Origin of the sequence: Myxococcus vastator (assembly GCF_010894475.1) — a bacterium.
GTDB lineage: Bacteria > Myxococcota > Myxococcia > Myxococcales > Myxococcaceae > Myxococcus > Myxococcus vastator.
In genome coordinates this window covers 1-49,359 of sequence record NZ_JAAIYB010000008.1, presented here as the reverse complement: position 1 = coordinate 49,359, position 49,359 = coordinate 1, and the positions used below count along the sequence as shown (strand labels likewise).

43 protein-coding genes are annotated in these 49,359 nt (G+C 71.9%); 25 read left to right on the top strand and 18 right to left on the bottom strand.

Annotated elements, in window-relative coordinates; all coding sequences use genetic code 11:
* Positions 1-226: 226 nt before the first annotated feature.
* From G4D87_RS01880 to G4D87_RS01870, 3 genes are all read left to right on the top strand, one after another.
* Complete coding sequence (locus G4D87_RS01880; protein ID WP_163777812.1) at positions 227-1,636, top strand: serine/threonine-protein kinase; 1,410 nt, start codon at positions 227-229, stop codon at positions 1,634-1,636.
* 246 nt (positions 1,637-1,882) lie between these two features.
* On the top strand, positions 1,883-2,914 hold the full coding sequence (locus G4D87_RS01875; protein WP_163777809.1) for a hypothetical protein: 1,032 nt from the start codon (positions 1,883-1,885) through the stop codon (positions 2,912-2,914).
* A gap of 165 nt (positions 2,915-3,079) precedes the next feature.
* On the top strand, positions 3,080-4,081 hold the full coding sequence (locus G4D87_RS01870; RefSeq protein ID WP_163777806.1) for a sensor histidine kinase: 1,002 nt from the start codon (positions 3,080-3,082) through the stop codon (positions 4,079-4,081).
* Here G4D87_RS01870 and G4D87_RS01865 read toward each other — a convergent pair.
* Positions 4,011-4,598: a cysteine dioxygenase gene (locus tag G4D87_RS01865; protein WP_163777802.1), complete on the bottom strand. Its 588-nt coding sequence runs from the start codon at positions 4,596-4,598 to the stop codon at positions 4,011-4,013. The two genes, G4D87_RS01870 and G4D87_RS01865, sit on opposite strands and share 71 nt — an antisense overlap.
* A gap of 169 nt (positions 4,599-4,767) precedes the next feature.
* On the opposite strand from G4D87_RS01865, the gene G4D87_RS01860 reads away from it, so the two are divergent.
* Positions 4,768-6,258: an FAD/NAD(P)-binding protein gene (locus tag G4D87_RS01860; RefSeq protein ID WP_205507381.1), complete on the top strand. Its 1,491-nt coding sequence runs from the start codon at positions 4,768-4,770 to the stop codon at positions 6,256-6,258.
* Between the two features lie 9 nt (positions 6,259-6,267).
* Here G4D87_RS01860 and G4D87_RS01855 read toward each other — a convergent pair whose 3' ends face one another.
* Complete coding sequence (locus G4D87_RS01855; protein ID WP_163777799.1) at positions 6,268-7,053, bottom strand: 2-keto-4-pentenoate hydratase; 786 nt, start codon at positions 7,051-7,053, stop codon at positions 6,268-6,270.
* A gap of 201 nt (positions 7,054-7,254) precedes the next feature.
* Here G4D87_RS01855 and G4D87_RS01850 point away from each other — a divergent pair, with 201 nt between their 5' ends.
* On the top strand, positions 7,255-7,863 hold the full coding sequence (locus tag G4D87_RS01850; RefSeq protein ID WP_205507379.1) for an outer membrane beta-barrel protein: 609 nt from the start codon (positions 7,255-7,257) through the stop codon (positions 7,861-7,863).
* 24 nt (positions 7,864-7,887) lie between these two features.
* Here G4D87_RS01850 and G4D87_RS01845 read toward each other — a convergent pair whose 3' ends face one another.
* Positions 7,888-8,670 carry an SDR family NAD(P)-dependent oxidoreductase gene (locus G4D87_RS01845; RefSeq protein ID WP_163777792.1) on the bottom strand — a complete coding sequence of 261 codons (783 nt, stop codon included), beginning with the start codon at positions 8,668-8,670 and terminating at the stop codon, positions 7,888-7,890.
* 160 nt (positions 8,671-8,830) lie between these two features.
* Between G4D87_RS01845 and G4D87_RS01840 the strand changes: the two genes are divergently transcribed.
* The 9 genes from G4D87_RS01840 to G4D87_RS01800 all read left to right on the top strand — a co-directional run bounded on the left by G4D87_RS01840 (position 8,831) and on the right by G4D87_RS01800 (position 16,639).
* Positions 8,831-9,088, top strand: coding sequence for a hypothetical protein (locus G4D87_RS01840; RefSeq protein WP_163777789.1), 258 nt, complete (start codon positions 8,831-8,833; stop codon positions 9,086-9,088).
* Entirely contained in the window at positions 9,085-9,591 is a 507-nt protein-coding gene (locus G4D87_RS01835; RefSeq protein ID WP_163777786.1) for a DUF2243 domain-containing protein, read from the top strand. The genes G4D87_RS01840 and G4D87_RS01835 overlap by 4 nt, the downstream gene beginning before the upstream one ends.
* 225 nt (positions 9,592-9,816) lie before the next feature.
* Positions 9,817-11,259, top strand: coding sequence for an aldehyde dehydrogenase (locus tag G4D87_RS01830; protein ID WP_163777783.1), 1,443 nt, complete (start codon positions 9,817-9,819; stop codon positions 11,257-11,259).
* Positions 11,260-11,290: 31 nt separating this feature from the next.
* On the top strand, positions 11,291-11,722 hold the full coding sequence (locus tag G4D87_RS01825; RefSeq protein WP_163777778.1) for a RidA family protein: 432 nt from the start codon (positions 11,291-11,293) through the stop codon (positions 11,720-11,722).
* The gene (gene nbaC / locus G4D87_RS01820; protein ID WP_163777775.1) at positions 11,723-12,247 is read left to right on the top strand and encodes a 3-hydroxyanthranilate 3,4-dioxygenase; all 525 of its coding nucleotides are present in this window, start codon (positions 11,723-11,725) and stop codon (positions 12,245-12,247) included.
* Positions 12,244-13,260, top strand: coding sequence for an amidohydrolase family protein (locus G4D87_RS01815; protein WP_163777772.1), 1,017 nt, complete (start codon positions 12,244-12,246; stop codon positions 13,258-13,260). Before nbaC ends, G4D87_RS01815 begins: the two co-directional genes overlap by 4 nt.
* Positions 13,257-14,537, top strand: coding sequence for a kynureninase (gene kynU / locus G4D87_RS01810; RefSeq protein WP_163777770.1), 1,281 nt, complete (start codon positions 13,257-13,259; stop codon positions 14,535-14,537). Before G4D87_RS01815 ends, kynU begins: the two co-directional genes overlap by 4 nt.
* Entirely contained in the window at positions 14,530-15,924 is a 1,395-nt protein-coding gene (locus G4D87_RS01805; protein ID WP_163777767.1) for an FAD-dependent oxidoreductase, read from the top strand. The genes kynU and G4D87_RS01805 overlap by 8 nt, the downstream gene beginning before the upstream one ends.
* Positions 15,902-16,639: an SDR family oxidoreductase gene (locus G4D87_RS01800; RefSeq protein ID WP_163777764.1), complete on the top strand. Its 738-nt coding sequence runs from the start codon at positions 15,902-15,904 to the stop codon at positions 16,637-16,639. The genes G4D87_RS01805 and G4D87_RS01800 overlap by 23 nt, the downstream gene beginning before the upstream one ends.
* Positions 16,640-16,692: 53 nt before the next feature.
* Here the strand turns inward: G4D87_RS01800 and G4D87_RS01795 are convergent, their stop codons facing one another.
* Positions 16,693-17,586, bottom strand: coding sequence for a hypothetical protein (locus G4D87_RS01795; protein WP_163777762.1), 894 nt, complete (start codon positions 17,584-17,586; stop codon positions 16,693-16,695).
* 94 nt (positions 17,587-17,680) lie between these two features.
* Positions 17,681-18,487: an alpha/beta hydrolase family protein gene (locus tag G4D87_RS01790; protein ID WP_163777759.1), complete on the bottom strand. Its 807-nt coding sequence runs from the start codon at positions 18,485-18,487 to the stop codon at positions 17,681-17,683.
* A 75-nt stretch (positions 18,488-18,562) separates the two neighbouring features.
* Here G4D87_RS01790 and G4D87_RS01785 point away from each other — a divergent pair, with 75 nt between their 5' ends.
* Both G4D87_RS01785 and G4D87_RS01780 read left to right on the top strand, forming a co-directional pair.
* Positions 18,563-19,078 (top strand): GFA family protein, encoded by a 516-nt coding sequence (locus G4D87_RS01785; RefSeq protein ID WP_205507377.1) that lies wholly within the window; start codon positions 18,563-18,565, stop codon positions 19,076-19,078.
* Between the two features lie 235 nt (positions 19,079-19,313).
* Complete coding sequence (locus G4D87_RS01780; protein WP_163777756.1) at positions 19,314-20,753, top strand: glutamine synthetase family protein; 1,440 nt, start codon at positions 19,314-19,316, stop codon at positions 20,751-20,753.
* A 55-nt stretch (positions 20,754-20,808) separates the two neighbouring features.
* Here the strand turns inward: G4D87_RS01780 and G4D87_RS01775 are convergent, their stop codons facing one another.
* The gene (locus G4D87_RS01775; RefSeq protein WP_163777753.1) at positions 20,809-22,134 is read right to left on the bottom strand and encodes an APC family permease; all 1,326 of its coding nucleotides are present in this window, start codon (positions 22,132-22,134) and stop codon (positions 20,809-20,811) included.
* Positions 22,135-22,480: 346 nt separating this feature from the next.
* On the opposite strand from G4D87_RS01775, the gene G4D87_RS01770 reads away from it, so the two are divergent.
* The 5 genes from G4D87_RS01770 (at position 22,481) to G4D87_RS01750 (ending at position 31,126) form a co-directional block, all read left to right on the top strand.
* A complete protein-coding gene (locus G4D87_RS01770; RefSeq protein WP_163777750.1) occupies positions 22,481-22,993 on the top strand; it encodes a hypothetical protein in 513 nt (170 codons plus the stop codon).
* A 5-nt stretch (positions 22,994-22,998) separates the two neighbouring features.
* Complete coding sequence (locus G4D87_RS01765) at positions 22,999-23,679, top strand: hypothetical protein (RefSeq protein ID WP_163777747.1); 681 nt, start codon at positions 22,999-23,001, stop codon at positions 23,677-23,679.
* Between the two features lie 182 nt (positions 23,680-23,861).
* Positions 23,862-25,610: a sigma 54-interacting transcriptional regulator gene (locus G4D87_RS01760; RefSeq protein WP_163777818.1), complete on the top strand. Its 1,749-nt coding sequence runs from the start codon at positions 23,862-23,864 to the stop codon at positions 25,608-25,610.
* Positions 25,607-29,494: an nSTAND1 domain-containing NTPase gene (locus G4D87_RS01755; protein ID WP_163777744.1), complete on the top strand. Its 3,888-nt coding sequence runs from the start codon at positions 25,607-25,609 to the stop codon at positions 29,492-29,494. Before G4D87_RS01760 ends, G4D87_RS01755 begins: the two co-directional genes overlap by 4 nt.
* Before the next feature lie 192 nt (positions 29,495-29,686).
* The gene (locus G4D87_RS01750; RefSeq protein ID WP_163777741.1) at positions 29,687-31,126 is read left to right on the top strand and encodes an ADYC domain-containing protein; all 1,440 of its coding nucleotides are present in this window, start codon (positions 29,687-29,689) and stop codon (positions 31,124-31,126) included.
* A 1-nt stretch (position 31,127) separates the two neighbouring features.
* Here the strand turns inward: G4D87_RS01750 and G4D87_RS01745 are convergent, their stop codons facing one another.
* From G4D87_RS01745 to G4D87_RS01695, 11 genes are read right to left on the bottom strand one after another with little or no spacing between them, the layout of a single operon-like run.
* The gene (locus G4D87_RS01745) at positions 31,128-32,027 is read right to left on the bottom strand and encodes a MerR family transcriptional regulator (RefSeq protein WP_163777738.1); all 900 of its coding nucleotides are present in this window, start codon (positions 32,025-32,027) and stop codon (positions 31,128-31,130) included.
* Positions 32,028-32,042: 15 nt separating this feature from the next.
* Positions 32,043-32,909: a MerR family transcriptional regulator gene (locus G4D87_RS01740; RefSeq protein WP_163777735.1), complete on the bottom strand. Its 867-nt coding sequence runs from the start codon at positions 32,907-32,909 to the stop codon at positions 32,043-32,045.
* A complete protein-coding gene (locus G4D87_RS01735; protein WP_163777732.1) occupies positions 32,906-33,583 on the bottom strand; it encodes a lysophospholipid acyltransferase family protein in 678 nt (225 codons plus the stop codon). The genes G4D87_RS01740 and G4D87_RS01735 overlap by 4 nt, the downstream gene beginning before the upstream one ends.
* On the bottom strand, positions 33,580-33,930 hold the full coding sequence (locus G4D87_RS01730; protein WP_163777729.1) for a lycopene cyclase domain-containing protein: 351 nt from the start codon (positions 33,928-33,930) through the stop codon (positions 33,580-33,582). Before G4D87_RS01730 ends, G4D87_RS01735 begins: the two co-directional genes overlap by 4 nt.
* Positions 33,927-34,313 (bottom strand): lycopene cyclase domain-containing protein, encoded by a 387-nt coding sequence (locus G4D87_RS01725; protein ID WP_163777815.1) that lies wholly within the window; start codon positions 34,311-34,313, stop codon positions 33,927-33,929. Before G4D87_RS01725 ends, G4D87_RS01730 begins: the two co-directional genes overlap by 4 nt.
* On the bottom strand, positions 34,313-35,437 hold the full coding sequence (locus G4D87_RS01720) for a glycosyltransferase (RefSeq protein ID WP_163777727.1): 1,125 nt from the start codon (positions 35,435-35,437) through the stop codon (positions 34,313-34,315). The genes G4D87_RS01725 and G4D87_RS01720 overlap by 1 nt, the downstream gene beginning before the upstream one ends.
* Positions 35,434-36,360 (bottom strand): carotenoid 1,2-hydratase family protein, encoded by a 927-nt coding sequence (locus tag G4D87_RS01715; RefSeq protein WP_163777725.1) that lies wholly within the window; start codon positions 36,358-36,360, stop codon positions 35,434-35,436. Before G4D87_RS01715 ends, G4D87_RS01720 begins: the two co-directional genes overlap by 4 nt.
* Positions 36,357-37,814 (bottom strand): phytoene desaturase family protein, encoded by a 1,458-nt coding sequence (locus G4D87_RS01710; protein ID WP_163777722.1) that lies wholly within the window; start codon positions 37,812-37,814, stop codon positions 36,357-36,359. The genes G4D87_RS01715 and G4D87_RS01710 overlap by 4 nt, the downstream gene beginning before the upstream one ends.
* Positions 37,815-37,874: 60 nt before the next feature.
* The gene (locus tag G4D87_RS01705) at positions 37,875-38,885 is read right to left on the bottom strand and encodes a phytoene/squalene synthase family protein (protein WP_163777719.1); all 1,011 of its coding nucleotides are present in this window, start codon (positions 38,883-38,885) and stop codon (positions 37,875-37,877) included.
* Positions 38,882-40,429, bottom strand: a complete 1,548-nt coding sequence (locus G4D87_RS01700) for a phytoene desaturase family protein (RefSeq protein ID WP_163777716.1) — start codon at positions 40,427-40,429, stop codon at positions 38,882-38,884. The genes G4D87_RS01705 and G4D87_RS01700 overlap by 4 nt, the downstream gene beginning before the upstream one ends.
* A gap of 7 nt (positions 40,430-40,436) precedes the next feature.
* Positions 40,437-41,522 (bottom strand): polyprenyl synthetase family protein, encoded by a 1,086-nt coding sequence (locus tag G4D87_RS01695; RefSeq protein ID WP_163777713.1) that lies wholly within the window; start codon positions 41,520-41,522, stop codon positions 40,437-40,439.
* Between the two features lie 114 nt (positions 41,523-41,636).
* Here G4D87_RS01695 and G4D87_RS01690 point away from each other — a divergent pair, with 114 nt between their 5' ends.
* The 4 genes from G4D87_RS01690 to G4D87_RS01675 all read left to right on the top strand — a co-directional run bounded on the left by G4D87_RS01690 (position 41,637) and on the right by G4D87_RS01675 (position 44,932).
* Positions 41,637-42,200, top strand: coding sequence for a peroxiredoxin family protein (locus tag G4D87_RS01690; protein ID WP_205507375.1), 564 nt, complete (start codon positions 41,637-41,639; stop codon positions 42,198-42,200).
* Complete coding sequence (locus G4D87_RS01685) at positions 42,197-43,102, top strand: TIGR01777 family oxidoreductase (RefSeq protein ID WP_163777708.1); 906 nt, start codon at positions 42,197-42,199, stop codon at positions 43,100-43,102. Before G4D87_RS01690 ends, G4D87_RS01685 begins: the two co-directional genes overlap by 4 nt.
* A gap of 9 nt (positions 43,103-43,111) precedes the next feature.
* Positions 43,112-44,197 carry an alpha/beta hydrolase-fold protein gene (locus G4D87_RS01680; RefSeq protein ID WP_163777705.1) on the top strand — a complete coding sequence of 362 codons (1,086 nt, stop codon included), beginning with the start codon at positions 43,112-43,114 and terminating at the stop codon, positions 44,195-44,197.
* Between the two features lie 141 nt (positions 44,198-44,338).
* Positions 44,339-44,932: a hypothetical protein gene (locus G4D87_RS01675; RefSeq protein WP_163777702.1), complete on the top strand. Its 594-nt coding sequence runs from the start codon at positions 44,339-44,341 to the stop codon at positions 44,930-44,932.
* A gap of 207 nt (positions 44,933-45,139) precedes the next feature.
* Here G4D87_RS01675 and G4D87_RS01670 read toward each other — a convergent pair.
* Positions 45,140-49,359: RCC1 domain-containing protein (locus G4D87_RS01670; RefSeq protein ID WP_240357939.1), on the bottom strand; the 4,220-nt coding region annotated here is incomplete at its 5' end.

The following is a 49,359-nucleotide window of genomic DNA, read 5'->3' as shown; positions in this document are numbered from 1 at the left end:
GTACGAAGCGTCACGCCCCCTGAATCCCATCAGTGCCAGGGCCCCTCCGTCCAATCCCCCCCGACTCCAGGGCAGCAGACCTTCCGCCAGCGAACACCTCGCGGGACGCGCCCACGTCATCCCCGATGGGTGGCCAACGCGCACACCGCGATGCCGCGGCGCGGCGGGAATTCCACCCGGCGTCAGCGCAGACTGCCTGGGGAAAGGTGTAAGGATGAGGCACCCCATGGCGGCGGACTCCGAGAGCACCTTTCGCATCCAGGCCCGCGCGGACCTGCATGCATCCGAGCGGGCCCAGAGCGACCCTTCCCGTACCCAGCAAGGCCCGGGCACGCTGGCCGGGGAGTACGTCCTCAAGGCGCTGCTCGCCTCGGGCGGGCACGGCAGCGTGTACGAGGCGGAGCACCGCATCCTGGGCCGGCGGGCGGCGGTGAAGGTCCTCCACCCGCACCTGGCGGACCAGGGGGAGATGCTCAAGCGCTTCGTGCGCGAGGCGCGCGTGGTGAACCAGATTCGCCACCCGAACATCGTGGATGTCTATGACTTCGGGCTGATGCCGGACGGCAGCCCCTACTACGTCATGGAGCTGCTCACCGGCCGCACGCTCAGCCAGGTGGTGCTGGAGCGCGGCCGGCTGTCGTCGACGCGCGCGCGCGCGTACCTGGAGCCCGTCTGCGGCGCGCTGGAGGCCGCGCATCGCGCGGGCGTCGTCCACCGCGACTTGAAGGCCAGCAACATCCTCGTCGTGGAGGAAGGCGAGCACCCCCGGGTGAAGCTGCTGGACTTCGGCATCGCCAAGCTGCTGCACGCCGAGCCTTCGCAGGAGGGGCTCACCATCGCCGGCCAGCGGCTGGGCACCGCGCACGCCATGGCGCCCGAGCAGTTCCGCGGCGGACCCATTGGCCCGCACACGGACATCTACGCGCTGGGCGTGCTGCTGCATCAGCTCATCACCGGCCGCTATCCCTTCCAGTGCGAGGACCGGATGGAGCTGGAGCGGCTGCACCTGGAGGCGCCCGCGCCCCGGCCCAGCGCCATCGCCGCGGTGTCCCCGGCGGTGGACGCGGTGGTGCTGCGCTGCCTGGAGAAGGACGGCGGCCGCCGCTTCGGCAGCGTGACGGCCTTCCTCACCGCGCTCAGCGAAGCGGCCGAGGAGCCCGTCCAGCCCACGCGCCGCACGCGGCTGGCGCTCGCCGTCCACGCCGAAGTCGTGCTCGCAGCCTCCGCCCAGGATGACGACGCCGTGTACGCGGTGCTCGCGGACGTGCTGGATGGGCTGGAGCAGGGCCTGCGCGGCGGCGGCTTCCTGCTGGCGCTCCAGTCCGGCACCTCCCTGCTCGCCGTGCACCCGCTGGACCACGGCGCCCCCACCACCGAGCGCACCGAGTACCTGCGCGAGGCGGAGCGCACGCTGCGGGTGCTCCAGGACATGGCGCAGAAGCTGGCGGACCCGGTGAATGCCCGCGTCCACCTCTGCCTCCACCTGGGCCAGGCGGAGACGCGCGGCGACGCCTCGGAGTCCGAGGTCGTGGGAGGCCCCGTCACCGACGTGGGCACCTGGCGCCTGCGCACCGCGGATGGCTTCGCGCTCACCCCGGCCGCGTCGCTCGCGCTGGAGTTCGACGAAAGCGATTAGCTGGCGGAAAGCCCGTATCCGCTATCACCTTGCGAGCAAGCAGCAGCGCCGCCGTCGCCCATGACACACACCAGGTGTCTCCGGGCAGACCCCTACCCGAATTTTCCCACCGAGCCATATTTTCTCATGGCTTGAACACCGTCACACTGGCTTCATCCATCGGCGACAGTGTTTCAGTTCGTGGAAGCTGGAACTGATGGCATCCAGGGAGCTGGCATTGCCCGCTCCCTGAAACGGGGGAGAGCCATGCGCCTCATGCCAGCGTCTCTGTCTGGAATCCAAATCAATCCCTGCCTGAAACACCTTCGCCGGCCGCGCATCGCCGGGGGGCTGCTGAGCCTGGCGCTGGGATTCGGAGGCGGGGCATGTGGTCCAGCGGAGCCCGAGGGTGATACCTGGACGCTGTCCGAAGCCCGCACGGCGGCCGAATCGGGCAACGGATTGTCGACCAATGGCTTATCAACCAATGGCCTTTCGACCAACGGGCTGTCCACCAATGGATTGTCAACCAACGGGCTGTCCACGGAAGGGTTCTCCAACTGGTTCAACCAGGACCCCACCCAGGCCGATGAAATCATGCGTTACATCATCCGGTGCGCGGCGAAGGAGAATCAGCAGCGCAAGTACACCCACCCGGCGACGGGGGTGAAGTACACCTGGGAAGGAGGCCTGGGTCTGGCACACAACTGGGCCACGGGCGCACCGGCGACGCCCCAGGAGGAAGAGATTGTCTCCGCCTGCCTGGCGGCCCACGCGAACAAGTTCGGGCTCTCCGTCGCCATCTCCGTGCTGGGCCGCAACGCGCGGGGCAGCGCCCTGTCGTACACGGAGCAGGAGCTGTCGACGTTCAGCGAGCGGGAGGCGTGCTTCTTCGGCAACCTCTTCGACGGCACCGGCGTCTTCGCCGCCACGGACCGCGGCTACCTGCGCGAGGACGAGAGCAGCGTGCGCGCCTGCGGCCTGGCCTCGAACCCCGCCCAGGGGGACTGCCTGCCCATCATCCACACGGGCACCTGCGAGTCGCTCTGCCAACGCGCCACCACCGACGCCCTCCCCTTTGAGTGGGACGCGGGCAAGAAGAACCCGCCCACCAACGGCGAAACGCCCTACTACGAAACCTGCACATACAACGGACGCGCCTTCCTGCCCCTCACGACGCGCCTGCGGCCGCGCGACATCCACCGCTGCGGAGACGGCGTCTGTCAGTTCACCGAGCGTTGCGGCAGCGGCGTCGCGGCGGGAAGCTGCCAGGCGGACTGCGGCCCGTGCCCCGACTGAAGCAGCGGGTGCTCGGTTGGAACACACCGCCTCCGTCCTGCGGCGCACGCTGTCACCCCCCTTCCGTCCCTTGCCCCTGACCGCCATGACAGTGTTGACTACGCGGGTCTGTCGCGACTCGTGGCTCTTCCACGAACAGACACCACACCGCTGGAGCCGGACGCGATGACGCTGCGAGCGAGGGTGATGCTGATGTCCGCGGTGGCGCAGCGACGCGGAACGCTGCGGCGCGCCTTCGACACGCTCCAAGCCACTCCCATGAATGGCGCGCGGCTCCGCGCGCCGCGGCCCTCCACACGGGAGGCGGCGCTGTTGGAGGAGACGGTCCGTGAACGGACCGCGGCGCTGGAGGCGGCCAACGTCAAGCTGTCGCGCAGCCTGGAGCAGTTGCGCGCCACCCAGGCGCAGCTGCTGTTCGCCGACCGGCTGATTGCGCTGGGCCGCATCGCCGCGGGCGTGGGGCACGAAATCAACAACCCGCTGGCCTTCATCCTCAGCAACCTGGAGTACATCCACCAGGAGCTGCAGCAGAAGGAGCACCTCTCCGAGCAGGACCGGCAGGAGGTGCTGGAGGCGCTGGCGGAGACGCGCGACGGCGCCGAGCGCATCCGCCTCATCGTCCGTGACCTGCAGACGCTGTCACGCGCGGAGGACGTGGGCACGGGCCCGTCGGACCTGGGCTCGGTGGTGCGCACGGCGGCGAAGATGGCCATGCACGAGCTGCGGCACCGCGCGCGGCTGGTGGTGGAGTGTGAGGGCCTGCCACCGGTCCAGGGCAACGGCGCTCGGCTGGGGCAGGTGTTCCTCAACCTGCTGCTCAACGCGGCGCAGTCCATCATCCCCGGCGAGGTGGAGAAGAACGAGGTCCACGTCGTCGCCCTCGAGGCGAAGGCCGGCCGGGTGGCGGTGGAGGTGCGCGACACCGGCTGCGGCATCTCCCCCGAGCACCGCGAGCGCATCTTCGACCCGTTCTTCACCACCAAGCCCCTGGGCGTGGGCACGGGCCTGGGGCTGGCGGTGTGCCATGGCATCGTGACGTCGCTGGGCGGCACCCTGACGGTGGAGAGCGCCCCGGAGCGGGGCAGCATCTTCCGCGTCACGTTGCCCGTGGCCGGCGCCTTCGCCCAGGCGCCTCGCGCTCCGCAGCAGGCGGACGCGGTGGCTTGAGCGACTCCGACGCCAGGCTCGCATCGTACGGCGTCATCCCCTGCATCGGCGGCGCGTAGAGGTGCAGGGACACCGCCCCGTGGCGGGACGCGTTGTCGATGCGGTGGATGGTGTCCGGAAACTCCAGCAGGAGGTCGCCCTCGCGCGCCCCCACGATGACGTCGGGCACCAACCGGTCCCCCGCCCACGCGAAGCGCGTCTCCCGCAGCAGGCCCCGCACCAGCCAGGAGGCGCCCCCGGAGCCGCCATGGTCATGGACGCAGGACGCCTGCCCGGGGAGCCAGGAGACGAGCAGCAGCTCGCACGCGGGCGTCCGGGCAATCGTCTGCCGCGTGTAGCCCGAGGGCTCGAAGCGCACCAGCTTGTCCAGCAGTGCCCAATCCACCTTGCTGGAGCGCAGCCGTTCCACCAGCCACTCCAGGGAGACGACGTCCTCTGTCCGTTCCGGCAATGGCCAGCCGAGCAGCGCCTGGGCCACGGCGCCGTGCTCGCGCTGGTCGATGATGGGCGCGCGCATGGTGTTCCCCCCGCGTGTGCGAGGGAGAGTGAGCACGAAACAGCTCCTTGCCCAGGGAGTCGGGCCGGACATCCAGGCCCGGGACCTGGGCACCCGGCCGCCACCAGAGGATGCCAGCGAGCGTGCCAGGACCTACGATTGATGCGTGCGAGCACTGGGGTGTTGGGACGTGGCCATCGTGGGGGGAGGCGCCAGCGGCACGCTGCTGGCCGTGCACCTCCTGAGGAGCGCGCGGGGGCCGCTCCACGTGGCCTTGGTGGAGCGGAGCGCGCGGGTGGGCCTGGGGCTGGCGTATTCGACGACGAGCCCGTGTCACCTGCTGAACGTGCCAGCGGCGCGGATGGGGGCCTTCGCGGACGACCCGGAGCACTTCCTGCGCTGGGTGCGCCGTGAGCTGCCCGACACGGCGCCCGGCGCGTTCATCTCCCGCCAGCGTTATGGCCGCTACCTGGAGTCGGTGCTGCGCGAGGCACGCGCCCAGGCCGCGCCGGGCGTGCACCTGGAAGTGGTGACCCGCGACGTCGCCTCGGTCGAGGAGACGGACGACGGCACGGTGCGCGTCGCGCTGGCGAGCGGGGGCCAGGTGGAGGCCCGGACCGTGGTGCTGGCCCTGGGCAATGCGCCGCCCTCCAACCCGCGCGTGCCCGACGGAGGGCTGTACGCCAGCCGCCGGTATCACCGCTCCCCCTGGGCGAAAGATGCGCTCCGGGGCGTGTCCGCCGCCGACGACGTGCTGCTCATCGGCACGGGGCTCACCATGGTGGACACCGTGCTGTCACTGGTGGAGCAGGGACACCAGGGCGACATCCATGCGCTGTCCCGGCACGGCCTGTTGCCCCACGTGCACCAGGAGACACTCCAGGCGGGCGCCGCGGCCTATGCCTCGCCCGGCATCCGGGAGGCGCTGCGGGCCCTGCGCCAGGAGGTGCGGCGTGAGCGCGGCGACGTGAGCGCGGCGGGCACGCGCCCCGCTCCCGTGCGCATCCGCGCCATCCTCCACCTCTTGCGCCGGGAGGTGCGGCGCGCGGCGGAGGCGGGCGCGGACTGGCGGATGGTGGTGGACGCGCTGCGGCCCGTGACGACACCGCTGTGGCGGCGGTTGCCGGTGGACGAGCAGCAGCGCTTCCTCCGGCACCTGCGCGCGTACTGGGACGTGCACCGGCACCGGATGGCGCCTGGCATCGGCGAGACGGTGGAGCGGCTGCGGCGCGAGGGCCGGCTGACGCTCCAGGCGGCGCGCATCCAGGGCTTCGCGCTGGAGGCGGCTGGCGTGGAGGTCCGCGTGCGGCGCCGGGGCCAGGGCGGCGAGGAGGCGCTGCGCGTCCAGCACGTCATCAACTGCACGGGGCCGGAGGGCGCCATGACGCGCGGACATCCGGTGCTGTGTGGGCTGGTGGAGACAGGGCGCGCGCGCTCGGACGCCCTGGGCATGGGGCTGGCCACGGACGCGGACGGCGCGCTGCTGGACGCGGGCGGACGCGCCTCCGGGCGCCTCTACACGCTGGGCCCGCCGCGCCGGGGCGAGCTGTGGGAGACGACGGCCGTCCCCGAGATTCGAGGACAGGCGCGGGCGCTGGCGGGGCACCTGCTCCAGCGCCTGACGTCCACGCGCGCGCCGTCTCCGGTGATGGAAGCGGCGGGCGCTCCGCTCGGCGGGTAGCGCCCGGCGCTACTCGGCGGACACCGCCACGATGCCCAGCCCTTCCACCGTGAGCTGCACCCGGTCCCCCGGGCGCAGCATGTGCGCGGCGGTGGCGGCGCCCGCGAGCACGATGCTCCCGGCGGGCAACACCTGGCCGCGCTGGGCCAGCAGCGCACACAACTGGATGACGGAGATGACGGGGTCCCCCGAGATGGCATCCGAGCGAGCGGCCTGGACGGGCTCGCCATTCACCGACATCGTCATCTCCAGCCGCGTGAGGTCCATGGCGCGCGGAGGGTGCTCGGTGGTGCCCAGCACGAACAGCGAGGAGGACGCGTTGTCCGCCACCACGTCCGGCAGGGAGAAGTACTTGAAGTCGCGGTAGCGCGAGTCGAGGATTTCCATCGCCGCGAACACGGACTCGCAGGCGTCCAGCACCTCGTCGCGCGTCACCGTGCCGCGCAGCTCGCGCGCGGTGCGGAAGGCAATCTCCGGCTCGATTTTGGGGTGGACGCCCCGCGACAGCTGAATCACGCCGCCGGCGGGCACCTGCATCCGGTCCGTGAGCACGCCGTACACGGGCGAGTCCAGGTTCATCTGCTTGCGCTTGGCCTCGGAGGTGAGGCCCATCTTCAGGCCCACCACGCGCTCGCCGTGGGACAGGCGCAGCCGGATTCCGGCCTCCTGGATGGCGTAGGCGTCCGGCACGCTCAGCGCGGGTTGCTCGCGGGTGAGCGGCGCCACCTCGCGGCGCTCCAGCCTGGCCGAGTCCAGGATATGTGCCAGTGCCTCGTGGTCCACGGTCGCGGTCATCCCCGTCCCTCTCTTCGTCGTTCCGGCCACGCCAGCATGGCGCACCGCCCGGATGGTGGCGCGGAGCTTCCGGCACCCGAACGCGGACGCGCAAGCGTCGCGAACGCGGCCCGGTGTGGAGTGGACGCTGACCTCCCGCGCGCCATGCTACATAGCGCGGCAACCCCCGGCCGGGTGGGATTCTCCCAAGGAGCTTTTCTCATGCGCTACCCCAGCATCATCGCGGCCCTGCTCTTCACCGCCACCACCGCGAGCGCCCAGGAATACGACGAGCACGTCCATGACGGCTTCTACCTGCGCCTGCAGGTGGGCGGCGGCCATCTCCGAGCCACGGCGGCCGACTTCTCACCCGAGGTCGCGGTGAAGGGCGCCAGCGGCAACATCAACGCCGAAATCGGCTTCGCGCTGTTCAACAACTTCATCCTCTACGGCAAGCTCTACGGCGCCGCCGCGCCCAACCCGAGCATCCAGGTGGGTGACCTCTCCGTCGACAACGCGAACGAGGACTGGAGCCAGAACCTTGGCGCGGTGGGCCTGGGCGTCACCTACTACTTCATGCCCGTCAACATCTACCTGTCCGGCGCCATCAGCTACACCCAGCTCTCCATCACCGAGCAGGGCGAGAAGATCGCCGAGACGGACCTGGGCGGCGGCCTGCACCTGGGCATCGGCAAGGAGTGGTGGGTCAGCAAGAACTGGGGCCTGGGCATTGGCGCCGAGCTGGCGCTGGGCCGCATCCGGGACGACAGCAGCAGTGACAACTGGAACGTCACCAGCCTGGCGATTGTCCTGAGCGCGACGTACAACTGACGCGCGCTTCCGTGGACGCCAGCCTCAGCCCTGCTGGTTGAGGCTGGCCGCGAGCGCGCGCACCGCCACGCGCGGGCTGAAGCGCACGCCCAGCGCCCCCACCCAGTTGAGCAGTCCGTGGATGGAGAGCACCCGGCCGCGCAGCATCATCGCGTAGGCATGGGCGGCCACGTCCTCCGCCTTGGCCACGCCCGGCCGCTGGAACAGCCGCGTCTGGCCATTGCCCGCGCGCTGGGTGAACTCCGTGTGCGTGGCGCCCGGGCAGTGGCACGTCACCGTCACGCCCGTGCCCTTCAGCTCGTGCGCCAGCGCCTCCGACAGGGACACCACGAAGGCCTTGGTCGCGAAGTACGTGGCCATGAAGGGCCCGGGCTGGAAGGCCGCGGTGGAGGCGACGTTGAGGATGCGCCCGCTGCCCCGCTCGCGCATGGGCCGCGCGAACAGGTGCGACAGCTTCAGGAGGGCGGTGCAGTTGACCTCCACCATCTCCGCCTCGCGCGCCAGGTCCTGCTCCAGGAAGGGGCCACACGAGCCGAAGCCCGCGTTGTTCACCAGGAACTCCACCGCCAGCCCCTTCGCGCGCACGGCCTCGAAGAGCTGCTCGGGAGACTCCGGTCGGCCCAGGTCCGCTGGGAAGACGTGTGCCTTCACGCCATGGGCCTGCTCCAGCTTCGCCGCCAGCGCCTCCAGCCGCGGCGCGCTGCGCGCGACCAGGATGACATCGTGTCCGTCCTTCGCGAACAGGTGTGCGAACTGCTCTCCCAAACCCGCCGAGGCTCCGGTGATGAGCGCCACTTTCCGCGACATAGGTGTCTCCTCCAGGTGCCGCCTTATAGCCGAGCGGTTCGAGCGTGGCTGCCCCGCGGACATCCCTCCGCCCTGGCAGGCGGGGCTGACGGGCGGCCTCGTGGCTTGCCGCGTCCTGGCGGGGTGGTGAGCTTCCCGCCCACCCAGGGGAGGGCGACACATGAGGCGAGGTATTCTCACGGGCTTCACCACCGGGCTGCTGGCGGCCACCGCGGCCTCCGCATGCCCCACCTGCCGCCCCGACGTGGTGGCCGCCATTTTCGATGAGCACTTCTGGGTCCGGCTGTTGCTCACCGTCCAGCCCTTCCTCATCCTCCTGCTCATCGTGGGCGTGCTGTACTTCGCCACGCGGGAAGTGCCGCCCCCCGTGCCGGTGAAGCAGCGCGCACGGAGACAGGGGCGGGAACGCTCCCGATGAGTGCCCGGAATCGCGGGCCGCTCGTGCTCGCGGGGCTGCTGCTGGGCGTGGGCCTGGGCGGCTTCGTCGATGGCATCCTCCTGCACCAGATTCTCCAGTGGCACCACATGCTCTCCACGCCGCTGCCGCCCGATGACGTGGTCAGCATCAAGGTGAACATGTTCTGGGATGGCCTCTTCCACGCGCTCACCTGGGTGGTGACGCTCGCGGGCGTGTGGGCCCTGTGGCGCGCGGGGCAGCGCTCCGACGTGCCGTGGTCCACCCGGACCTTCGCGGGCGCCATGCTGGCGGGCTGGGGCTTCTTCAACGTCGTTGAGGGCATCCTCGACCACCAGCTCTTCGATCTGCACCATGTGAAGCCCGGGCCGGACCAGCTCGCGTGGGATGTGGGCTTCCTCGTCTTCGGTGCGCTGCTCATCACCGCGGGCTGGGCGTTGGGACGCGCGGGCCGCGAGGACCGGGTCCCCCGAAGCGGACTGCGCGTGCCCCACCCCGCACACTGACAGCGGCGTCACCCCTTGGCGCCTCTGGCGGTCCTCGCGCGTTCGCGCAGTGCGGCATTGCGCGGACCTTCCGGGCGGGCGGCCACGATTCCATGACAGTGGACTGCGGGCGCGCGTGATGCTGGTGAGGCACGGAGGGGCGGCGTACATTGCGCGCCCTTCCACAGGGCTGGCGGGGTTCACCGCCGCCGGGTCCGTGGGCAGGCGCTACCGGAGGGCTCGGCCATGGAGAAGGTGCTCAACTACATCGGCGGTGAGCTGCTGCCCGCGCGCAGCGGCGGGTGGCTGGACAAGCCCGAGCCCGCCACCGCCAGGACGTACGCCCACGTCCCGGACTCCGACGCGTCCGACGTGCGCCACGCGGTGGAGGCCGCCGCGCGGGCCTTCCCCGCCTGGGCCGCCACCTCGGCCACCGAGCGCTCGCGCATGCTGCGCCGTCTCGCGGAGGGCCTCCGGAGCCGCCTGGACGCCTTCGCCCGCGCGGAGTCCATCGACACGGGCAAGCCGCTGTCGGTCGCCGCCACGGTGGACATCCCGCGCAGCATCCTCAACTTCGAGTTCTTCGCGGATGCCGTAACGCAGTTCTCCAGCGAGGCGCACCAGACGGACGACGTGGCCCTCAACTACACCCTGCGCGCGCCGCTGGGCGTGGTGGGCTGCATCTCCCCGTGGAACCTGCCGCTGTACCTGCTGACGTGGAAGATTGCCCCGGCGCTCGCCATGGGGAACTGCGTGGTGGCCAAGCCGTCCGAGGTGACGCCGATGACGGCGTACCTGCTGGCCCAGGTCTGCCGCGACGTGGGCCTGCCGCCGGGCGTGCTCAACCTGGTGCACGGCCTGGGCCCCAAGGTGGGCGCCGCGATGAGCGAGCACCCGGACATCAGCGCCATCTCCTTCACCGGCAGCACCCGCACCGGCGCGGAGATTGCCCGCGTGGCCGCGCCCGCCTTCAAGAAGCTGTCGCTGGAGATGGGCGGCAAGAATCCCAACGTCCTCTTCGCGGACTGCGACTTCGACGAGGCGCTGGCCACCACGCTGCGCTCGTCCTTCTCCAACCAGGGGCAAATCTGTCTCTGCGGCCCGCGCATCTTCGTGCAGCGGCCCCTCTACGAGCGCTTCAAGGAGGCGCTGGTGGAGCGCACGCGCGCGCTCAAGGTGGGTGACCCGCTGGAGGCGGGCACGGACCAGGGCGCGCTGGTGTCGCAGCAGCACTTCGACAAGGTGCTGGGCTACGTGAGCCTCGCGAAGCAGGAGGGCGGGCGCGTGCTCACCGGCGGGCAGCGCGCCACCGTGCCCGGCCGCTGCCGCGACGGCTGGTTCGTGGAGCCCACCCTCATTGAAGGCCTGGACGCGGGCTGCCGCACCAACCAGGAAGAAATCTTCGGCCCGGTAGCCAGCATCATGCCCTTCGACTCGGAGGACGAGGTGCTGGCGTGGGCCAACTCCACGAAGTACGGCCTGGCGGCCAGCGTGTGGACCCAGGACGTGAGGCGCGCGCACCGCTTCGCCTCGCGGCTGCACAGCGGCATCGTCTGGGTGAATACGTGGATGCTGCGCGACTTGCGCACGCCCTTTGGCGGCGTGAAGGACTCGGGCGTGGGACGCGAGGGCGGCTGGGACGCGCTGCGCTTCTTCACCGAGCCGAAGAACGTCTGCATCAAGCTGTGAGCCCCCCTAGCCCCCACGTGAGGAGCACGCCGTGAGCAGTGACAGCGCGCGAGTCGATTCGCAGAAGGCCCCCGAGCCGGTGGGCCTGTACCCCCACGCCCGGCGCGTGGGCAACCTCCTGTTCCTGTCCGGCGTGGGCCCGCGCGAGCGCGGCACGAAGAAGATTCCCGGCGTGGAGCTGGACGCGGAGGGCAACATCGTCTCGTACGACATCGAGGCGCAGTGCCACTCGGTGTTCCGCAACGTCCGCTACATCCTGGAGGACGCGGGCTCGTCCTGGGACAAGCTGGTGGACGTGACGGTGTACCTCACCGACATGAAGAAGGACTTCCCCACCTACAACCGGCTGTGGGCGGAGTACTTCAAGGACAACCCGCCGTGCCGCACCACGCTCGAAATCAACCGGCTGCCCACGCCGATTGCCATCGAGCTCAAGTGCATCGCCACCATCGGAGGTGAATGAATGGGCCGCCTGACTCCCATCAACTTCAAGAAGTGGATTGACGAGCACCGCCACCTGCTCAAGCCCCCCGTGGGCAACCAGCAGGTGTGGGAGGACCGCGACTTCATGGTCACCGTCGTCGGCGGGCCCAACGCGCGCACGGACTTCCACATCAACGAGGGCGAGGAGTTCTTCTACCAGCTCGAGGGCACGATGAACCTGCGGGTCATCGACGAGGGCCAGGTGCAGGACATCCCCATCCAGGAAGGGGAGATCTTCCTGCTGCCGCCCAACGTGCCGCACTCGCCGCAGCGCCCCGCGGGCACGGTGGGGCTGGTGCTGGAGCGCCGCCGCCAGCCGAAGGAGATGGACGGCTTCATGTGGCTGTGCCCGCGGTGCGGCGAGAAGCTCTATGAGGAGTTCGTCCACGTCACCAACCTGGTGACGCAGCTGCCGCCCATCTTCGAGCACTTCTACGGCAACCCCGACAACTGCACCTGCAAGAAGTGCGGGACGAAGGTGGTCAAGGGAGGCCCCGCCCGTTGAAGGTCGACATCCACACGCACCTCCTCCCCGCCCATCTGCCGCGCTTCGCCGAGCGCTACGGCTACGGCGGCTTCATCACCCTGGACCACCACGCGCCCTGCCGCGCGCGCATGCTCCGCGATGACGGCAAGTTCTTCCGCGAAATCGAAAGCAACTGCTGGGACCCGGTGAAGCGCATGGAGGAGTGCGACGCGGCCGGCGTCCACGTCCAGGTGCTGTCCACCATCCCCGTGATGTTCGGTTATTGGACGAAGCCGGAGCACGGCGCGGACCTGGCGCGCTTCCTCAACGACCACCTCGCGTCCGTGGTGCACGCGCACCCCAAGCGCTTCGTGGGCCTGGGCACGGTGCCGCTGCAGTCACCCGAGCTGGCCATCCGCGAGTTGGAGCGCTGCGTGAAGGAGCTGGGGCTCGCGGGCGTGCAGATTGGCTCGCACGTCAACGACTGGAACCTGTCCGACCCGGCGCTGTTCCCCTTCTTCGAGGCCGCAAGCGAGCTGGGCGCGTCCGTCTTCGTCCACCCGTGGGACATGATGGGCGAGGCGAAGATGCAGAAGTACTGGCTGCCGTGGCTGGTGGGCATGCCGGCCGAGGTGTCGCTGGCCATCTGCTCCCTCATCTTCGGCGGCGTGCTGGAGCGGCTGCCCAGGCTGCGCTTCGCCTTCGCGCACGGCGGCGGCGCGTTCCCCCACACGCTCGGCCGGATTCAGCACGGCTTCGAGGCGCGGCCGGACCTGGTGGCCGTGGACAACCCGGTGCCGCCCCGGGACTACCTGGGCCGCTTCTGGGTGGACTCGCTGGTCCATGACGCGGAGGCGCTGCGCTACATCGTCCGGCTCTTCGGGCAGGACAAGGTGGCGCTCGGCAGTGACTACCCCTTCCCCCTGGGCGAGGACCGCCCGGGCACGCTCATCGAGTCCCTGAGCGAGCTGGAGCCCGCCGCGCGTGAGCGGCTGCTCTGGCGCAACGCCTTCGACTGGCTGGGACGCGCCCCCGAGGACTTCGCACCATGACGACGCCGCACCCCTTCGAGGACTCCGAGGCCTTCGCGCGGAAGCTGGACGCCGAGGACACGCTGCGCGGCTACCGCGACGCGTTCCACTTCCCGCCCGGCCCGAACGGCGAGCCGGTGGTGTACCTGGCGGGCAACTCGCTGGGCCTCCAGCCACGCAACGCCGCGCGCTACATCCAGGAGGAGCTGGAGGATTGGGCGCGGCTGGGCGTGGAGGGCCACCACCAGGGCCGCCACCCGTGGCTGCACTACCACGAGCTCGTCACCGAGCAGGCGGCGCGGCTGGTGGGCGCGAAGCCTTTGGAAGTCGTGGTGATGAACACCCTGTCGGTGAACCTGCACCTGATGATGGTGTCGTTCTACCGGCCCACGAAGCAGCGCTTCAAAATCCTGGTGGAGGCCGGCGCCTTCCCGTCGGACCAGTACGCCGTCGCCTCGCAGGCGCGCTTCCACGGCTACGACGCGCGCGAGGCCGTGCTGGAGCTGAAGCCCCGCGCGGGTGAGGAGACGCTGCGCACCGAGGACATCCTCGCCACGCTGGAGGAGCACGGCCACGAGGTGGCGCTGGTGATGCTGGGCAGCGTGAACTACCTCACCGGGCAGGCGTTCGACCTGGCCGCGATAACGAAGGCCGCGCACGCCAAGGGCTGCTTCGTCGGCTTCGACCTGGCGCACGGCGCGGGCAACCTGAAGCTGTCGCTGCACGACGACGGGCCGGACTTCGCGGTGTGGTGCTCGTACAAGTACCTCAACGCCGGCCCGGGCGCGCTGGGCGGCGTGTTCGTCCACGAGCGGCACGCGAACACGAAGGACCTCCCCCGCTTCGAGGGCTGGTGGGGCCACGACAAGCAGACGCGCTTCCAGATGGGGCCCACCTTCAGCGCGCTTCCGGGCGCGGAGGGGTGGCAGCTCTCCAACCCGCCCATCTTCCAGCTCGCGGCGCTGCGCGCGTCCCTGGAGCTGTTCGACCAGGCCGGCATGGCGGCGCTGCGCGCCAAGAGCGAGCGGCTCACCGGCTTCATGGAGTTCCTGCTGGACAAGCTGCCCGAGGGCTTCGTGCGCATCACCACGCCCCGGGACGTGAAGCAGCGCGGCGCCCAGCTCTCGCTGCGCTTCCGGGGCGAGCCCCAGGGCCTGCTGAAGCGGCTGGGCGACGCGGGCGTCATCTGCGACTTCCGCAAGCCGGACATCATCCGCGCCGCGCCCGCGCCGCTCTACAACTCCTTCACGGACGTGTACCGCTTCGTGAAGACGCTGGAGGGCCACGCCCGTGAGTGAGGCGCCCCAGGACACCGTCACCGTGGTGGGCGCGGGGCTGGTGGGCGCGCTGCTGTCCATCTACCTGGCGCGCCGGGGCCACGCCGTGGAGCTGCTGGAGCGGCGCCCGGACATGCGGCGCGAGTTGGTCGACGCGGGGCGCTCCATCAACCTGGCCATCTCCACGCGCGGGCTGCATGCGCTGCGGCAGGTGGGCCTGGAAGACGAGGCGCTGAAGCACGCCATTCCCATGCGCGGGCGGATGATTCACCCGCCCCGGGGCGAATGCGTCTACCAGCCCTACGGCAAGGATGACTCGCAGCACATCAACTCGCTGTCGCGCGCGTGGCTCAACGCCTTCCTCATGACGGCGGCGGAGGCCACCGGCAAGGTGAACATCCGCTTCAAGCAGCGGGTGACCGCGGTGGACTTCGGCTCGGGCGCGCTCACGGTGCACGACGACGCGACCGGACAGGTGCGCCAGGAGCCCGGCCGCGTGGTGTTCGGCACGGACGGCTCCGCCTCCGCCATCCGTCAGGCGTTGGAGCAGCGGCCGGACTTCAAGGGGACGCAGGAGCAGCTCGGCCACGGGTACAAGGAGCTGACGATTCCGGCGGGCCCCGGCGGCGCGTTCCAGATGGAGAAGCACGCGCTCCACATCTGGCCTCGCGGCACGTTCATGTTGATCGCGCTGCCCAACGAGGACGGCAGCTTCACCTGCACGCTGTTCCTGCCCTGGCAGGGGCCGGTGAGCTTCGCGTCCCTGGACACGCCCGCGAAGCTGGAGGCGTTCTTCGACGCGCAGTTCCCGGACGCGAAGGCGCTCATCCCGGACCTGGTGGAGGCGTTCTTCTCGCGCCCCACCGGCAGCATGGTGACGGTGAAGGGCGCGCCCTGGCACGCGGGCGGACAGACGCTGCTGCTGGGCGACGCGGCGCACGCCATCGTCCCCTTCTTCGGCCAGGGGATGAACTGCGGCTTCGAGGACTGCGTCGTCCTGGACCGGCTGCTGGGCCAGGGCGCCGACTGGGAGCAGGTCTTCACGGACTTCGAGCGCCTGCGCAAGACGAACGCGGACGCCATCGCCGACATGGCGGTGGAGAACTTCGTCGAGATGCGCGACAGCGCCGGCGACCCGCGCTTCCAGTTGCGCAAGGCCGTGGAGAAGGTGCTGCTCAACGCCTTCCCGGACGCGTTCGTCAGCCGCTACTCCCTGGTGAGCTTCAGCCGCGTTCCGTACCGGCTGGCCTATCAGGTGGGCGCGCTGACGGACGGCATCGTCTCCGAGCTGAGCGAGAGGCTGACCCGGGCGGAGGACGTGGACCTGACGCGCGCGGCGGAGCTCATCCAGAGCCGGTTGACACCATTCATGAAGGAGCACGCGGATGGATTTCGGACTGAAGGGTAGGCGCGCGCTCGTGATGGGCGCGTCCGCGGGGCTGGGCTACGCCATCGCGGAGGCGCTGGTGAAGGAAGGCGCCACGGTGGCCATCTGCTCACGCGGTGGCGAGAAGCTGGAGCGGGCCGCGAAGACGCTGGGCGCCGCGCTCGCGGTGCCATGTGACTTGACGCAGCCCGGGGCGGCGAAGGCGCTGGTGGAGGCTGTCACCGCGAAGCTGGGCGGCGTGGACGTCCTCGTGGTGAACACGGGCGGGCCGCCGGCGGGCGGCTTCGAGTCACTGACGGCGGAGCAGTGGCAGCTCGGCTTCCAGAGCCTGTGGATGGCCGCGGTGGACGGCATCCAGGCGGTGCTCCCGGGGATGAAGGAGCGCCAGTGGGGCCGCATCGTCCTGGTGACGTCGCTGGCCGCGCGCGAGGCGATGAACAACCTGACCATCTCCAACGGCCTGCGCGCGGGCCTGCTCGGGCTGGTGAAGACGGTGAGCAACGAGGTGGCGCAGCACGGCGTCACGCTGAACGCGGTGCTGCCGGGCTACCACGCCACCGAGCGCATGCAGCAGCTCGGGCTGACGGACGAGAAGGTGGCGCCGCAGATTCCCGCGCGGCGGCTGGGCCGCCCGGAGGAGCTGGCCGCGCTCACGGCGTTCCTCTCCTCCGAGCAGGCGTCGTACATCACCGGCCAGTCCATCGCGGTGGACGGCGGCGCGCAGCGAGGCTTCTGAGCGCGTCAGCCGGGCGCGGACCTCGCCGGGCGCCACGCCGCGTCCGGCGAGGTTCAGTCCGCCGGAGCCCGGGTGAAGAGCCGGCCGCCCAGCTTGCGCTGGCGCAGCTCCCGCTCCCACGCCGCCACGCGCGCCGCCTGTGCCTCGGCGGCGCGGCGCTTGTCGGCCGCGTCCGCTTCGTCGAGCTGCTGGTCGAACGCCTTCGCGTCGGCCAGGCCTGACTCCGAGCCGTCTGGATTCACGATGACGTAGGTCCCGTCCTCGAGTTGCCGCATGCGCCCCGCGGCGATTTCGGCCTCCACGTCGATGGGGCGGGCATCTCCCATCGCGGCCGCCACCGCCAGCAGGCTCTCGTGCGGATCCAGCGGTGCCGGGGGCATGTCCACGCCATCACGACGGCTCGTGACGCTCCGGTCCTCGCGGGTGACGGGGTCCATCAGGAGGGTCACCACATCACTGAGGTGATGGTTGAAGTGGCGGATGGGGAGCGCGGCCCCCAGCAACCCCAACGGCAGGCCGACACACGCCACCGCCATGGTCGTCGCCACCATGCGGGCGCGCAGGTTCGCCATGACGTGGGTGCACACACAGAACACCAGGAAGAGGCCGCCCAGCACCGTGAGCTGCGGCATCATCCGGATGGGGTCGACGAAGCGCTCGAACTGAACCCACCCCACGAGGATGGGCACGGCCCACAGGGCGCCCGCCAGGACGAACGAGCGAGCCCTCATCCTGGGCAATGCCGCCGGCGCGCCCCCCGGGTCGCGGCGCCGCGCGACGAACGCGTGCAGCACCCCCGCGAGACAAATGAGGAACGCTCCGATGGCCACCAGACGCCCCGCGCTCCACAGCGGCTCGCCCGCCATCACATCATCAAGGAAGTGGGACACCCCCAGGGTCAGCAGCCCCCCTCCCGCGATGTAGAGCAATAGATAGACGACGCCCATGATGCCCCCTCAAAAGGACTTCTCTTCAAAACGAACCTACCCTGTCGAATCTTGACCTGTGAAGAACCAAGCGGGCGACTTCGCAGCCAAAGCCTCACATCAAGGCCTGCACCGCGGCCACGACCTGGGGCCATTCCCGCGAGCGCGGGTCGATGACCTCGAAGTGCCCCGCGCCCGGCAAGGTGACGCAGCGGACGTCGTCTCCCAGCTCACGGCCGCGCGCGCAGAAGTCCTCGCTCATCGACACGGGCACGGTGTCGTCCTCCGCGCCATGGACGAGCACCTGCGGCACCCCGAGCGGCTGGAGCGCCGCGGGCGAGGCCGTGCGGTAGCGCTCCGGCACCGAGGACGGCGTGCCACCCAGGAACGTCTCCACGATGCCGTCCCCCAGCCGGTGCGCGAACGCGCGCGGCAGGTCCACCACGCCCGCCAGCGGCACCACGCCGCGCAGGGACAACGGCGCCTCACCGTGAAGCGCATCACCGGGCCGCAGCCGGTGCCTGGCCCCCAGCCACGCCACCAGGTGCCCTCCCGCCGAGTGGCCGAGCGCCACGACGCGCGAGAGGTCCAGCGCATGCGCCCGCGCGAGCGTGCGCAGGAAGTCGGTGCCCCGCGCCACGTCCTCCAGCGTGCCGGGCCAGCCGCCGCCTTCGTGCCCCACGCGCCGGTACTCCAGGCTCCACGTCGCGAAGCCGCGCCGGGTCAGGTCCGCGCACAGGTGGCCAGCGTGCTCCAGCCCGTACTTCGCGCGCCAGAAACCTCCGTGAACCACGACCACCACCGGATGCGGGCCCGGGGCTTCGGGGACACGCAGGTCGCCGAATTGGTGGGACTCCGTTCCATACGGGATGCGCGCGTCCGCGGCGGGCGCGGGCGTCTCCAGGACCCACATCGAGCTCATGGAGGCATCCTACCCGGTTGCGTGGGCCCACCCGTGGAGGCATAGCCAGGGCGCCCCCCTACCCCGGAGTCGCCGATGTCGAAGCCGCCCATGAAGGTCACCACCGTCCGGTGCGCGTGCGGAAGCGTGGAGGTCGAAGCGCGTGGCGAGCCCCTCATGACCACCGCTTGTTACTGCGATGACTGCCAGGAAGGCGCCCGCCGCATCGAGGCGCTGCCGCAAGCGCGCCCCGTGCTGTCGCCCGACGGCGGGACGGAGTACGTGCTCTACCGGAAGGACCGCGTCCGCTGCGAGAAGGGAGCCGAGCTGCTGCGCCCCCACAAGCTCCAGGAGAAGTCTGTTTCGAACCGCGTCGTCGCCACCTGCTGCAACACGGCCATGTTCCTGGGCTTCGACCGCGGCCCCCACTGGGTGTCGGTGTACCGCGCCCGGCTCCAGCAGCCCGCCCCGCCCGTGGAGGCGCGCGTCCAGACGAAGTTCAAACCCGCGAGCGTCACCTTGCCAACCGACGTGCCGAGCTACCCAAGCTACCCGCTCGGGTTCATGTTGAAGCTCGTGGGCGCCCGGGTGGCCATGTGGCTCGGCCGTTGAGACGTGACGCATCGCGATAAAAACGCCCGCTCCAGTGCCCACCGGCCATCAGTCCGGGAGCGTCCATGGTAGGCTTGAGTGTCAGCAGGCGAGCTTGAAGGTTTCGGCGCAAAGGTTTTATACTTCAGGTCGGCATATTTAGACTTGATTTCCTGTCCCCAAGTGTAAATACCTGCGTCCACGGATTCCTTCCGCCGCACTGACGGCGAGGAACCCGGCTTGGGAGGTACGGACAATGGACGCGAAAGGGCTACGGACGTTCTTGGAAATTCCCTACGACGAGTTGGAAGAGCGCAACCTCAAGGTCAAGGAGCAGCGTCTCAAGCACATCGCGCCTGAGAAGCTCCGTGACGAGCGCATCGACTACCTGACGAAGGAACGCGCCATCAAGGCGGTCACCGTGTGCTTCACCGACCTCGAGGGTCGGCTGCACATGCTGGACTACGACAAGAAGTTCCTCATCAAGAGCGCCGACAACCTGACGTTCGATGGCTCCTCCATCCGGGGCTTCTCCGCGCAGCAGGAGAGCGACCTGCGGCTGAACATCGACTGGGGCGCCTTCTACTGGTTGCCCTCGGACATCTTCGGGCCGGGCAAGGTGCTGGTGTTCAGCGAGGTCCTGGAGCGTGACGGCTCGCCGTACCACGCCGACCTGCGCGGCAAGCTGAAGCAGCTCACCGAGTCGATGTACCAGAAGGACGGCACGGTGTTCCACGCGGCGCCCGAAATCGAGGGCTTCCTCTTCAAGGGCCGCGACGCCGAGCGCCACTACCACGAGACGGGCCGCTTCGACTTCATCTCCATCGGCGGCTACTACCACTCGCTGCCCGGCGACGTGCTGCGCACGTTCATCGACAAGGTGGCCGAGGCCCAGCGCGCCATGGGCTTCCAGAACGAGAAGGACCACCCGGAGGTGGCGCCCAGCCAGTTCGAGATCAACTTCTCGTACAGCGAGGCCCTCATCGCGGCCGACCAGATTCAGCTCTACAAGCTGCTCAGCCGCCAGGTGGCCGCGCAGCTGGACTGCACCGCCAGCTTCCTCCCGAAGCCGGTGACGGGCGTCAACGGCAACGGCATGCACGTGAACATGTCGCTGTCCAAGGGCGGGAAGAACCTCTTCTACGACAAGGACGGCCAGGACGGCCTCAGCCCCATGGGCTGGGAGTTCATCGACCGCATCCTCAACAACGCGAACGACATCTGCCTCACGCTCAACTCCAGCGTGAACGCGTACCGCCGCCTGGACCCGCACTACGAGGCGCCCAACCAGATCAAGGCCAGCGCCAACAACCGCGGCGCGATGGTGCGCATCCCCTTCGGCAACGAGCGCAGCGCGCGCGTCGAGTGCCGCTCGGTGGCGCCGGACGCCAACCCGTACCTGGTGCTCTACACCCTGCTGCGCACCGGCATGGAAGGCCCGCAGCCGCAGGAGGACGCGGAGACCAAGCGCAGCCGCACCCGCTTCCTCCCGGACAACATCTTCGACGCCATCCGCCTCTTCAAGGGCAGCCAGTTCGTGTCGTCCATCCTGGGTGAGAGCGTGCAGAGCAAGTTCGCCGAGCTCAAGACGTCCACGGCCGAGCGCAGCCCGAAGCAGCTGGGCAACCGCGTGAAGTACTCGGAGATCGTGTTCCACCACGAAATCACCAACCAGTACCTCTGGAGCCAGTTCTAGGCACGGAGAGGGGCCGCCGTCCTCCCGCGACATGGGGAGGCGGCGGCTTCGTGCGTTACAGCGGTTCGCCGCGCAGCGCCGCGGGCGGCTCGGAGGCCCGGGGCCGCGACAGCCGCAGCAGCACCAGTCCCGCGACGGTGGTGAGGCCCATGGTGACGCCTTCACGCGGGCTGGCGCCGAAGGCCACCAACGTCAGCCCCAGCCCCAGCGTGGGCACCGCCAGCAGGGCGTGCAGCGGACGCAGCCCCCGCTCACGTCGCCAGGCCAGCGCGGCCAGCGCGGCCGAGGTGACGCCGTACTGCATCAGCACCGCGATGCTGGAGAGGGCGAACAGCTCCGACAGGTCGCCCAGGTTGACGAACAGCAGGACCAGCGCCCAGGTGACGGCCAGCGCGCGCACCGGCACGCCGCCAGCGGACATCCCGTCCAGTCCCAGCAGCGTGTGCTCGCCCGCCGCCAGCGCGGACAGGTAGCGCGGCGTCGTCACCATCATCCCCAGGCAGATGCCCAGCGCGGACACGCTGGTGCCCGCCTTCACCCACCCTTCGAGCCCAGGCCCGCCCCACACGCCCGCCGCCGCGGCCAGCGGCGCGGCCTGGGTGGCCAGCTCCGGCAGCGCGGCCACGCACGCCCACACCAGGCCCACGTACAGCAGCACCGCCACCAGCAGCGAGCCCACCGTGGCCAGCGGCACGGTGCGCGACGACGAGCGCACCTGCCCTGCAATCACCGGGACGATTTCGAAGCCCTGGTAGGCGAACATCACCGTCAACCCCGCGCGCAGCCAGGACACGTCCATGGCCGGGCTCGCGGCCACCGCCTGGGCGGGAGGTGGCCCCGACAGCGCCAGGAACGCCACCAGCAGCGCGGCCAGCGGCAGCAGCTTGACGACGGTGAGCGCCGTCCAGGTCCCCGCCGACACGCGAATGCCGGACGCCACCACGCCCGCCAGCGCCGTGACGAGCGCGGAGGCGAGCACGCGCTGCCCCAGCGCCCCCTCCAGGCCCAGGGAGGGCGCCACCGCCTGGGAGAGGCCGGCCACCACCGCGGCCGTGCTCAGGAACGCGCTGACGTAGGCCACCCACCCCACCAGGAAGGACGCCCGCTCTCCAAAGGCCGCGCGCGCGAAGAGGACGGGCCCGCCGTCCGCGTCGAACCGCCGGCCCAGCACGGCGAAGGCCAGCGCCACCGGTATCAGCGCGAGCCCGGTGAGCGCGAAGGCGACAATGGCGCTGGCCCCCGGCGCCAGCGCGGCGACCTCCGCCGGAGCGAAGAAGATGCCGACGCCGACGATGCCATTGACGCCAAGCGCGAGGAGCTGGAGCGGCCCTACCGGACGCGACGCGGACGCGGCGGCGGGGGCAGTTGAAGGAACCGGCACGGAGGTACTTCACTACAGTTGAGCGCCGGGCACCAATGCACCGGGCGGGCCCCTTCGTCATGGTTGCGGATGCCGAGCGTTCCGGCCCGATATCCAGGCCGCTTGCGCGCTCCAGCGCAGGGCCCCCACCACCACGCCGTAGGAACGGCAAGTCTTGCCGGGGCTGGCAAGCCTTGCCGCACCGGAATGGCGCGGGCGCGGCAACATCTGCCTCACCTGCCATGGACTCCCTGGCACGGACGCGGTGCAAAGGCTGGCATCCGGGTTGCTCTGCCCCTCCTCGCCACGCTCCGCCGGCCCGCATGACGCGGCGCCGCGACGAGGGTGTGAAGCCAGGAAGAGCACCATGAAGAAGTCGCTTTCGTTCGTGTCGAAGTCCGTTGCCGCGCTCGCGATGCTCAGCGCCCTGCCCGCCCTCGCGGGGACCGCGACCTACTCGGGTTCGCTCTGTACGTCTGTCTCTGGCTTCGCGAACCCGACCATCTTCCGCAGTGGTCGCCTCCTCAACTCGACTTCGAACACCATCGAGGTCGTCTGCCCGATTCAGCGCAACGTCTCCATCCCCTCCTTCACGGAATCGCTGTCCGTCAGCGTCACCGCGCTGGACCCGCACCTGACGGAGAACGTCTGCTGCACCGCGACGGTGGCCGAGAAGGACGGCACCGCCCTCGCCTCGTCCGCGGCGTGCTCCAACTGGGGTGCGAACACCTCCAGCCACAACACCTTCTCCATCAGCCTGCCGTCGGTGTTCGCGAGCCTCAACGGCTACGTGAGCCTGCGCTGCGTGCTGCCGGGGCAGTACACCAGCGGCTCCAGCACGTACTCGTCCGTCCTCGCCAGCTTCGTCGTCACGGAGTAGCCACCATGCGACAGGTTCGTTGGGGAATCCTGGGTCTGGCCACGGCCGCGGTCGCCGCCGCCGGTGGGTGGAGCATGTGGGGGGCCACGCCCGAAGCCACACCGGCGCGCGAGGAAGCCGCCGAGGCCCGGCCCGGGTCCCCAGCGGACCTGACGTCGGAGGTGCGGGCGCTGCGCGCGGAGCTGGAGGCGCTGCGCCGGGGACAAGGGCACCTGATGCAACGCGTGGAGTCCGTGGGGCGCCCCGCGCCGCTGCCCGGGCCCGGGGAGGAGGCAGCGCCCGAACCCCAGGCGGCGGCGCCCACCGCGCAAACCCTGGCCACGCTGGAGGTTGCTCGCGAGGAGCGGCGGCAGGAGCTGGAAGCCGAGCTGCAGGCCGCCGCCCATACCGAGCCGCGTGACAGGGACTGGGCGGGACAGACGGAGACGCTCGTCACCCGTGCGTTCAGCGGCGCGGACTTCGCGGGCTCACGGCTGACGCGCGTGGACTGCCGCACCCGGATGTGTGTGCTGGAGGTGGAGCATGACGCGGCCGAGGCACGCGCGGAATTGCTGTCATCGCTGATGAGGGTGAATGGCCTCCAGGGGCAGGCGGTGATGCGGCCCGCGGACGACGGCGGCCGGCGGGCCTCGCGCATCTACCTGTCGCGCGCGGGTGAGGCGCTTCCCATGACGCTGCGACCATGAGCCGCCCAGGCGTGTGGAGCCCGGGCCGGCGCACGTCTGGACGCGCCCCCGGTTGCCCGGTCCAGTGTGGGCGTGACAGCATTCTCCGCTTCGACATGGCCACTCCACAGCCCAGTGCTCGCGACACGCGCCCTCTTGGGAGCGCGCCGGAATCATCAGGCGCCGGCGCCTCGTATCTCCTGGTGCTGGAGGGGGACTCGACGTCGCGGTTCTCCCTTCCCGCCGAAGGCGTGGTGCTGGTGGGCCGCGACGAGCAGGCGGACCTGTGCCTGCGCGATGACAGCGTGTCACGCCGCCATGCGCGTCTGGTGTTGACGGAGGAAGGCGCGCGCCTGGTGGACCTGGGCAGCCACAACGGCACCACCCTCAACGGCCGCCCCGTGGACACCGCGCAGCCCCTGCTGTCCGGTGACGTGGTGTCCTTTGGCGCGGTGGTCGCGGTGGTGCGCACGCGTGCCCGCGCCGCTCCCGCGCAGGCCCCGCTCCAGGCGGAGCGGCTGATGGCGCGGCTGCGCGAGGAGGCGGAGCGCGCCTTGCGGTATGGCCGGCCGCTCACCGCGCTGGTGCTCGCGCTGCCGGAGCAGGGCTGCGTGGGACACGAAGCGGCGGAGGCGCTCCTGGCGGCGGAGGCGGGCCCGGCGGAAGCCGCGGGCTGGCTGGACGGCTCGCACCTGCTGTGGATGATGCCCGAGGTCTCTGGAGAGCCGGGCGAGGATGGCCTGGGGGAACGCGTCGGCGCGCTGCTGGCCGCATGTCCCCAGGGGCGCCTGGGCATCGCGACCTGTCCTTCGGACGGCTGCGACGCGGAGTCCCTGGTGGCGGCGGCGCGTGCAGCGGCCCGGACCGCGGTGTCCGGCGCGTGGGCCCCCGCGGCGGAGGGCATCACCCGCCTGACGTTGGCGGACCGCACCGTGCTGGTCGCGGACCCCGCCATGGCGCAGCTCTACGCGCTGCTGCGCAGGCTGGCGGCCAGCGAGCTGCCCGTGCTGGTGTGCGGTGAGACGGGCGTGGGCAAGGAGAACGCCGCCTTCGCCGTGCACCACTGGTCTCCGCGCGCGGACAAGCCCTTCATCGCCATCAACTGCGCGGCCCTGCCGGAGGGGCTGGTGGAGAGCGAGCTCTTCGGCCACGAGCGCGGCGCCTTTACGGGCGCCAACGCCACCCGCGTGGGCCTGCTGGAGAGCGCCCAGGGCGGCACCGTCTTCCTGGACGAGGTGGGCGAGCTTCCCCCCTCCGCGCAGGCCAAGCTGCTGCGCGCGCTGGAGGTCCGCCGCATCACCCGCGTGGGCGACGTGCGGGAGCGCTCCATCGACTTGCGCGTGGTGGCCGCCACGCACCGGGACCTGGAGGCGGAGGTGGCCGCGGGGCGGTTCCGGGAGGACCTGTACTTCCGGCTCGGCGCGGCGACGGTGCTGCTGCCACCGCTGCGGGAGCGCCCGCGCGAGGTGCCGCTCCTGGCGCGCGACTTCCTGGCCCGGGCGTGCCAGTCGCTGGGCCGTGAGGAGCTGGAGCTGTCCGCGGGCACGCTGTACGCCCTGTCCCGGCACGCGTGGCCCGGCAACGTGCGCGAGCTGCGCAACCTGATGGACTACGCGGCGGCCGCCGTGCCGGAGAACGTGGTGGAGCCGCACCACCTCCCCTCGCGCATGCGGCCTCGTGGCACCGGCGCGCCCACGCAGCCCCTGGCGCAGGACCTGGCGCCGCTTCCCGCGGTGGCGGAGCGGGTGGCGCCCCAGAAGACGCGTGTTCCCCTGGCCCAGGAGATTCGAGACCTGGAGCGCCGCCGCATGCAGGAGGCGCTCGATGAGGCCGAGGGCGTCCAGACTCGCGCGGCGGCGATGATTGGCATGCCCATCCGGACCTTCTCGTTCAAGCTGAAGCAGCTTGGACTGCAACCCCGCGCCGCTCGCAAAGGGTCGCCCAACGGATGAAACCCTCCTCCGGGCGATTGAATCCCCCCGCGGAGTTCGAGGAGTACCGGCTGCTGCGCCCCCTGGGGCACGGCGCCATGGGCCAGGTGTTCCTGGCGCAGGACACGCTGCTGGACCGGCGGGTGGCGGTGAAGTTCATCGCCACGGCGCAGGGCCGGCTGCCGGACGCGGCGGCGCGCGCGCGCTTCTTCCAGGAGGCTCGCGCCATCGCCCGGCTCCAGCACCCCAACGTGGTGGCCATCCACCGCGTCGGCGAGGTGCGTGGCCAGCCCTACCTGGTGTCCGAGCTCATCCAGGGAACGCCGCTGGACCGGCTGCAGCGGCCGGTGGATGCACGGCTGGCGCTCACGTTGGGCCTTGGGCTCGCGCGAGGACTGGCCGCGGCGCACCGGCGCGGCATCCTCCACCGGGACATCAAGCCCGCCAACGCCATCCTGTCCGAGGACGGCGAGGTGAAGCTGCTCGACTTCGGACTCGCGGAGGCCGCGCTCGCGGAGGTGGAGCGCCCCGCCCTGGTGGCGGGCGCGGACGCTCCGTCTTCATCAAGGCCAGGCCCCACCGACACCCGGCCACTGCCTGGACCCCGGCCCGTGGACACCCAGCCGCTCCCCGTCATGCAGGGGCGAGATACCGGCCCGCGCGCCGACACCGGGGCAAGCGACTTCCCGAGGTCAGGCTCCGACGAGGCCCGCCAGGACTTCGTTCCAGGCACGCCGCTCTATCTCGCGCCCGAGCTGTGGCGCGGTGAGCCCGCCAGCCGGGCCAGCGACGTCTATTCGCTGGGCGTGCTCCTCTACGAGCTGTGCGCGGGCCGCGCGCCCCATGAGGGCGTACCGCTGGAGCAGCTCGGTGCCGCGATACAGGCGCGTCCCCCCGCGCCCCTCGCCGGGCACGCGCCGGGACTGTCACCAGCCTTCGCCGCCATCGTGGACCGCTGCCTCGACGCGGACCCTGCCCGCCGCTACGAGTCCGGTGATGCACTTCGAGAAGCACTCGAAGCGCTGAGCACGCCCACGCGCGCCAGTGCCCTCCCCGCCGGCAATCCCTACCTGGGACTGCGCGCCTTCGATGCCGCGCACCGGAGCGTCTTCTTCGGCCGCGAGCCCGAGCTGCGAGAGGTCCTGGACAGGCTGCGCGGCGACACCTTCGTCCTGCTGGCGGGCGACTCCGGCGTGGGCAAGTCCTCGCTGTGCCGGGCGGGCATCCTCCCCGCGGTCAGTCAGAGCGGCCTCGAGGAGGGCGACCCCGCGTGGGCGGTCCTCTCCGGGACCCCCGGGCGCCGTCCGCTGGAGACCTGGGTGGAGCTGCTGGCCCCCGCGGCCGGGGAGCGCGCGGAGGCCCTGCGCTCACGCCTCGCCACCGAGGAGCCTGGCGTCCTGGCCCGGGCCCTGCGTCGCCGTCCCACGAACGCCCCGCCCCTGCTCCTCTTCATCGACCAGCTCGAGGAGCTCGTCACCTTCTCGGAGCCCACGCAGGCGGCCCGGCTCGCCGAGGAGCTGGCCCTGGTGCTGCGCCGCGCGCCCCGCGTCCGCCTCCTCGCCACCGCGCGCAGCGACTGCCTCACGCGGCTGGTGGCCCTCCCAGGCCTGGGGGATGAAGTGCCGCGCGCGCTCCACCTGCTGCGCGCCCTCTCCGAGCACGGACTTCGCGAAGCCGTGGAGGGCCCCGTCCGCGTGCTGGGCATGCGCTTCGAAAGCCCCGCCATGGTGGACGCCCTGGTCGCCTCCGCGGCCCGCGCGGAGGGAGGCCTGCCCCTGCTCCAGTTCGCGCTGGAGGCGCTCTGGGAGGCACGGGACACCCAGCGCCAGCGCATCCCCGCCGCCGCGCTGGAGGCCCTGGGCGGCGTGGAAGGCGCGCTGGCCCGTCACGCGGACGCGGTGGTCGCCCGTCTCCGGCCCGAGCAGCGGCCTCGCGCCCGGGCGATGCTCCTGGAGCTGGTGACGCCCGAGGGCACGCGCCTTCGCCGCACCCAGGAGGAGCTGCTGCGCGGCCCCGACGACGACGCCGGACGCGCGGTGCTGGACGGACTGGTGCGCGGCCGGCTGCTCACCGCGGGCGAGGCGGAGGACGGAGACGGCGTGTACACGCTGGCCCACGAGAGCCTCGTCACCGGCTGGGACACCCTGCGCGGGTGGTTGGGACAGGACGAGCAGCGCCGGGCCGCGCGCATGCGCCTGGAGCGCGCCGCCGCGGAGTGGGAGCGGCTGGGCCACCCGCCCGAGCTGCTCTACGGCGAGCGGCAGCTCACCGAGAGCCGCGCCGCGGGCCTCTCCCACGTCGAGAAGCCGCGGGAGCGCGACTTCCTCTCCCGCGCACGCAGGGCCGCGCGCCGTCGCCGGGTGACGCGCTGGCTGGCCGTGGCCCTGGTGCCCCTGGTGCTGGGAGGCGTGGTGGGCGTCACCCGCGTGCAGGCCCGGGCGCAACTGGACGCCCGCATCAACCGCCACCTGGACGAGGCCCAGGCGCAGCAGGCCGCGCTGGACAAGCGCCGCGCCGAGCTGGACCAACTGAGCGCCGAGGCCTTCACCCTGTTCGACACGCCGGGCCCACGGAACCGTGACGCGGCCGAAGCCGTGTGGACCCGCGCCCAGCAGGCCCGACAGGCGGTGGAAGAGACCGCGCTGCGCGCCATGTCGGAGCTGGAGGCCGCCTGGGGGCTGGCGCCCGGAGACCCTCGGGTGAGCCCGCTCATGGCCAACGTGTTGGTGACGCGCGTGGAGCTCGCCGAACAGGAGCGACAACCCGAGCAGCGCGCGCAGTGGCTCGCGCGGCTCGGGGCCCATGACCCCCTGGGCGAGCTGCGCCGGGGGCTGACGGCACCCGCACAACTGACGCTCACCAGCGAGCCGGCGGGCGCTCGCGTGCGGCTGCTGGAGCCCACGCCAGAGGGAGCCCCCGTCCCGGGACGCGAATTGGGACAGACGCCCCTGCGTGAGGTGGCACTGCCCGCGGGCTCCCACCTGCTGGTGCTGGAAGCGCCGGGCCGGTTCCCGGTGCGTGTCCCCGTGCTGCTCGCATCCGGCGAGCGGCTGGCGCTGGAGGTCCCCCTTCCAGCCGCGGAGGCGGTCCCCGAGGGCTTCGTGCACATCCCCGCCGGACGCTTCCTCCAGGGCGCGTCAGAGAGTGAGTACCTGCGGCGGGCCTTCTTCTTCGCGCCGCCGCTGCATCGCGTGGAGACGGACGCGTACCTCATCGCGCGGCACGAGGTGACGTTCGCGCAGTACATCGCCTTCCTGGAGACGCTGCCACCCGAGGAGCGCGCCGCGCGGATGCCGGGCTCGCGCCGCCGCCTCACCGTGGTGGACCTGGCCCACGAGCCGGATGGCCGCTGGCGGCTCACCCTGCGCCCCGCGTCCGCCAGCTACAGCGTGAGGGACGGCGAGCGACTGCGCTACGGCAAGCGGGACCGCCGGCAGGAGCAGGACTGGCTGCGCTTCCCCGTGTCCGCCGTCTCCTTCGACGATGCCCTGGCCTACGTGGCGTGGCTGGACCGCACCGGCCAGGTGCCGGGCGCGCGCATGTGCACGGAGCGGGAGTGGGAACGGGCCGCGCGGGGCGCGGACGGACGCCGCTACCCCGCGGGCGACTGGCTGGCGCCGGACGACGCCAACCATGACGCCACCTATGGCCGGGAGCCCTGGGGCTTCGGCCCCGACGAGGTGGGCAGCCACCCGCGCTCGCGGAGCCCCTTCGGCGTGGACGACCTGGTGGGCAACGTGTGGGAGTGGACGCGCTCCGACGTGGACCCGGAGAAGCCGTCCGCCCAGGGCGGCAGCTGGTACCAGAGCGACCTGACCGCCCACACCGCCAACCGGGAGCGGGTGGAGCGGACGCAGCGGGAGGCCCTCATCGGCTTTCGCGTCTGCGCCACGCCGCGTCCCTGAACGGGCGTCCCCTGCCGGCAATCCCTGCCAGCCCCCTGGCAATCCTTGCCGTCCATTCCTGCTCGCGACACATGCCAGGACAGGGCTGCCTGCAAGTCCTGCCAGGGTCACCGGGCGTCCGGTCGCGCCCTGGCGGGATGGCATGGCGAATGCTCTGACGGCGGCCACCCCACAACGACCGAGGTGCCTCACATGAAGTCCCGCCTCCGCATGCTCCGCCCCTGCTTCGCGCTCTGCCTGCTCCTTGCCTGCGCGCCACCCCTGGACGAGACGGACGCGGCCCTGGCCCAGCAGTCCTTCGCGGCGGACGCGGAGGACCCCGACTCCCACTCCCAGGGCACCCAGCTCCACGGCACCCCCGTGCGCTCGGTGATGTACGACGGGGCGCTCGTGCGGCACGCCGGCACGTTCCGGGACGCCGACGTTCAGCTCGCGCGCGGTGAAATCGTGGCCGCCATGCCCCTGGCGGTGAATGGCTTCACGCCGAGCCTGATGGCCTGCGGCGGAGGCGCCGCCGCGAACGAGACGCGAAGCTGCGGCTTCGTCGTGGACGGGCAAGGCGTCTGTTCACCGAGAAGCGTCGTCACGCTCATGGGCGGCGACAGCGGCTCCCCTCGAAACCGCTGTACGGGTGCGCCCGTGGTCCGCGTCTGCTCGGGCGAGTCCCCGTGCGAGCACCAGGGGCCGGGCTACCTCGCCTCCGCCAACAGCAGCTTCTCCCTCAACAACTGCCCCACCGTCGAGTTCACCTGTCCCGCCAGCGGCGTCTACACCGCGCTCGCCGGGCCGCGCACGCCCAACACCGCCTGGCTGATGCAGCTGACGAGCCGGTCGAGCACCTACCCCACGACGCGCAAAATCTTCCAAGGCGAGGCGCTGATTGGCGCGCGGCTCCGTCAGCCGTCCACGGGCCCCTTCCTGGAGATTCAAGACGTCATCAATGGGAACGCGCTCCCGAACACCGAAGGCTCCGGCATGTGGGAGCCGAGCGGGCACACCTTCCTCTACCGGGTACGCTACACGCCCAGCGGTGGCACGTCCCCCGTGTCCCTGTGCTCCACGGGGGCGAACTGGGCCGTGCCCGTGAAGGGCGTCTTCAACCTGACGGGAGCGCGGAGCGAGAGCCCCCGGACCTTCACGCTGGGCTGCGACGCGGGTGTCATCGCCAAGTGCTACCGCTGGGGCTACCAGCCGTGGCGGGACGGCGCGACGCCCGGCCCCGTCACCGAGGCTCACTGGTCCTGCACCCGCATGGCGCGCGCCGACTACTGCGGCCAGGGAACGTCCTTCACCCAGGACGGCACCCGCATCCGCCCCTGGGACGACCTGACGCCGGCCATCATCTCCGCGCCGTCGCCGGGCTCCGGCTCGGATGACCTGACCTTCGAGGCGGGCTGGAACACCGCGGGCCCCGCGTGCCTCAGCCACCTGCGCTGGAAGCACCTGACCGCGTCCTGCGTCCCGCTCAATCCCCCCATCTACGATGCGAACGGCGACATCGTGAACGACTGCAGGGACCCGAACACGCCCTACAGCACGGGCAAGTGCGCGGAGATTTGCGACAACGCAGACGAGGCCGCCCACTACTACGGCAGCCGCGTCTTCAACAGCTCCGCCCTCAACACGCCCTGACTCACGCGCTCGCGATGCGCTCCCAGTCCTCCTCGCCCTGGAAGACGTGCACCGCCAACCGCTCGCACACGGCCTGGTGCGAGCGCGCGGCGGCGCCGCCCACCCAGACGGGCAGCCCGCTGGGCAGCGCCTGCGTCAAACGCGTCAGGGTGTCCTCGAAGGCCTCCGCGCTCCGGCTGACCACCGTGGACAGCCCCACGAAGTCGGGCCGCAGCGCCACCACCGCGCGGCCCAGGTCCTCCACGGGAACGCGCTGCCCCAGCAGCGTCACCCGCACGCCCAGGTGCCGCAGCCGCAGCGCCGCGCCCAGCAGGCCCATCTCGTGCTCCTCTTCCGGGAAGCACGCCAGGACACCGTGCCGGTGCCACCCCTGGGGCGCCGCGTGCAGCAGGCCCACCAGCCGCGCCCGCACCATCTGCGACACCAGGTGCTCCTGCGCCACGGTCAGCGAGCCCGCCTCCCATTGCGCGCCCACGACGCTCAGCAGCGGCGCCAGCACGTCGTCAAAGGCCTTGAGCGGGGGCAGCGCGGCCAGCACCTCGTCCAGCACGTCCGACACGCGCGGCTGGTCATACGCCTGGGCGGCGGCGAGCACGGACTCCCGCCACGTCTCCGCATGTGTCCGCGGCTCCTCGCTGGCGCCGCGCACCGCCGCTTCCGCGTCCAGGCCCTCCATCAACTGGGGCAGCAGCTTCGCCGCCTCGCTGATGGCCACGCCTTCGTCGGTGAGCCGCTTGAGCTGCTTGAGCACCGCCACGTCCCGGTCCGTATAGGCGCGGTAGCCCGCGGGGGTGCGGCGCGGCGTGAGCACGCCGTAGCGGCGCTCCCAGGCCCGGATGAGCTCCACCCGGACTCCTGCCAGCTCCGCGGCGATGTGGATTCGGTAGGTGCGCTCAGCCATGTCGCTACGGCAAGACTACGGGCGATGCTGAGCGTTGCGCACCTGGTTCCAGATGGCCACCAGCTCTTCCGACGACTCCGCGTACTGCGCGCCTAGCGAGAAGATGGCCTTCAGGTGCTCGCGGGCGCCCAGCCCGCCGACGACCGCGGGAAAGGGCGCGCAGGCCCGGAGCGCGCCTTCCAGGACGGACGCGAACTCCTCCGGCGCGCGGGCGCGCACGAAGGACAGCGCCACCACGTCCGGACGCACCTGCGCGCAGGCCCCCTGGAGCGCCTCCGCGGGGGTGTCCGCGCCCAGCATCGTCACCCGCCACCCCTTGCGCTTGAGGTGGATGCCCAGCGCCAGCAGGCCGCCTTCATGGTGGTCCCCCGCCGGACAAGCGAGCAGGGCGCGCGGCCCGGCAGGCGAGGTGGCCAGGGCGTCATACACCTGCCGCAGGCGCTGACGGATGAGGGCGGAGGCCAGGTGCTCCCGCGCGACGTCCAGCCGCACGCCCATCTCCCGCAGCAGGGGCAGCAGGAAGCGGTCGCAGTAGGTCTCCACGTCCATGACGGTCTGCGCGTCATCCAGCACGCGCGTCACCTCGTCCCCTTCCAGGGCCCCCACGGAGGACCAGAAGCGCTCGCGCAGGTGCTCGGCTTCGGGTTGCGCACGCGGCGGCTCCGTCTTCACCTGGGCGATGGCCTCGCTCACCGACAGGCCCTCCTCCTGGATGAGCCGGGCCACGCGCCGGACGGCCTCCACCTCCTCGCGCGAATAGACGCGGTAGTTGTTGCCCTCGCTGCGCAGCGGACGCGGGAAGCCGTAGCGCCGCTCCCAGGCGCGCAGCGTCGCCTCGCGGATGCCCGTCATGCGCGCGATGGTGCGGATGCGCAACGTCATGGCGCCAGCCCCCGGGCCGCGTCCCAGCGCTCCGCCACGCCGCGCGCACCGGACACCCGGCGCGTGAAGTCCTCCAGGGACGTCACCGCCGCCAGCCGCCGCACCACCGTCTCCAGTCCCTCCTGGAAGACGGCCAGGTCGCCGGGCGGATGCGGGGTGCCCACCTCCAGCAGCACGTCCGGACGCTCGTGTTCGAAGAAGCCGTAGCGCACCGCGATGGGCAGGCACTCCACCTTCGCCACCCGTGCCAGCAGCTCCACGCCCCGCTCCAGCCGCAGCGGGAGCACGCCAAAGGGTCGGTGCTCGCCCTCCGGGAAGACGAACACCACCGCGCGGGGCCCGCGCAGCAGCTCCTTCGCGTAGCGCAGCGACGCCACCGACGACGTCGCGTCCCTGCGCCGGATGCTGAAGGCGCCAATGCGCGTGAGGAAGCGGTAGCGGCGCAGGTTCTCCTCGTCCATGAGGCAGTAGCCGTCCCAACCCGCCGTCTGGCAGAGCTGGTTGAGCACGAAGCCGTCCCACCAGTTGGAGTGGTTCAGGTACACCAGCCGTCCCGGGCCTCCCGGCGGCAGCGCCCCGCGCACCCACAGCCCCCGGAACGCCGCGCGGAACTTCCAGCCGATGTACCGGTCCCACGCCCAGCCCAGCGGGCCTCCTTTCGCCGCGTGAATCACGACGCCCGGGCCTCCCCCAGCAGCGACACCAGCGCGGTGAACAGCGCCAGGCCCAGCGACACCAGCACGCTGGTCACCAGGAAGAAGAGCACCTCTTCCAGCGGCACCACCCCCACGTACACGCCCAGGTGCTTGCCTTCACCGAAGTTCCAGATGCCGGTGGAGATGGCCAGGTGGTCCGCGATGGACAGATACAGCCCCATGATGAAGGCCGGCGGCAGCACCGCCTTGAGCACCGCGCCGGAGCGCGCCTTGTAGTGGCGCACCAGCAGCACCAACTGGAAGGCGATGAGCGGCAGCGTCCAGCCCAGCAGGTGGATGAGGTATGCCCACTTCGTCTCCATCATGGCGCCACCTCCCGGGCCGTCAGCGCGCCGTCGCGGCGCTCACCCGCCTCCGCCCCGGGCCGGGTCGCCTGGGCGTCCGGCGCCAGCGCACGCGCCAGCCGGGCCCGGGCCCACAGCCCCACCAGCAGCGTCTGCAGGCCGAAGAAGAGGTACTCCTCCAGCGGCAGGTAGCCCAGCTTGATGCCCCAGATGCGCTCGGGGTCGAAGCCCCACAGGCCCCACTTCACCGCCAGGTTGTCCCAGGGCGACGTCGCCGCGTACACGACGATGAGCAAGAGCCCCATGGGCGCCAGGCTCCTGGCCGTGAAGGTGCGGCGATAGCGCCACGCCAGGAAGAGAATGGGCACCACCACGAACAGCCCGAGGAATCGCGCGTACGTCATCATCCCGGCCCTCCACTCAGCTCCGGAGCCACCCGTACCATCCTGCCTCCAGGCCGCAACGCATAGGTCTGCCCTCGCCACGTCACCGTGCCCTGCCGCCACAACGAGCGCAGGAAGGCCGCCAGCAAGAGCGCTTCGCCCAGCAACCAGTCCGTCACCGCGAAGGCCCGCCCCGCGTCCGCCACCGGCGCGTGGAGCCCGGCCAGTCGCAACGCCAGCAAGGTCCGCACGGCCACCAGTCCCGCCACCGCGCCCGCCAGCACCGGCGAGCCCAGCGCCGCGGCCAGCACCGTCAGCGGCAGCGTCGGCGTGAAGAGCAGCGGCACCGTGGGGTACAGCGCGGGCCGGTGGCTGGCCAGCACCTGCATCCAGCGCGTGAAGCGCGACAGCGGCGCGGCCCAGGGCACCTCGGCGTCCAGGGGCACCACCGCCGGGGCGCGGCTCAGCACCACGTCCAGCCCCCGGGCGTGAAGACACTTGGCCAACTCCAGGTCCTCGCCAATGTGGTCCGCCAGCCGCCGCAGCGACGCCACGGCCGCGGGCGACAAGCCCAGCGCCTTGCCGCACACGGCCTTGGCGCCCGCGCTCATCGCGTCCAGGGCCCGGAAGCTGTGGTGCGTGTAGCGCAGGAGGCCCGCCATGGCCCGGCTCGCACCATCCCGAGGCCCTACCGGCAGCGGCGCCGCGGTGCTCAGCGCGGCGCCCGCGGCCACCGGCACGGCCAGGCCTTCCACCAGCGCGCCTGTCACCGCCACGTCCGCGTCCACCGACAGCACCACCCGGCCGCCCACGGGCAACACGTCCAGCGCATACAGCAGGTGCCCCACCTTCCGGTTGGGCGTCAGCGGGTCGCTGGGAAGCCACCGCACCTCCGGGGCAAGCCGGGGCCGGTAGGGCGACACCACCACCTGCTCCAACGGCCCCGCGTAGTCGATGGACTGCGCCAGGTTCTCCAGCTCCCGAGGCGTGGGCGCGTCCACCGGGCGCAGCAACAGCACCGGCGGCAGCGCGCTGGACCGGGGCGCCGTCCCGGCCCGCGCACGCGACAGGCGCACGCACGCCACCGCGCTGAAGCCCGTGGCCACGGCGCACCACACCAGGGACGCGAGGACGAGCGCGCTCATGCCGCCCGTCCCATCCGCGTGCGGAAGTGCGCCATCCAGCGAATGAAGGGGGAGTGGAAGCGACGGAAGTCCGCCACCTCGCCCAGGGAGTCCAGCGGCCCCTGGCGCGCCTCTAGCCGCGCATAGAAGGGCGACGACTCCAGCAGCTTCGGCTGCCCCACCACCACGTTGCCCGCGTGCAGGCGCGACGGCACGCGCAGGCCCCAACCGGTGATGCTGGTGGGCCGCGCCTCCACCAAGGCAGGCCCTCGCTCGCAGCGCACGCCGCGCGCGCCGGCCACCACGCGCAGCGGCGCGACCCCTTCGGGCAGGTGGTAGTCCACCACCGTCTCGTCCTCGCGGTGCGTGCGGGACCAGTGCCACCCCGACAACCGCGCCCCCAGCAGCTCTCCACCGTGGTTGGTGTCGTGGTAGCCCAGGCCACTCGCCTGGATGCCCAGCGAGGACACCTCCAGCCGTGCCTGCGAACGAGGCGCCAGCGCCTGCCAGTAGTGCGGCAACCCGGGCATGAGCTGCACCACCTCCCCCACGGGTGTCATCGGCTCCAGCGTCAGGGCCGCGCGCACCGGCCGGCCCCACGGCGCCGTCCAGTCATCCACCGCCATCCGCACCGTGCCGCCCCGCTCGTACGACAGCGTGGAGCGGCCAATGCGCAGCCGGCCCGGGGCCTCCAGCTCCGCGCGCGCGTACTCGCTGAGGACCCACAGCCGCCGCACCCCCTCGTGGTACAGCGCGAAGTTCACCGCGCTGTGCTCCAGCGGCCGTCCGCCGCGCCGCGCCGCCACCGAGTACCGGGGCGAGAACAGCGAGCCCAGCATGAAGATGCACACCGCGCTGTAGGGCCCCGCGGTGACGTCCGCGTAGAACCAGCGGTAGGTGCCCGCCGCGTCCGGCAGGGCGGGGAGCTTCGCCAGGCGCGTCATGCGTCCCTCCGGAGGTGCCGCGAGGCCAGCTCCGCGGCGAAGCGGCCGGACAACATCACCAGCGGCACCCCGCCGCCGGGATGCGTGCCGCCGCCCGCGAAGAACAGGCCCGGCGTGTCGCCGCGGATGCGCGGCCGGCGGAAGGGACCGAACTTCCCGTGCGGCAGGAAGCCGTAGATGGACCCGCCCGGAGCCCCCTGCGCGGCCAGGTCCACCGGCGAGCGCTGGCCCATGACACGCACGCGCCCCTTGAGCGCCGGGTAGTGCCGGCACAGCCGCTCCAGCATCTGCGCCTTCACTCGCTCGGCGCCTGCCTCCCAGTCCCGGGTGGCCTGCTCCGCGCCGCGCGCGTCCACGGGCAGCGCGGGCGCGTTCACCATGACGAACAGCCCGGTGCGGCCCGGCGGCACCATGCTCTCGTCGGTGGCGGACGGGTTGCAGAAATACACCGTCGGGTCGGACGCGAGCTGCCCGCCGAACAGCTCGTCGAACTCGCGCCGGTAGTCGCCGCCGAAGAGCACTGTGTGGTGCGGCAGGGCGATGCGGCCCTCCACCTCCAGCAGCAGCACGAAGCCGGACAGCGCCAGGGGCTCCTCCGCGCGCGCGAGCCGCTCCAGCGGATCCGCGTTCACCACCACGCTGTCGAAGCGCTCCGTGCCCTCCTGTGGGCCCACCTGGTAGCCCTCGCGCGTGCGCTCGAAGCGCGCCCGCGTGTCCAGGTGGATGCGCACGCCCAGCCGGCGCACGGCCTGGTCCAGCGCCTCCACCAGCGCGCCGATGCCGCCGCGGACGTGGTGCACGCCGTAGGCATGCTCGATGTGCGGAATCAGCGCGAAGGCCGCGCTGGCCTCGTAGGGGGACGCGCCCGTGTACGTGGCGAAGCGGCCCACGTACTGCCGCAGGTGGTCCGTCTTGAAGTGCCGGGCCGCCAGCTCATGCAGCGTGCCCATCTTCATCCCCGCCATGACGGCCCCCACGCCGCGCTTCGCCACGCGCGTCATGAAGCCGGCCATGCCCTCGAAGGGCGCCTCCAGGTACGGCTCGCCCGCGGCACGCCAGATGGCCGCGGCCTCCGTGTAGAAGCCGCGGATGCCGGCGCGCTCACCCGGGCGAACTCCCGCCGCGCTCTCCGCCATCCGCTCCACGTCCTTGTAGGCCGTGAAGTCACACCCGTCCTCGAAGCGGTAGGCGCACTGCGGCTCCAGCTCCGTGAAGCGCGGCAGCAGGTCCTCGGCGCCCAGTTGCTGGAAGGTTCCACGCACCAGGTGCGGCAGCGTCAGCAGCGTGGGCCCCGTGTCCAGGGTGATGCCATTCACCGTGACGGCCTGGGCCTTGCCGCCCAGCGAGGCGCCTCGCTCGAACAGCGTCACCTCGTGCCCGTCCTTCGCCAGCAATCCGGCGGCCGTCAGGCCACCGATGCCGCCACCCACCACCGCGACGCGGGTGCGCTTCATGCCCCACCTCCCATGCGCCGCTGAAGCCCCGGGTTCATTCCATCGCCACGCATGACGCCCTCACCCTCCCGTCCCGGTGGGCAGCAGCGGCATGCGCGCCTCACCCTGGGGGACGGGCAGCACCGCGGCGGGCCGCACCATGGCCGCGGAGGCCAGCGCGAGCTTGCGGCGCGTCGTCACGTGGGCCCGGGCGCTGAACACGTCGTAGTCGCGCGCTTCGATGTCGCGCAGGATGTCGCCGTAGATGGCGCCCATCAGCCGCACCATCCGCTGGCTGCCGAAGCCCGTCAGGTAGCGCACCCCGGCCGCCGCCCGCGCGTAGTACGCCCGCGAGCGCTCCACCTGGAAGCGCATGAAGGACCGCCAGCGCGCATCCACCTGTCCGCGCCGCAAGTCATCCTCCGACAGCCCGAAGGCGGCCAGCTCCTCGGCGGGCAGGTACACCCGGCCGCGCTCCAGGTCCTCGCGCACGTCGCGGAGGATGTTGGTGAGCTGCATGGCCCGGCCCAGGTCGGCCGCGGGCTCCACCGCCGCCGCGTCCGAGCACCCCAGCACCGGCGTCAGCATCAGCCCCACCACGCCCGCCACGCGGTAGCAGTAGAGGTCCAGCTCCGCCCAGGTGGTGTAGCGGTGCTTCGTCAGGTCCATCTCCATGCCGGAGATGAGGTCCTGGAAGGGCTGCTCCGGAATCCGGAAGTGGCGCACCGTGTGCTCCAGCGCGGCGAACTCCCGCGCGTCCCACGGCGTCGCGGCCTCGCGGCCCTTCACCCGGTCCGCCGGCGGCCCCAGCTCACGCGACGCCAGCTCCGGCATGGGCAGATACAGCTCCGCCACGCGCTGCCGCGCCCGCGCCAGCCGCACTGGCAGCGCGTCGGCCGCGCTCGCCGCGTCGTCCCCGTCCACCATGTCGTCCAGGCGCCGGCAGAAGGCGTAGAGCGCGAACGCCGCCTTCCGCCGCAGGCCGAAGAGCAGGTACGAGGCGAAGAAGAAGCTCTTGGCGTGATGGCGCGTCACCTGCTTCGCCAGCACATAGCCGCGCGCCACCAGCGCCTTGTCGACAGGCGGGCTCACGCGGCCACCCCTTCCAGCGGCGCGGCCGTCCGGGGCGACAGCGAGACGCCCTGCGCCTGGGCCCACGTCATCAGCCGCTCCGTCACCAGCCGCGCGGAGATGAGCACCGTGGGCAGCCCCGTCCCGGGCTGCGTGGAGGCGCCGACGAAGAAGAGGTTCTTCACCCGCGCGTCCTGGTTGGCCGGGCGGAACGGCCCAATCTGCGTGAAGTTCTGGGACAGGCCGAAGGCGCTGCCACGCGCCAGGTTGAAGGTGCCGGCCCAGTCATCCGGGGTGAAGACGCGCTCCACCTCGATGTCCGACTCCAGCGAGGGGAAGCCCAGCTCCGCCATGCGCGCGAAGAACTTCGCGCGGACCTTGGGCCCCTCCACCTTCCAGTCCAGGTCCGGGTGCTGGTGCGGCACGGGCACCAGCACGTAGAGCGCGTCCTTGCCCTCGGGCGCCAGGGACGCGTCGGTGCGGGTGGGCGCGTTGACGTAGAAGCTGGGGTCGTCCGGCACGCGGAAGCGCTCGAAGATGTCGTCGAAGGAGCCCTTGTAGTCCCGGCCGAACACCACGTTGTGGTGCAACAGCTCCGGGTAGCGCCGCTTCATGCCCAGGTAGAGCAGGTAGCCGCTGGACGTGTAGCGCAGCTTCTCCTTGCGCTTGAGCGTCGTCGCCTTCGGGTCCAGCAGCTTGTCGTACGCGTAGGGCAGGTCCGCGTTGCACAGCACCGCGTCCGCCTCCACCACCTCGCCGCCCTCCAACCGCACGCCTTGCGTCCGGCCGCCGTCGGTGAGGATGCGCTCCACGGGCGCGCCGTAGCGGAAGCGCACGCCCTCCTCGCGCGCCAGCCGCTCCAGGGCCTGGGGAATGGCATACAGGCCGCCCTTGGGGAACCAGATGCCCACGCCCAGCTCGGTGAAGGGCAGCAGGCCGTACACCGCGGGTGACGCGTAGGGCGACACGCCCAGGTACATCGTCTGGAAGGTCATCGCCGCGCGCAGGCGCTCGTCCTGGAAGAAGCGGCTGACGTCCCCGTACATGCGGCGGTGGGCGCGCACCTGGAAGATGCGCGCGAGCACGCGCGGCGACAGATAGTCACGCAGGCCCTCGTAGTTGCGCCCCACCAGGTGGTCCAGGCTCGTGCGGTACTGGACGCGGCCCTGGGCCAGGAAGGCGAGGTAGCGCGCGTAGCTGCCGGGCTCCACGCGCTCCAGCTCGCGGCCCATGGCGCACAGCTCTGACGTGAAGGTGACATCCGAACCGTCCCGGAAATGGACCCGATAGTTCGGGTCGCACTTGAGCAACGTCAGGTAGTCCTCGATGCGGCGGCCCACCGCGCGGAAGGTCTCCTCGAACACCTCCGGCATCAGCACGATGGTGGGGCCCAGGTCCCACGTGAAGCCCTCCACCTGCAACCGGTTGCAGCGCCCGCCCGGCCCCTGCGTCTTCTCGAAGACCTGGACGTCGAAGCCCTGGTGCGCCAGCCGGGCGGCGGCGGCCAGCCCCCCCACGCCCGCGCCCACCACGACAATGCGCCTGCCCTGTGTCGATGCGCTCATGGCGTCCTCAGGCGGCGCGGTGGGCCAGCCGGGCGATGAGCGCGTCGAGCAGCTCTCTCACCCCGTTGGGATTGGGCAGCGACTGCAACGAGCGGCGGGCGGCCCGGGAGGCGCGCACCACCATGCGCTCACACGCGGCCCGGCCTCCACAGGACTCCACCAGCGCGCGGGCCCGGGCCAGCGCCGCCGCGTCCTTCCGCGCCACCGGCAGCGCCCACAGCGCCTCCAGCTCCGCGCGCTCGTCCGCGGTGGCGCGCGCGAAGGCGGCCAGCACTGGAAAGGTTCGCTTGCCTTGGAGGAAGTCGCCGTCAGCGGCCTTGCCCGCGACGTTCGAATCACCAAAAAGGCCCAGCAAATCGTCCCGAAGCTGGTAGGCAAGACCGACGTGACGGCCCACGCGCTCCAATCCTTCCACCATGCCGCTGCTGGCACCGCCGAGCATGGCCCCGCACACCAGCGGGGCGCAGAAGCCGTAGCGCGCCGTCTTGAGATGCGCCACGCGCAGCGTCTGGAAGAGCGTCACCTCCGCCAGCGGCGCGCGCCCCAGGTCCAGGTCCAGGTACTGCCCCGCCGCCGTGTGACGGCACACGCCCAGGTAGTACTGCACCACGCCCGCGGCGCCCGGCAGCCCCGACCCCAGCATGGCCTCCAGCGCGCGCGCGAAGAGGTGGTCGCCTACCACCACGGCCAGGTCCTCCCCCGCCCGTCCGGGCGCCAGCATCCGGTGCAGGGACGCGGCGCCCCGCCGCAGCTCCGCCTGGTCCGCCACGTCGTCATGGATGAGGAGGAAGGTGTGCAGCAGCTCCAGGCCCGCGGCGAAGCGCCACAGCCCGGAGGGCACCACCGCGCTCCCACGCGCCAGGCAGTGTCCGGCCATCACCAGCGCCGGGCGGAGCCGCTTGGCGGGCCGCAAGGTATAGGCCCGGGCCTGCGACAGCGCCTGTGTCCAACGAACGTCCAGGCAGGCCTCGTCGGGGAGCTCGAACAGCTCCGCCAGCGAGGTCTCCACCTCCGACTGGACCAGCTGCAGCCAGGCCTGCTCAAGAGGAAGCAGGCTCGTCGGCGGCTGCGCATCGGGAAGCGTGAGTGCCATGCTTCTTTCCTCCGAAGAACCTGATCCTTTGCTCCCTAGAGGTAGCGTTTGCGTCCAGAGCTTGTCAAGGGTATGTCTAAGGTTTGCGATAACCTTGTACACAGGGGTCCCCTCATGAAGGCGTGGATCGCAGGTGCGCTCTCCATCTCCCTGGCAGCGGGAAGCGCCCTGGGCGCGGCGCCCGCCACGGAGCCGGTGGACGCGACGTTACGCACCTCCGCGGGAAAGGAGGTCCGGCTTTCCAAGTGGCGCGGGAAACCAGTCATTCTGTTCTACGAGGACAAGGACTCCACCAAGCTCAACGCGGCCCTGAAGAAGGAGCTGTTCGCTCGGGGGCAGGAGCGCGGAATCCTGGATGCGGCCTGGGTGCTGGCGGTCGCAAACCTTCAGAATTTCGACTTTTTTCCGGCCCGGCAGATTGCCCTCTCCTTCGTCCGGGACGAGGAGAAGAAGGTGGGCGTGCCGATCCTGGTGGATATGGATGGAACGCTGGGGAAGGCGCCGTGGAAGCTGCCGGTGAAGACGTCCAACATCGTGCTGCTGGACGCCGAGGGGGCCCTGGTCTACCGGCACTCCGGCCGGATGAAGCCGGATGAGCTGACGACCTTCTTCTCCATCCTGAGCCGCCTGGTGGGCGTGGACCTGAATGACCCGGCGCCCTCGGAGCCCTCGCCGTGAAGGTGGCCGTCACCGGTGCGAGCGGCTTCCTGGGTCCAGGGCTTGTCCAAGGTTTGTTGGAGCGTGGACACCAGGTCCACGTCCTGGCCCGGAACGTTGAACACGCCCTGGCCCACCTGCCCGCCGGGGTGACGGGGGCGGCCTTCACCGCGGGCGCGCCCCTGCCGCCCGAGGCCCTGGCGGACGCGGAGGCCGTCGTGCACCTGGCGGGCGAGCCCGTGGCCCAGCGCTGGACGAAGGAAGGCAAGCACCGCATCCACGACAGCCGGGTGCTGGGCACGCGCGCGGTGGTGGCGGCGATGCGGGGCGCGGGCACGGTGCGGCGGTTCGTGTCGGCATCCGCCATTGGCTACTACGGCGGCACGCGCGGGGCGGACCCGCTGACGGAGGAGAGCCCTCCGGGTGACGACTTCCTGGCCCGCGTGTGCGTGGACTGGGAGGCGGAGGCGATGCAGGCGCGCGAGTCCGGCATCACCACGGCGGTGGTGCGCATGGGCGTGGTGCTGCACCCGGACGGCGGCGCGCTCCACAAGATGCTGCCCCCCTTCCGCGTGGGCGCGGGCGGCCCGGTGGGCAGCGGCGAGCAGTTCGTGAGCTGGGTGCACCGCGACGACGCCAGGGACTTGCTCCTCTTCCTGCTGGCCCATCCCCAGGTGGAGGGCGTGGTGAACGCCACCGCGCCCACGCCGGTGACGAACGCCTTCTTCGCGCACATGCTGGGCCACGTGCTGGGCCGCCCGTCCGTGGTGCGGGTGCCGGCGTTCGTGCTCAAGGCGGCCCTGGGAGAGATGGCGAAGGTGGTGCTGGAGGGCCAGCGCGTGCTGCCCCAGCGCGCGCATGAGGCCGGCTTCGTGTTCCGCTACCCGGAGTTGGAGGGCGCGCTGCGCGACCTGCTGGCATAGGGTGCGTGGATGGACGCGAAGACACTGGAGGCGCGGGCCCGCGCCGAGGGCACGCCCGTCATCGAAGCGGACACCGCCACCTTCGTGTGGCGGGGCCGGGGCCCCATCTGCCTCCAAGGTGACTTCCAGGACTGGCGCGGCAAGCCGCTGCCCCTCAAGCGCGTGGCGCCCGGGCTGTGGGCTCGCGCGCTGACGCTGCCCGCGGATGCCTACGTCGAATATGCGCTGGAGGACGCGCGCGGCCAGCGCGTGGAGGACCCGCTCAACCGCCACCCCTCCGACAACGGCTTTGGCGGCATCAATCATTCATTCCACATGCCCCAGGCCCGCTCGTCCCTGCCCGCCCGGCACCCGCGCGGCGCGCCCCGGGGCCGCGTCACGCGGCACGTGGTGGACACGGGGGACGTGGACCTGCCGGGCCAGCGCCGGGTGTACCTGTACGCGCCGCCCACGGACGCGCCGGCGCCGCTGCTGGTGGTGTACGACGGCGAGGACTACCTGCGCCGCGTGCGCCTGCCGGAGCTGGTGGACACCCTGGTGGCCGAAGGCCGCATGCGGCCGGTGGCCCTGGCGCTCGTGTGCAACGGCGGCGAGACGCGCAGCATGGAGTACGCCTGCAGCGAGTACACGGTGGGGCTGCTGAAGTGGAAGGTGCTGCCGCTGGCGCGCCAGAAGCTGTCGCTGGTGGACGAGCGGCGCAGCCCTGGCGCCCACGCGGTGCTGGGGGCCTCGCTGGGCGGGTTGATGGCGCTCTACACCGGCCTGCGCATGCCGGACGTCTTCGGCCGGGTGCTGTCGCAGTCCGGGGCCTTCGCGGTAGAGGGCCATGACTTCGTCGTCTTCGACCTGGCGAGGCACCCGCCCCGCCGCCCGCTGGACGTCTGGCTGGACTGCGGCCGCTTCGAAGGCCTGCTGGCGGGCAACCGCCGCATCACTCCCGTGCTCTCAGAAGCCGGGCATCAGGTGGAACTCCGGGAATACAGCGGCGGGCACAACTACCCGGCGTGGCGTGAGGACCTGGTGCACGGACTGGAGCGCCACTTTCCTCCCCCGCCCGCCAAGCGCCGGGAGTCATTGCGTTTTTCCGGGCGATGACGCGGGCCCGCCCGCCGTGCGGGGGGGTCGCGGCGGACGCACGTTAGGGGTGGGACGCAACTGGAGCCACACCGCGCCCGATAACCTACATGGGAATTCCCGGAGCTCTGTCCGCGCCGGGCCCCATCCCTGGAGCCCCCCATGTCTCGCATTGATGGTGGTAACCGTCCGTCCTCGCCCAAGGGCACGGCGCCTGAGCGCGCCAGCGCTCCGGAGCAGCGGCCGGCCTCCGGCACCGCCACCCAGGGGACGACGGGCGTCCAGGCGCACCGCACGGTGCAGACGTTCCAGGGCCGCAGTGACTTCGAGCCCGACCGGCGCCCCACCCAGCGCGGCGTGGCGGCGCCGCCGCCGGACGCTACCGCCATCGCGGGCGCCGACGCGGAGCTGGAGCTGCTCTCCGAGTTTCCCGACCAGGCGGACGCCCAGGGCGGGCTCGCCTCCGCCATGCTGCACGCGCACGCGAACGAGCCCGCCTCGCAGGCCCGCATCGTCGAGCGCCTGAAGGAGGACGGCCGCCTGGAGTCGCTCTTCGGCGAGGTGTTCCGCGAGGGCAACCCCTACGTCGAGCAGCCGCACCGCAGCGCCGTCGTGCGCGCGCTGGGGACCGCCATGGCGCGGGGCACGGTGACGTCCGACGACCTGCGCGCCTTCGCTCGCGGCGCCTACGCGCAGGAGTGGCGACAGATTGGCTCCGAGCTGACGCCCTCCCGCCCGCTCACGGAGAAGCCGTAGCGCACGAGCCGGATGCACCCATGAAAGCTCCTCGTCGACGCACCCCCGGCGCGGGTCGCAGGAAGAGTATCAGCAGACGCTCCCGCCCGGCCCGGCGCGCGCATGGCACGTACCGGGCCCGGCTCAGGGCGCGCCCGGCCAGGAAGTACCGGGTGCGGCTGCGGACCGCCCGCCGCACCTTCTGACGGACGCGCGCTCGCGCCCGGCTCAGGGCAGCGCGACCTGCCCGGGTGACGAGCGCTGTCCCGCGGTCCCCAGGCCCAGCGCGCCGTGGAGGCTGGAGCCCCAGCTGAGCACCGTGCCGTCGCGCTTCATGGCCAGGGAGAAGTCCGCCCCGCCCGACACCACGGTGACGTCCGTCAGCTCCCGCACGCGCAGGGGCTCCGTCCGGTTCGCGTTGTCCCCCAGCCCCAGCTGGCCGTGCGAGTTGCGCCCCCACGTCCACACCGTGCCCTTGGCCCCCACGGCGAACGCGTGGCGCGCCCCCGCGCCCACGGCGGACACCGAGGACAGGTTCGGCACCGGCTGGGGTACGGCGCGAGACGGCATGCCGCCGCCACCGTCGCCCAGCTGGCCGAACGCGTTGTCGCCCCACGTCCACACGGTGCCGTCGCCCCGCAACGCCACCGTGTGCGCCGCGCCCGCGCGCACGTCCACCACGCCGTCCACGCCCTTCACCACCCAGCGCGAATCGCTCGTGGTGCCGGTGGCGTCCCCCAACTGGCCCGACGCGTTGTTGCCCCACGCGGACAGGGTGCCGTCCGAGTGCAGCGCCAGCGAGTAGTGGTCTCCGCCCGCCACGGCCACCACGTTCTCCAGCCCGGCCACCTGCACCGGCCTCGTGCGCGAAGTGGACGTGCCGTCCCCGAGCTGGCCGAAGCCATTGGCGCCCCACGCCCAGACGGTGCCATCACTGCGCAGCGCCAGCGAGTGCCAGGCGCCCGAGGACACGGCCACCACGCTCGACAGGCCCTGCACCTCCAGGGGCGCGGCGCGGCGCTCGGTGGTGCCGTCCCCCAGCTGGCCGAACGCGTTGTCGCCCCACGCCTGCACGGTGCCGTCCGACATCAGCGCCACCGCGTGCCGGTACCAGGCGCGCACGGTGCGCACGGGCGGGCGGATTTTCGGCCCCTCGATTTTCACCGCCATCGGCGACAGGCGCGGGCCCGTCTCCCCATCTCCGAGCTGGCCGTACTCATTGCTGCCCCAGGCGCGGGCGGTGCCGTCCAGCAGCGCGGCCACGGAGTACTGCTCACCCGCGGCCACCGCCTCCACGCCCCGCAGCTCCGGCACCTGCCGGGGCCACATCCACGTCGGCGAGGACGAACCATTCCCCAGCTGCCCCAGCGTGTTGTCGCCCCACGTCCACACCGTGCCGTCGGCGCTCAGCGCCACCACGTGGTGGGCCCCCGCGGACATGGCGCGGATGCCCTTCACGACGGCCACCTGGCTGGGCACGCTCCGCGTGTGGTTGGTGCCGTCGCCCAGCTGGCCGGACGGGTTCGTGCCCCAGGCCCACGCGGTGCCGTCGTCGCGCACCGCCACCGAGAAGGCGCGCCCGGCCGCCACGGACGCCACGCGCTCCAGCCCCTTCACGCGCACCGGCGTCAGGCTCGGCTCGGTGCCCCCCTCGCCCAGCTGGCCCGAGCCATTCGCGCCCCAGGCCCAGGGCGCGCCGTCCTCGCCCACCGCCAGGGCGTGCGTCTCGCCCAGGGCCACGGCCACCACGTTGGAGAGGTGCTTGAGCTGGGTCGGCAGCGTGCGGTCCATGACGGTGCCGTCCCCCAACTGGCCACTGGCGTTGCCGCCCCAGCTCCACACGGAGCCATCCGCGCGCAGCGCCACCGACGCGTCTCCACCCGCCGCCAGCGCCACCACGCCTTGAAGCCCCTCCACCAACCCCGGCGTCACGCGCGGGGCGGTGGTGCCATCCCCCAGCTGCCCCCGGCTGTTCGCGCCCCAGGCCCAGACGGTGCCGTCACACGCGAGCGCCAGCGAGTGCCGCACGCCGCTGGCGACGGAGCGGACACAGGGCACGCCGCGCACGGGCACGGGCGCCGCGCGGTGGGTGGTGGTGCCGTCGCCCAGCTGTCCCGAGCCATTCTCGCCCCAGGCCATCACCGTGCCATCGGCGCGCACCATCAACGTGTGCGCGCGGCCGACGGACAGCCGGTCCACGCGGCCAATGCCACGCACCTGCACCGGCAGGGCGCTCCAGCCCGCGGCGCCCAGGCCCAGCTGGCCGAAGCGGTTGTAGCCCCACCCGCGCAACGTCCCATCCGCGTGCAGCGCGAGCACGTGCAGGTGACTGGGATGAAGCGCCTGGATGCCCGTCAGGCCCGGGATGAGGGCGGGCCGCACGCGCGAGGTGAGCGTCCCATCCCCGAGCTGGCCATAGCCGTTGGAGCCCCACGCTCGCACCGTGCCGTCACCGTGCAGCGCCATGGAGTGGGAGCGGCCACCGCTGACGGCGGTGATGCCCTGCAGCCCCGGCACCTGCATGGGGCGGAAGCGGTCCGCCCAGGAGCCGTCGCCGAGCTGCCCTTCACCATTGTCGCCCCACGCCCACACCGTGCCGTCGCTCCGCACGGCCAGCGCATGCGCGGAGCCCGCCGCCACGCGGGTGATGTTCGTCAGTCCCTCCACGCGCACCGGCCGCAGCCGCTGCACGCCGCCGCCATCTCCCAACTGCCCCTCGAAGCCCTCGCCCCACGTCCACACCGTGCCGTCGGACTGCAAGGCCATGGAGAAGTACGAGCCGGCGGCCACCGCCACCACCGTGCCGAGCCCCGACACGCGCACCGGCGTCAACCGGTCCACCGTCGTGCCGTCCCCCAGCTGTCCCAGCGCGTTGTAGCCCCAGGCCCACACGCTGCCGTCGCTGCGCAGCGCCAGGACGTGACTGCCGCCCGCGGCCACCGACGTCACCGACGTGAGGCCCGACACCGCGACGGGCCGGGCGCGGTCGTGGGTGGTGCCATCCCCGAGCTGCCCGGCGGCGTTGCGCCCCCAGGCCCAGAGTGTCCCATTCGTGCCCACGGCGAGCGAATGGTGGGCGGCCGAGGCGACGCCGCGGACGCTGCCGAGCCCCTCCACGCGCACCGCGGCGTGGCGCTCGGCGGTGCTGCCATCCCCGAGCTGTCCGTAGGTGTTGCGGCCCCAGGCCCAGACGGAGCCATCCCCCAGCGCGGCCAGGGAGTGGAAGCTGCCCGTCGCCACCGACGTCACGTCCGCCAGGCGCATCACCGGCGCGGGCACCACGTGGCGCTCGGAGCCGCCGTGGCCCAGCTGGCCCGAGGGGCCTCCGCCCCAGGCCCAGAGCGTGCCGTCCTTTCGCAGGGCCAGCGCGTGCTGCGCGCCGCCCACCACCGAGGCCACCGCGTTCAGCCCCGGCACCTGTCCCGGCGTGGCGCGGTCGGTGGTGTCTCCATCACCCAGTTGGCCGGAGCCATTGGCCCCCCACGCGAACACGGCGCCTGCTTCGAGCAGCGCCAGCGAGTCCGAGTCCATGGAGGCCACGGCCTTCACCTGCTCGAGCCCCGGCACCCGCATGGGCACGGCGCGGTCATTCCACGTCCCATCACCGAGCTGCCCGGAGGCATTGCTGCCCCACGCCCACACGCCGCCGTCCTTGCCCAGCGCCAGCGCGTGGTAGGTGCCCGCCGCCACCGCGGTGATGCCGCTGAGCTGGGAGACCTTCACGGGAGACAGGCGCTGGGTGAAGGTGCCATCGCCCAGCTGGCCGGCGCCGTTGGAGCCCCACGCGCGCACCGTGCCGTCCTCGAGCACGGCCAGGGTGAAGTCGAAGCCCGCGGCGAGCGCGACCACGCCCTTCAGCCCGGGGACCTGCTCGGGCGTGAGCCCTGGCTGCGTGTGCCCCCGGCCGAGCTGTCCGTGGAAGTTCGTCCCCCACGCCCACACCGTGCCGTCGTCACGCAGCGCCAGTGAGTGGAAGTCTCCGGCGGCCACCGCCACCACGTCGTCCAGGCCGGCCACCCGCATGGGCGTCGCGCGGTCGGTGGTGGTGCCATCCCCGAGCTGCCCGGAGCTGTTGCCGCCCCACGTCCACACCGTGCCATCCGCGCCCAGCGCGAGCGAGTGGGCATCTCCGGACACCACCGACACGATGTCCCCCAGCGCCGCCAGCCGCGCCGGCGCCAGTCCCTGGAGGGACGTCTCCGCCCCGCCAAGCTGGCCGGAGCCATTGCCGCCCCAGGCCCACACGTCGCCATCGGGCGACAGATAGAGCGAGTGCTGGGCACCCGCGGCGATGCGCATCAGCGGGGCCGTGACGACCACCCGCTGGGCGCGCGTGGCGCTCGGAGTCTCCGGCGTGGCGAGCGCCCCCGAGGGCTCGCAGCCAACCATCAGCAAGGTGCTCAACAGGCACGTCAACAGGCGGCGCGTTCTCGCCATCATGTCAGGGG

Coding starts and splice junctions, on each gene's coding strand:
- G4D87_RS01880 (WP_163777812.1), top strand. CDS start 227: ATGGCGGCGGACTCCGAGAGCACCTTTCGCATCCAGGCCCGCGCGGAC.
- G4D87_RS01875 (WP_163777809.1), top strand. CDS start 1,883: ATGCGCCTCATGCCAGCGTCTCTGTCTGGAATCCAAATCAATCCCTGC.
- G4D87_RS01870 (WP_163777806.1), top strand. CDS start 3,080: ATGACGCTGCGAGCGAGGGTGATGCTGATGTCCGCGGTGGCGCAGCGA.
- G4D87_RS01865 (WP_163777802.1), bottom strand. CDS start 4,598: ATGCGCGCGCCCATCATCGACCAGCGCGAGCACGGCGCCGTGGCCCAG.
- G4D87_RS01855 (WP_163777799.1), bottom strand. CDS start 7,053: ATGACCGCGACCGTGGACCACGAGGCACTGGCACATATCCTGGACTCG.
- G4D87_RS01850 (WP_205507379.1), top strand. CDS start 7,255: ATGCGCTACCCCAGCATCATCGCGGCCCTGCTCTTCACCGCCACCACC.
- G4D87_RS01845 (WP_163777792.1), bottom strand. CDS start 8,670: ATGTCGCGGAAAGTGGCGCTCATCACCGGAGCCTCGGCGGGTTTGGGA.
- G4D87_RS01840 (WP_163777789.1), top strand. CDS start 8,831: ATGAGGCGAGGTATTCTCACGGGCTTCACCACCGGGCTGCTGGCGGCC.
- G4D87_RS01835 (WP_163777786.1), top strand. CDS start 9,085: ATGAGTGCCCGGAATCGCGGGCCGCTCGTGCTCGCGGGGCTGCTGCTG.
- G4D87_RS01830 (WP_163777783.1), top strand. CDS start 9,817: ATGGAGAAGGTGCTCAACTACATCGGCGGTGAGCTGCTGCCCGCGCGC.
- nbaC (WP_163777775.1), top strand. CDS start 11,723: ATGGGCCGCCTGACTCCCATCAACTTCAAGAAGTGGATTGACGAGCAC.
- kynU (WP_163777770.1), top strand. CDS start 13,257: ATGACGACGCCGCACCCCTTCGAGGACTCCGAGGCCTTCGCGCGGAAG.
- G4D87_RS01800 (WP_163777764.1), top strand. CDS start 15,902: ATGGATTTCGGACTGAAGGGTAGGCGCGCGCTCGTGATGGGCGCGTCC.
- G4D87_RS01795 (WP_163777762.1), bottom strand. CDS start 17,586: ATGGGCGTCGTCTATCTATTGCTCTACATCGCGGGAGGGGGGCTGCTG.
- G4D87_RS01790 (WP_163777759.1), bottom strand. CDS start 18,487: ATGAGCTCGATGTGGGTCCTGGAGACGCCCGCGCCCGCCGCGGACGCG.
- G4D87_RS01785 (WP_205507377.1), top strand. CDS start 18,563: ATGTCGAAGCCGCCCATGAAGGTCACCACCGTCCGGTGCGCGTGCGGA.
- G4D87_RS01780 (WP_163777756.1), top strand. CDS start 19,314: ATGGACGCGAAAGGGCTACGGACGTTCTTGGAAATTCCCTACGACGAG.
- G4D87_RS01770 (WP_163777750.1), top strand. CDS start 22,481: ATGAAGAAGTCGCTTTCGTTCGTGTCGAAGTCCGTTGCCGCGCTCGCG.
- G4D87_RS01765 (WP_163777747.1), top strand. CDS start 22,999: ATGCGACAGGTTCGTTGGGGAATCCTGGGTCTGGCCACGGCCGCGGTC.
- G4D87_RS01755 (WP_163777744.1), top strand. CDS start 25,607: ATGAAACCCTCCTCCGGGCGATTGAATCCCCCCGCGGAGTTCGAGGAG.
- G4D87_RS01750 (WP_163777741.1), top strand. CDS start 29,687: ATGAAGTCCCGCCTCCGCATGCTCCGCCCCTGCTTCGCGCTCTGCCTG.
- G4D87_RS01745 (WP_163777738.1), bottom strand. CDS start 32,027: ATGGCTGAGCGCACCTACCGAATCCACATCGCCGCGGAGCTGGCAGGA.
- G4D87_RS01740 (WP_163777735.1), bottom strand. CDS start 32,909: ATGACGTTGCGCATCCGCACCATCGCGCGCATGACGGGCATCCGCGAG.
- G4D87_RS01730 (WP_163777729.1), bottom strand. CDS start 33,930: ATGATGGAGACGAAGTGGGCATACCTCATCCACCTGCTGGGCTGGACG.
- G4D87_RS01725 (WP_163777815.1), bottom strand. CDS start 34,313: ATGACGTACGCGCGATTCCTCGGGCTGTTCGTGGTGGTGCCCATTCTC.
- G4D87_RS01720 (WP_163777727.1), bottom strand. CDS start 35,437: ATGAGCGCGCTCGTCCTCGCGTCCCTGGTGTGGTGCGCCGTGGCCACG.
- G4D87_RS01715 (WP_163777725.1), bottom strand. CDS start 36,360: ATGACGCGCCTGGCGAAGCTCCCCGCCCTGCCGGACGCGGCGGGCACC.
- G4D87_RS01710 (WP_163777722.1), bottom strand. CDS start 37,814: ATGAAGCGCACCCGCGTCGCGGTGGTGGGTGGCGGCATCGGTGGCCTG.
- G4D87_RS01700 (WP_163777716.1), bottom strand. CDS start 40,429: ATGAGCGCATCGACACAGGGCAGGCGCATTGTCGTGGTGGGCGCGGGC.
- G4D87_RS01695 (WP_163777713.1), bottom strand. CDS start 41,522: ATGGCACTCACGCTTCCCGATGCGCAGCCGCCGACGAGCCTGCTTCCT.
- G4D87_RS01690 (WP_205507375.1), top strand. CDS start 41,637: ATGAAGGCGTGGATCGCAGGTGCGCTCTCCATCTCCCTGGCAGCGGGA.
- G4D87_RS01680 (WP_163777705.1), top strand. CDS start 43,112: ATGGACGCGAAGACACTGGAGGCGCGGGCCCGCGCCGAGGGCACGCCC.
- G4D87_RS01675 (WP_163777702.1), top strand. CDS start 44,339: ATGTCTCGCATTGATGGTGGTAACCGTCCGTCCTCGCCCAAGGGCACG.